The sequence below is a fragment of the Halorubrum amylolyticum genome (assembly GCF_004114995.1).
Taxonomy (GTDB): Archaea; Halobacteriota; Halobacteria; order Halobacteriales; family Haloferacaceae; genus Halorubrum; species Halorubrum amylolyticum.
Genome location: NZ_SDJP01000005.1, coordinates 87,216 through 132,605, shown reverse-complemented (window position 1 = coordinate 132,605; position 45,390 = coordinate 87,216). Strand labels below are relative to the sequence as shown.

The following is a 45,390-nucleotide window of genomic DNA, read 5'->3' as shown; positions in this document are numbered from 1 at the left end:
CAAGCGCGTCTTGGAGTTCTTCGACGGAGATCTCGTCGAGATGATCCATTAGGTACTGTACAGCACTCCGTGCCGAAAGTTCTAACGGCTACTATAGTTTGCGACGTTCCAGAGTTTGCTGGCCGACCACCCATGCCGGTCGAGTGACTCCGCCACCTGTGAGTGGTTGCGAATTGTCGCCCGGTGGGTTCTGTGGACTTCTAACATCTGAAACGTCTCTATAATATCTTATATTCGCATTTTTTGTAAAAGCACGGGTAGAGATGAGGGAAGAATATCCGGCGTAGCGATAGACAGTGGAGTGCGAAGTGTAGTGTCGGATTCATCCTGCGGCTGAAGCCGCAGGTATTCTCTTTGATTTCGTATAAGGCTCGGCCATCCGGAGTGAAAGTATAATTGGATGCGATGGAAATCCAGACCGCGATAGAACTGTGGATATTCACGCGCTTGTCCGCTTGACCCCCGCCTGAAGACGGAGGAGGATGTCAATATCGACCACGTTGGAACAGGTTCGGAAGGTATTGATCCTCTGATTAACCAACACGTGCACCAATCCACAACACTGTTGGTTAAGATCATACTCGATCGCTATCCTATCTCCGAAGTCTCGAACCGCCTCTGAGTGGACTACCTACCCTACTCGCTCATAGCTTGCAACGTTCGCTCTGTGAGGGTAGGTAGTTCACAGAATCTGGAGCAGGCGGATGAACACATGAAGTGAATAGATCTGTGGAAGCCGAGTTGAAGTCATCGGTCACTGACATCAATATTGGACCTCACTCAAGACGATACTCACTCACGCGATTTCGTGCGACGTACATTGAAACAGCCCCGGCGAGCCCCGCGAGAACGGCCGAAGCAACCGTCCCAATGAGACCGATTACAAACTGGTCGACACCAACGAACGAAGCGAGCGCGTGGCCTGCAATGTCGGAGTGAGCGATAACGGTCGGAAGTGCTACGACAAGCACCACCACAGAATAGATCACGAAGGCGAAGACGCTCGGAACAATCGCCTTTGTGCTTCGTGAGACGCTAACCGCCTCAAAGCGTGGAAACCCGACGCCAATTCCGGTCGCGATCGCCCCCGACACGGCCGACAACACGAGTGCGGAGACACCGAGACTCACCACGACTGCGATTGACAGTGGGCTCAAGATGCCAGCCACGACGGTTGCTGTACCAGTTATCGGCGCTATGAGAAGCGCACCAGAGACGACGTGTCCAACGACCAGTGAGCGTTCAGGCGCTTCTGAGAGTAGTGTGATGGGCAGTGATGCGCCCTCTTGGCCCACCACGTTGAGCGCGAACAGCGATCCGGCAATCCAGGTTCCACTGATCAGCAGCCACAGTGGGAGGCTTGTGCCGATTTCCCCAGTCTGGACTGCCGTGACAACTGGGCCGGCAAGCACAATCAGCGGATACAACGCGAACGAGAGTGAGAGCGGTGACCGACGGGCACGTTTCCAATCGACCGTGATGACGCCGACTACTGGCTGTGAGAATATCCGCGCAAGCCCGCCGAACAACACAGACTGATCAGCCGACTGCTCGGTCTTGTGGGTAACGTGAACGCCGTCAGCGTACCAAAGCCACTCTCCGAGTCGGAACAGCGAGACAACCGCTGCGACGGCAAACAGGGCCGTGAATCCCACGGCACCCATCGCTCGGAACGGTGAGGCCCCGATACCAAGTCCTATTGCTGCGAGATCGCCGAACCAGTCGATCGGCGTCGGGGCGAGTACTCGATAGATCGGTTCCAACACCGACGCAAACGCGTTTGTGAAGATCAATGCGAAGTACCCAATTCCAAACAGCAGAAGAAACAGTGTTCGGAGGCGACTGAGCAGTCGCGATCGAACCCCGGCGTTCCGCACGCCAAGTGCGAGGAGAAAGCCGGTTGGAATCCCAGTCGCGAGGAGAAGACATAGTGTGAGCAACAGGGCCGGGATCGTAAGTAGTGAGCCGGCACCGACGGCAAATGCAACTGTGGCGGCACTTCCGACAGTGAGGAAGAACGCAGACCACAGCACGAACTCGGTCAGCACAAGTCCAGCGATCACGTCTCGATGTGAGACCGTCGTCAACAACCCATCGAGATTATCAGGACGAAGGGCGACAGCATACGCCCGATACCCGCCGAATCCGACCACGAATATCCACCCGTAGACGAACACCATCCGTGTCCATTCGATGAGTGGCTCGGCCTCGTTTCCGGCGACGACTCCCCCAGCGAGATACGCGCCAAACACACCGCCGAACGAGAATGGGAGCAGCATTACGGCCCCGAACGTGAGTGCCAACAACTGCATCGGGTTCCCCTTCATCGTCCGCCAGCGACGTCGGAATTCCGTTCGGGCGATGAGCCGAGGACGCTTCGCCCGCGTCATTGGTCTGTAGCCTGTTCGTCCTGTGAGTCGGCGGCGTCTCCAGTACCCTCTGTAGCCGATCTGGGGGTGGCAGGTCCGCGTTCGGCGGTGACCGAGAGGAACACGTCTTCCAAGGTCGTTCCCTCTTCGGCTTCCATCCGCGCCGTCAGTTCAGCGGGCGATCCTTCAGTAACAAGGTCGCCTTCGTAGAGGACGCCGACGACGTCCGCGAGTTCATCGACGACCGAGAGGATATGCGTCGAGAGGAACACCGTGTGGCCCTCTTCAGTGAGCTCCGCGATGACGTCGAGAACAGTCCGAGCCGCTCTCGGGTCAAGGCCACTGGTCGGTTCATCGAGGAACACGACATCGGGTTCGTGGAGTAGCGCCTGAATCAGCCCGATCTTCTGACGCATCCCCTTCGAGTAGTCGTCGATCCGCTTGTCAGCGTCGTCGGTGAGATCGAATCGATCTAACCAGCCTACGATTCGGGTCTCCATTTCGGTGGCGGGGATATCACGGAGCCGACCGAAGTATTCGAGCTGCTCGCGCCCGGTGAGTTCGTCGAAGACAGGGGGTTCCTCGGGGAGATAGCCGATCGATTCTCTGATCGCATCGCGATCCGAGACAGGATTCCCGTCAATCCACGCCTGACCGTCTGTCGGCTGGGTCAGTGATGTCAACATCCGCATCGTCGTCGTCTTCCCGGCGCCGTTCGGCCCGAGAAACCCGTACACTGTGCCGTGGTCGACGGAGAGGTCGAGTCCATCGACGGCGGACTCACTCCCGAATCGTTTCGTCAGGTTGCGCGTTGCGATAGCGGTTGTGGGTTGTGTCATCGTAGAGGGTCAATCAGTTTCGTACAGCAGTCGATCATAGAGCGATGCCTCCGACGCCGACACCGACGAACACCAACGCAATCACTATCGGAAATATCGCGTTCCAGGCCCGGTGGCGTGCAAACTGTCTCGGAGAGTGATCGGTGATGGTGAGATCACCCGTGAGGACAACCTCGTTTTGTTGGCGTTCTGTGTACCCCGCAATCAAATACCCCTCACCGGGATCGATCCGGCGTTCGACGTAGCGCCGCGTGCCAAGTCCTGGAATAATCCGTACCCATCGTGCGACCGGTTCAAGCGTGTCTCGCACGTCGACGAACCGTTGGATACGTTCTGGTGGCGTTTCGCTGGCACCGACCGTGGTGACCGTTGATTCTGTATCGAGTGCGAACCGCTTGGCTGATGGGACGACGGTGAGGGCCCCGCTCGCTGTATCAAGCGTGAACGGGCGTGTCGCCACACCATCGTCGAGATGAGCTTGAAACCACGGGATCCCAATCCCGAACGGTTGCCGTTCGGTAACCTCGTACTCGAACCCAAGACATTGCGATCCCGTAAACGGTGCCGAAAGCGTCTCGCTCGCTTCGTTCGTCACGCCGCGGCAAACGACAAAAGACCCGCTCTCTGTCACCCCACTCGGGTCCTTCACAGTGGCACGGAGAATACTTGGGACAGTCGCGAGCGGCCGGAGTCCGTACCAGCCGATCGCCAAACCAAGGACAATGAATCCAACTCCGCCGATAGTGTAGAGCATCAATCGGAGGGGTACTACCTGTCGAACGTGGAGCTGTACTCAGCCGTCGCCACATCCGCCTGGGGCAGTTTCTCATCTGCCCAAACGGGTGGCCGATTGAAAAAGTGGAACAGCGTCACCGATACGAGCAGTATCAGTTGCCCACAGCGGAACCATGGAGCTTCGGGGAGGGCCATATTCAATATGTTTGTAAGATGTATAAATAATGACTGGATGGCCGAAGCCAGCAAACCGGGAGACAAAAATACGGCACCCGAGATTCTGAGCGCGTATGAATATGGGTCCTGAAAGCCACCACCAGAAGGGCTATCTATTCGGTTTGCGTCCTCTACCCCATGGCCCTCCACGCAGTCGAAAACATCGAGGAAGCGTTCGGTGTCACCCGAGAGTTTCTGACACCCGTTGATGTGCGCCGCTGGCTCAAACTCGCGCTTGTCGTGTTCTTCGTCGGAAGCGGGGTAAGCTTCCCGACGGCACAGTTCAACACGTCGACGCCGCCGGGAGACGTCTCGAACGGGGAGCTCCCGTTCAGCCTCCCGGTCGACGTGGTGACGCTCGTCATCGCGATCGTTGCCGCCGGACTCCTCCTCGTCGGATTGTTCGCCCTGATCGGCGCGATCATGGAGTTCGTCCTGATCGAGTCGCTCCGCACGGGGGAGGTATCGATCCGACGCTACTGGCGCCGGCGCTGGCGGCAGGGGCTCCGGCTATTCGGGTTCCGGATCGCGATCGGGCTCCCGATGGTCGCACTGTTTGCCGGCTGGATCGCGCTGCTTGTTGTCCCGATTCTGACCGGACGTGATCCTACCGTCCCCTTCACCGTGTTCCTCGTTGGGATTCCGGTTGTGTTCCTCATCAGCGTCCTGCATGCGTTGGTGTCGGGACTCACAACCGTGTTCGTCGTCCCGCTCATGATTCAGGCAGACTCGGGTGTACTCGCGGCATGGCGTCGCCTCTGGGGATCGATCAAGAGCGCGTGGAAACAGTATCTAGCGTACGTCGTGGTCGCGTTCTTGTTGACGGTCGCGGCCGGTATCATCGCCTCGATCGTGGTCGGAATCATCGCGATTGTGCTTCTCATCCCTATTCTCATCGTGGCCGCGATCATACACGTGACCGTCTCGATATCATCGACGATCGGGTTCGTCGTCCTCGTCGCACTCGGGGGTCTGTTCGGACTCTCGATGCTCGTCATCTGGACGCTCGCGCAGGTCCCCGTCGTGACGTATCTTCGGCACTATGCGCTACTCGTGCTCGGTGACATTGAGGAGTCGTTCAACATCTTATAGAGAATCAAGGAGAATACCTGCGGCTTCAGCCGCAGGATGGATCCAACAACACGGAATCAGTCCATGTTCAACGGCCACTCCGAGATCTTAAATCATACCATCAAGTGGCAGGCAATCCTCGTGGAATAGGGGAATCAGGCAAGAACAGAGTGATTCTGCCTTGTCCTACGATGGCGGCCTGCCCGCCCTAAGCAATCAAACAATAATCGGAACCAGTCGATGACCGGCGAATCCTCACAGGGTTCGACCGGAGTTGACTGTTGGAAGCAGACAAAAGTAACTCCGAGTCCATCGAGGTCTGCCGGACTCCCCGAGGCACAAACAACTCTGGGAGTCCGAATACGACGGAGAATAGGAGTACCGGGGGCTTGGCACTCCCAACAGTCCAACCCGACTTAGACCATGAGCATCCCTACGGATTCTCACTGTTTGGATGCCCGGTGGGACTGTGAACCTGAAATCTCCAACGCTCAGGATTCCTCCGCGTGAACGCGGAGGAGGATGTCAATTCGTCGAGAGCAGGCTCAAATTCCACGGAACAACATAAGTGAATCTCCTGTAACGCTCACCCAGACTCAGTCCGCAGACGAAGAGAATGAACCTGCGAACTACTCGTAGTAGCTAACGCGTTCGACAACTTCCGCGAAGGCGACATTCTCGCGGACATCAGTGATCTCGATAGTGACACGCTCGCTCTGTTTGGTGTCGGGAACAATGACGACAAACCCGCGCTCAACACGGGTGATGCCGTCGCCCTGGTCACCAATATCTTCGATCTCGACTGTGCGTTGTTCCCCTTTCTCAACAGGGGGCGTCTGTGACGCCTGCTGGGGCTGTGGATCGGTGTCAGTAGTGGTGGGCTCGCTGGTCGTGGGTGACGGCAACACAGCGATACGGTACGTTTCGTCCGCCTCTAGGTTGCCCAGGCGGAGCTCTTGTTCCGGTATCTCAATCATACATGACCCGTTACGCTCTTCGACTTTTCCCGAGAACAGACACTGAAGTTGTTCTGAAATATCCATTTTTAGACCGTACACCGCATACACGGCGAATTACACATTACTCTGCTGTCTCTCTACTCCGGCGCTACAACGTTCTCACACGCCGGACACTCGGTCCACACGCCCTCTGTGCCGTCGTCCTTCTCGTACTCAACGAGGATCCATGCTTCGGATATGTCCTCACCACATTTCGGGCACCGACCGAGGGGCGATTCGTCAGCGTTCATGCGAAGGGGTAGAAGGAGCGTGTGACAGTTCCTTCCAAATGAATATCCCCCGGCTTGAACCTAAGCTTTTGGCGGCTTTGCAGGTCAAACACACTAGGTTTCCGGTGGATGTAGGCCACCAGTTCGATTAACCAACATCGGCTCTCTCTACTTTGTTGGTTAAGGTTTTGCTCGATCGCCACCCAACTTCCAAAGATTCGAACCCTCGCGAGTGGAATACCTCAGCTACTTGCTCATGGCTTGTACCATTCGCTCATGAGGAGACGCGAGCTCGGCTGCGGCGGTCCACGCGTCGACGTGCTGTCGCGGTAGGCACACCTCGATCGACGGTCGTCTCTCACGGTGCTGTCGCGGTGCTGTCGGCGGTCGCGAGGCGGTCACAACGAGTGCTCACTGCGGTGCTGTCTGCGGTCGTCACTCTGTGTCGATCGGCGTCGCGAGAACACGGTGTCAGGCACACACCCCACGTACGTATTATTACTGATTACTACATATTGTATGAAACTCGGGCGTAGCGCGGTGGATCGGCGTCGACGTGCGCGGGTGTCGCGGCGGTCGCGACGCGACGTGCTGTGCGTCTGTTCGCGTCGGTCTGTCGGTGCGACTCGGGCTCGCTGCGCGGGCATCGTCTGTGTCGTCGATGGCGACGATCCACGCTGGCGACGACGACGATCGACGGTGCGGCTCATGCGCGAGATTCAGCGGTCAACGTGCGGTGCGAACGCGACGCGGTCGACGGTCATCCCTCGTGAGAGCAACGTGGATACTCCTCGAATACAACGCGGTCAACGCGATCTGGTCGCGTGCTGTTGCGGTCCTGATCGACGGCGTCGAACTCGTGGATCGTGTCTCTGTGAGGGCACACCCCACGTGCGGATCGTTGCTGTAGCGAAACGTGTGTAACGAAATGGGGTCAACGAGACGGCGCACGGTCAACGTGCGTCGTCGAGTCGCGTTGGAGTCACGGCTGATCGTCGTCGTATGATGGTCATGCGAGAGCGCGAGCTCGCACTCGATGTGCGGGCATCGTCTGCATCGTCGACGGCGACGATCGACGCGACACGTCTGGGGTTCGAGTCTGCGCTGCGCGCTGCGTCTGTCCTTGTGATCGAGCTCGTCGATCGTCTCACTTGGCGTTCGTGATCGCGGCGTCGTCGCGACGGTCCACGTTTCGTTTCTCTCTGTCTTCTGATAGTGTGCGCGAGCTCATCTTCTGGTGTCGACGGCGACGATCGTGTTGCGGTGTCGAGCGCGTTCAGCGCATGATCTCGTGTCGGGCTTCGCGTCGTCGTCTCCACGGTCCACGGTCGTCGTCGCGTTGTGGATCTCAATTTACTGGTGACACGACGGACCCCACATCGTCTTTCGCATCGGTCATAGGGGGGTGTCGTGTCTATTAGTGCGGTCGATGCGGGGGTGTAGTATATTGAAGGGGTGAATAGGCCCTTAATTCTGAATACTATCTATTCATGTCTGTTTTAGCGGTGCAAAACTGAATACTATCTATTGAGTCCCATATTATGCCCCCTATATTGGTGGATGTGAGAGGGTACACATTATTAAGCCCCGACCTAGTACCATAATACCGAATATTTTGTATTGAGGGCTAGAGCTGGTCCTGATAAGTAAATACTCTTTATTCAGGTACTACGTTAGCTATGTGGAATTTGCTGACCATAACAAATATCGTACTAGATATTCTGGTGAATTGTAGGGAGACTAAGGATACATGACGGCCCTTACCGAGTACGAACTGAAGCCGGCTGACGTAGAGTTTCTGTTGACGGTCAAAGATATTGAGCAGAATCCTAACGATTACGACAATACGGAGCCGGGTAAATCAGTAGCGAATGTGAGCGTGCTTCGGGAGGAAACGAGCCTGACCAAATCACAGGTCGCCTACCGAGCTCGGGATGGCGAGAATGGGCGCGGCTTCGCGTCTGATGATATGGGGATACTTCGGGTTCACCCTCCGACTGTGGAATCGGGATCGTTCGGCCCTCGGAGCGTGGAACTGACTGACAAAGGTCGGAAGGTCGTCTCGGAAGTGGAAGCGGAACGTAGTAGTCCGAGTGCGGGTAGTGGCTCTGTCTCTGACCCCCGGATCGACGAGTTAGAACAGGAAATTTCTGAGCTTTCGTCGAACCTTGAAAATATCTCTCAGTCGATCGCCGAAATAGAGCAATCTCAGATGGGTGCGATTGATACCGACGTGGCAGATCGACTCACCGCTGCGCTCAGATTGTTCCCGCGACACCAGTTCGTCTTGAGCGAGATACTTGGAGTCGACATGGACACGCTCGCGGAAGCAGATGACCTCGACTCGGTCGACAAGGACGAGCTCCGGCAAGAGGTTCTGATGACGCTCTCCGCCGATGCCGAGAGCGATGTGACAGAATCCGGTGCCGATGATCCCGAGGATATTTTGGATTGATACCGGCGCTTGACTGGGTGTTGTTTCTCCGTCTTCCCGGGACCGTTTCACCGTCTTTCATCCACGCCAAGATCGGTTCTTTCGCCCGGATTGTATTCATAGTCTTTTAATAGAAATTTATGGCCGCGGCGTTGTGACGTTTATCCCGAGTTCGGGTTAGATTTGTGTGTCTGAGTAGGCTGGATTGGGATGGTCTCGTGGAGTTAATCGCCTGTGGATTCGGCTTGGTTGTCTGAGTCGTCAGCGTTGTCTGTGTCTCCGTCGTCCTCGTCCGGGTCGTTATTGAGGATTGCTCCCATGTCGGGCCGCGAGTTGAATGATGTGTCTTCGCCTTCCTGTTCGTCTCCTTGACCTGTCTTATCGTCTGTGCTGTTCTCGGTTGCGTCGTCCCCGGAGTCGGTTGTTCTATCGGGGTCCGTCTCTTGCTCTGTGGGAGTCGTGGATTGGTCCTCGAACGATTCTGTGGACGGAGAGTCAGACAGTTCTGAGTCGATGATCGCCCCCCACACGCCGTCGTTCATGCTGTCGGCCGTCTGTGTTTCGTCGGGCTGACCGTCGCCGCTCTCATCCGCAGCCGTCGTCTCGTCTTCGATGTCCTTGCGGTCCATCTCTGCTTCTTTAGGAGTGTAATCAGTTGGTAACTCGATTGCCTCCCGCACGTCCCCGCGGGTCTGGATGTCCTCAGCTTCACCGTTCGTGATCGACAAGATTGCGGCTTCAATATCGGCCACCTGTTCGGGCGACGGGTCGAAATTATCAGCGGCAAACGCCTGTATCACGCCGGGACTGAGTCCCACGTGGCTTGACTCGGCTATTGCTGTCGGTGTGGCGTGTCCGGTGGATTCCGCTTCGGGCTCCGCTTGCTCGGAAGGTTTCTCGTGGCTATCTTCGGTGCGACTACTCTGATCGTCCTCGTCGTCAGACTCCCCCGCCGAGCTTGCCGTGTCCTCGCTGGCCGGTGTGTCCTCTCCGGCCGTGTCTTCACCGTCGGTCGCGAACGCGCCGACCCCATCGGGCGGGATGATGATCTCCTCTCTGACCTCGTCGGGCGTGTACTCCGGGGAGCCCTCCGCGAACTGTCTGAGGATCAACCCGAGTACCATCCCCTCATTACCCGACATCTCCCGCTCACCGCGTGCGATCGCAGCGACCTCCTCGGGCGTGAGCTCTACCCGGTCGTCTTTGACGATCTGTGTCGGTGTCGGTGCCGTGCGGTATCCCGGGTGAGAGAGGCCGGGATTCTTCGGCGACGTACCGATCGTCTCGTCGCTCTCACTCCCGTCTGAGTCGTCCGTGTCGCCGCGCTCATCGGCCGCGGTGTCCGGGGAGTCCTCGGCGTCGTCTGAACCGCTCTCGCTGTCGTTGGTGCTCTCGGGTGCCGGTTCGTTGTCGGGCTCGATCTCCTCGGGGAGCACGATCGCGTTGATCGCCTCCTCGGCCGTCTCGGCCATGTCGTCGGGATCGGTTCTAAGCGCGTTCACGATTGACCGTATGAAGACCCGCTGCTGCTTGGGCGGCTTGTATGCACCCTCTGCGGCGTCGGCGACCTTCTCGACGGAGAGTTCTATCCGCTCGTCGCTCGCGATACGCGCCGGCGTGGGCGGCTCTGTAAAGCCCTCAACCGACCGGGGCTCTCCAGCGAGAGAGTCGCCGTCCGCCTCGCTCTCCGGCGCACTCTCGCCGTTCTCGCCGCTCTCATCGGCGGCTGTCGCCTCGTCTTTGTCTTCGTCGACGGGCTCGTCGCTGGTCGCGTCTTCGATCTCGCCCGGACCTTCGATCTCGCCGGCGTCGACGTCGTCGACGGACTCGACACCGAGGTGGTCGAACAGCGGCGTACACTCGCCGCGGTGGTACAACTGCGGCTGGTCGTACTCGTCGTTGTCGCTGTCCGGGAAGATGATGATCTCGAAGTCGTCGTTGTCGGGCCATTCGGGGAATCGCGCCTCGGGGATGAACGGGCCGCGGAAGGGCACCCAGTTGGCCTCAAGCTCCTCTTTGCTCGGGTAGTGTAGCTTCTCGCCGTCGTTGTAGACGACGTACTCGCCCTCGCTCTGGTTGTACTCGTAGTAGGCGGGGACGGCGTTCTTGTCACCTTCGTGAGCCTCCTCGGGGCTATCGAACCGGGCTATCTCCCCGTCCTCAACCGGCTGTTGTTCCCCGACTGCGGCTACCACTTCGTCCGTCTCGGCGTCGCGATACCATACCGTCCCCACGTTGCCCTGTCCTTCGTCGTCGGCCTCCCGGTGAGGGCGGACAGCTATCTTCTCGTCGCCAACACGGTAGTCGCCGCCACCGTCGTTGTAGTAGCGGTAACTCCCGTCCGAGAGCGGGGACTTGCGGAAGGCGATCTCGTCGCTCACGACTTCGATCCCCTTGCCGTTGCCCTCTGTCTCGTAGATAACCTGCTCGGCACGCTTGCCCCAGTGGGTGAAACTTCCGTAGTTACCCGTCCCGTCTTTCACCGCAAAGACGCACTTCTCACCCTTCTCCATCGCTTTCCGCAGGTTCGTGAACGTCTGGAACGGGTACTTGATCGTCGACGTTTCCGCCTCGATCGATACGTCGTCAGCGCCGGCGAAGTTCCACACGCCGGGGTACTCCTCGCGTAGCTGCTCGCGACGGTCGTCGATCGCCTCTAGCATCTCCGAGCGCGACTGATTCTCGTCCACGTCGGTCACGTCGATCGGCACTTCCGCGACCCCGTCCGGCATCTCCTCACCCTCCTGTTCGGGGAGCCACGATACGTAGCCGATCTGCGTGAACGCGACGTAACACTGCCCGAGAATCCACCGGTGGTCGTCGCCACCGCCCGACCCGGCACTCCCCGTATCCTGTTGGAGCACGACGCCACGCCCTTTCGGCGTGAGCTTGATCGACGGCGTCCCGTCGTTCCGCTTCGTCTCCGCGTACGTGCTGTTCACCCGCTCGTAAATGTTCGACAGCTCTGAGAGGCTGTCCACGGTCGAATCCTCAAGCCGGGCGACAAGCTCGTCTTTCGCGTCCTCAGTCGGAACGAACGAATCCGCGGGCTTGCCCGCTCGGAGTCGGGCCGCAAAGACGCTTTCTAACACCGTATCGAGGTGCCGCTCGACGACGCCTGCCGCGTCGTTCGCCGTCGACGACTGGTACGGACTCCCGGACTGCCCGCTGGCACTCGCTCCGCTGTCTCCCGACGCCATCGTGGTTGGCGTGGCCTCGCTCCCGCTGCTCCCGCCGCCGATCCCCGGACTGTCGGGGCCGGGAACCTTTATCTGGAGCTCTCGTGCGAAGTGGAGTTTTGCTTCGCGCTCTGACGCGTTTGCGATATCTCGACCGATACCCGTCTCCCACCGGCCGCCCCCCTCGTTGAACAGGAGGTTTTGGTAGACCTGCTCGTCGGAGCGACGTTCGCGACCGACTTTCTGAAGACTCCGCTGGATCTCCGCGTCGCGTGCTTCGGTATCTCGAACCGGGGGAAACGGCGGGTACGCGTACACGCGAAACGCGTCAGACCGCTCCATGTTCTCGCTGATGGTCGTCCGCATCCAGTAGTGGTAGTTGACCTCCTCGGTCAGATCGTCGGGTTCAAGCCCCAACTGCGTACTGTACGTCCGGGCGGACTTCTTGTCGCCCGGGTTGAACGACATGATGGTGTCGCAGTTGGTCGTGATCGCGTCGACGACGTTGCTCGGGAGTTGGGACGGATACTGGTTGGCGAGCGTCATGGCGAGACGGTACGACCGGCTCTCGGAGATCATCGACGGGATCGTGTCGTCCCGCATCGCGAGGTTGTCAAACTCGTCTGCGAACAGGTAGAAGGGCGACCGCTGGTGCTCCGACTCGGCCGCTCGTCCCCGGATATGCGACCAAATACGCCGGATGACCGCCATCCCGAGCATCTGCTTGAGCTCGCGTGGCTCTGAGCCCATCCGCACGATGATGATCTTGTCGTTGTCGATTGCGTCGGGGATGCTCACCCCACCCGACCGGAAGCCGATCATCCGCCGGGCGACCGGGTTCTGGATCCACGGGAGGAACCGGCCGAGTAGTGGCTCAAGATCGTCTTCGGGCATCTCCGCGACTGTCTCCATGTGCGGCGTAATGAACCGTAGCCCGGCCTCTTTCAGTCGCGCGGTAAACTCGTGGCGTGACGCCTCCGACTTGAGGACGTAGTACATATCGACGAAGTTCATCTCGGGGGCGTCGTCGGGGGTCTTGGAGTTGTAGAGGTTCATCCCCGTGATGATCGACTGGGCGACGCGGTCCATCCGCGGCCCCCAGTAGTCGTCGTTCGCCGCGAGCATCTTCTTCAGGTCCTCGACGAGCGACGCGAGCGCGGCGTTGTACTCGTCTCTCTCGGGGTCCATGTTGAGCGAGATAAAGTTGAACCCCGAGAGGTAGTCGCCCGTCGCCCCGGGTTCGATCCACACTACGTCGTCAACCCGGTGCTCGGGCATGATCTTCATCAACCGCCGGGCGTCGTCGCCCTTCGGGTCGATAAAACAGAGCCCGGCTCCCGACTCGATGAGCTGTCGGGCGTCGTTCGTCAACAGGGTGGACTTCCCGTAGCCGGTGACGCCGAAGATTGCGCGGTGACGGAACAGGTGGTTTTTCTCGATCGACGCGTCGCGACCGTTCCGCGTTCCTTTCCCGACGAACAGCGGGGCGTCGTCGTACTCGCGGGGCACCTCCTCTAAGACCTCTCGGGCACTCCCGGCGGCGTAGACTTCTTGCCCGTCTTCCCCGGGGTCAAGCTCGTCTGGGTCAATCTCGTCAGGAACCCCGATCGACTGAATCTCCTCGCCGTACATCGTGTTGCGCTCCTCCTCGACGTAGGCGTAGTCAAACTCCTCCATCTCCTCGACGGCTTGTTGGATCCCACCGAGGTCGTGACGCATCGCTTCGATGTCGTCTTCACCGGCACTTGGGAGAAAGCGGTCGGGTGTGAGGTACCTGATGAGATCCCGGAGTTCTTCGGCGATCTGGTCGGTTGTCGGGTTGTTTTCCGTGGCGTACCACTCTATATCTTTTTTATCGTCTGTCGCTTCGGCAGCGCGGTGTAACAGCGTCTCTACGTATTCGCTTATTGTTACCCGGTCTTCGATACTGAGGCGGCGCTGTTCGATCTGCCCGGCGACGAGCTCAAGATCGTTGTGGAGTTGCGCCACGTCGTCATTGGTAATCGGACCGCTCGACTCATCGTCGTCTCCGCTGAGGAACTCAAATACCATGTTGGGTGTCGTATCGTATGCTACCGGGCGCTTCGGGGGCGACTACTGGTGGCTGGTGTCTCCGAACAGATCGCTGTCGTCTGTCTCGCTCTCCCCCGTCGCGTCTCCGACGCTCCCGTTGTTTGTGTCGTCACTCGGACCCTCAGCGTCGCCGTTCGGCCCGCCATTGTCCTGTTCGACCTGTTGGGACGGGTCGCTGTCTACTCCGCTCCCTACGGCGTCTGGACCGTCCGTGGGCGGCGGGCCCGCAGCCCTGCTCGTCTCCGTCGTTTCACTCCCGACTGGGTCGTTGTTGGCTGAGCGTTCTGACGGAGCAACGTGTCTATTGGGTGTTGTACCACCTTCTCCGGGGCCATCTGTGGTGAACGTCTCTTTATCGCCCTCGGACCCGGTGACCGTTTCTGGTCTGTCGATGTCGTCTTGCTGCCGGGACTCGGCGGGGATGCCCGGGCCGGTCTGCTGTTTGGCCCAATCGACGACCGGGGTGTTGATGTCCTCGTTGGGGACGTGGGCGATCGACCCGAGCGCGCTCACGGGTTGGAGAACGGCACCGCCGCCCGGGCCGAACTTCACCCGTTGTTTCCACGAGATATTGTGCGTCCGGGCGGCGACTTCCCGGAGGTGTCTCGGTACTTCCTCGGGATCGATCGAAATGGGATCGAGCCCCTGCTCGGTGAACGAGTTGTAGTATTTCTCGAAGTCGTTGGCAACCGTGTTGCACCGCCGCTCGGCGATCTCTTTGTGCGGAGAGATCGCGGTGACGCGGATGGTGAGGTAGTAGCCTTTCGCGCCGTGGAGCTTGTCGATGATTTTGGCCGCCCGGGTGCGTTTCGAGCCGGGGTCGCGGATCTCGAAACCGCGAAGCATATTCCCGGTCAACTCTCCCTCCTTGATGTGGGCGGCTGCCTCGGTCACGTTAAGACCGTAGGGGCGGCGCTTCGTCCACACGTCCCGTGCGGGCTCGAAGACGGTTTGGACCATGACGCGGCAGTCTTCGGCGAGCACACGCTCGCCGGTGCTGGTCTGGTCTTCTTCGACGACCATGTCAGAGGTAATATCGCCGTAGGGGTCGACCTCGAAGTCTTCCTCGGCGATTTTGCACTTGATGGGGTAGTAGAACGGCTTTTTGAGCCGCATCCGAGCCATCGAGACGTGGTCGCCGACGTCGAGGGTGGGGAACTGTTTGTCCGCTTGGGCGATCTGTGCGTTGGGGTAGTTTTTGCGGAGCTGTCGCTCGAACTGGTTGGCATCGACGCGGGTAGCTGGCTTGAAAAAGAATTGGAGCTTGCCCTCGTCGTAGACCATTTCGTAGGCGTGGATGTGAGCGTTGGTGCGGACGAATTTGAAGCGGCCCGCGCCGATGACCTGTTCGCGAGGATCGTGGACGGTCTCGTAGAGGGAGATACTGGCGTCCATGCCGTTGTTCTCCCGCGGGGGACGGACGCGGAGCCGGGGGCCGCTGGTGGCTTCAGCGTCGGCGAGACCGTCGGTGACGGTGTCGTAGAGGTCGTCGTCGACTTGTCGGGCGGGGTAGGCGCTGGACTCGGTGATGAGCGCACCTTTGACCTTGTCGCCGATGCTCATTTGCGGCCTCCGTCGGTGCTTAGTTCGGCGGCTCTACCCCAGATGTACCGGGGCTGGAGAGCTTCGTGCGGTGAAGTCATTATTGTGCCGTGATACCCGTTATTAGCAGAGGAAGTAAATATATAACTTAGAATTTTATAAATAAACGGTTTCCACGTTATTTCATGACGTACAGGCAATATGCTGCCCCCCTAAGTCTTAAATTTTTACATTGTATGTGATATAGCGAGTTTTAGATCAGATTGCTTTTGCTGCCAACTTGCGGATCTCAGGCAGTAGAAAATCAAGAAACGGCGGCTCTGTTGAAATCCTATTCTTCAGACATATTATCGGCTGAAACAGCCGGTCGACGAGGAGTGCTTATTGAATCCGGTCACAGAATACCTGTCCGTTTTGGAATTTTATTTCTCCCGAAAACACTTATTCTCAACCACTGTATCCTGAATTAGTGAAACGACGCTCATTCTTACTCGGATCTACAGGGATTGTAGGTTTATCCGGGTGTCTCGGAATTCAAAGTGGAAATGAAAGTGGGAATATTCGTCTTGAAGGGAACCCTACCGACGCTCCTAATGGGTTCGTCTGTGAAAACAGCGAGTTCAATAGACATCTTAAGCCGTATGATTCAGACAATCTCAGGTGGGGCGATACGGACGAAGAGTCACTCCGTGTAGATGGACTCTCGTTCAATTATGAGGAAACTGCTGAGATCAACCTACATGCCAACGAACGAGGTACCAGCGACTCATTTAACTTCGAGATATATACCGAGAACGGGTGGCGCGATGTACGGGGAGTAGTAGACGACAGTAAGATCGGCTATACTGATGAACTTGTCAATGGTGGCTTCACATGGGAGCTTGAATTGACTGAAGAGGGAATCATCTCCGCAAGTAATGATACAATTCCCTTGGAAGTGTGTCCTGATCTCGTTTCGGGCCGGTATCGATTCGTTTTTTGGGGCTTGATCGGAGACGGTTCTGTTGCTGTCAGTTTCGACATTGACGTATGAATACACTATATGACCAGTGAGTCGGCACAGTGTATGGACTCACGGTTAGAATCGTTCCTTTTCGGGAAGTCGTTGAACCTATCGCTTCGGTATCTCGGCTACTCCGTCATTCTCATGGCCTTGTTCTTCGGTCAACTCTATCTTGTTGGAAATTCTGGTATGGGAAACTCATTTGGTTTGCTTATGAGCCCGCTTGGAGTCACGGTATCTGCGATTATTCTGGCAGGGATACACACATATCGCAACGACGGAATACTCGTGAGTATCGCCGTCGCCGTGATCGTCATAAGCGGCTTTGCCCTGTATAGTGTCCTCTCGCTTAATCACCCTCAACCTGACTATGGACTGTTAACCGGCGTGGGGGGAGCAATGTTGTATGGCGTCCCAATAGGGATTGTATCATCTACTGTTGCGTTTGCGTTACGGCGATTTGGCCCAAGCCAATCAGGTGTCGTATCTGAGGAAAAATAGAAATATAACGACTCCTCTACTGAGTAAACCCCAGAAACCTTCAGTAGTTCACCTGTATTGAGCTATCTGTGCTTCACCTGTATTGAGCGATCAGTGAATCTCCTGTATTGACCGGAACTGGAGTAGAACGTGTCACTTCCTGAGCATTTCAACACCTATGAAAGCCTGCTAGCTCAACAAACCACGTCTGCGATACTATATTTTTCGCCGGGATCGATGCCGAGCTTGGTCACGAGAGAAAATTACAAGCAGGAACGGTGATGGCTCAGGAACCAGCCGGCAGGCGGTCAGAACGTGAACGCGGTAGCTGTGGCTCACACCCGCTGCGACCGCCCGATGAGGGCCGCCGGCTCGGCGGCCCTCAGGCACTCACCTCTGGTGGATCGTACACCTCCGTGCGATCAAGCATATGGAAGATCGACACGAGCAGTTTTCGCGCCGTTGCGACAATCGCTATCTGGTGGTTCTTCCGCTGTTTCAATCGAGCGTAGAACCGTCCAAGATACGGATCGTTACACCGGTGAACCGCTGTTTGAACACACTGAACGAGGATCCAGCGTAAGTCTCCACTTCCGCGCTTCGAGATCGATCCTTCCGTCCGCGAGTCGCCTGACTCGCGGACGACCGGATCCAATCCCGCGTAACTCACCACCTGCTTTGCCTCGTCGAACCGGTCGATCTCACCGATCTCCGATGTGATCAGCAGCGACGAGTAGAAACTCACGCCTGGAATCGTCATCAACAGCTGCGTCTCCTCGAGAGACGCAGCGGTTTCCTCGATCAACGATTCGATTTCTTCTATTTGAGCGGTTAACTCGTCGATGATCGAGAGGAACGACTCCATCAACTGATCGCCGACCACACCGAGCGAGACATCCTCGCTGGCGAGGATGTCTCGCCCGTTCACACTGAACGGATCCCAGTCGTAGGTGATCCCGTGTTTGTCGAGTAGGGCGTGGACTTCGTTTTTGAAGTCCGTACGCTTTTCGACGAGTCTCTTCCGGCCGCGCACAAGTGCGCGGCGCTCCCGGAGCTCTTCGGACGGGACGTAACTCTCAGCGATCATGCCGGCTCGGCGAAGTTGCGCGAGCAACTTCGCGTCGAGCCGGTCGTTTTTCACCTCAGCATAGCCGATCGCCTTGGTTTGTGTGGGATCTGCGACAACCACGTCGAGGTGTTCGTCGAGGGTGTCGTAGACCGTGTAGTAGTTGCTGGTTGCTTCGAGCGCCGCTTTGGCTCCAGCGTATTCTTCGGCAACGTCGTCGAGATTCGCGTTTGTGACGCGAATCTCTTCGACGACCTCGGCATCGTCGTCCAAAACAGCGACGTGCGACTCATCTTTATGAAGGTCGATTCCGAGGTAGTACATGGTTCCTGTGGAGCGGTTTGTGCGTGAAGGGAGCCACACCTATTCGGGCTCGCCGCCCGGATGCCGTCAGCATCCGGGCGGCCTCCCATGATAGTGCGTCCTTGGCAGGTAGGCCAATCAGAGCCACGCGTTCTATGACGCTGTTGAATCATCGGCCTTTGACCACCCCAGTACCTCTTCACGCACGCTGGGGACTTAGCAGGCTTTCATCCCATCAGAGCCGAAACGGTGGGTATGCTCTGTATCCACCAACTCGCCCAAACAGGCCGCATACTACTTCGCTCCGTCAATCAGTAGTAGCAATCGGCCGCTCTAAGATATCGAAAATATCGACTGCTTTGTACTCTCGGTTGCGCTCTTGGCCAGTCACTTCACCTACCAAGCCCTCTGCTTCGACTTCTTCGATCGCATTGTAGGCAGTCTGTCGGCTCACATTGAATTGTTGCGTGATATCGTTCGCAGTGAAGTACGGAAGTTCGATTGACATCCTCCCGCGCCTGAAGACGCGGGAATCCCACGGCACCGCACCGCTGAGTTGGGATATTACGGTTCGCGGTTCACGACCTGTTCTCGCGGGGCAAAACTGCCCTCGCTGCGGTCGAACAGGCGAACCGCTGGCTGTGCCAACCAGCCGTTATCCCTATCACCGCCGTCCGTGGCGAGACTCGGGAGTACCTTTTGTCGAATGTTCTCCGCACCATTCACATCAGCGTTCGCAACCGTATCGCACTTCTCACACACGTACAGTCCACGCTCCACACGCTGGTTGTCATCGGTGTGACCACATGCTGAACACGACTTCGATGTATCGCGTTCCGACACCAACTCCACGTCGATGCCCTCGGCTTCCGACTTGTAGTCGAGTAGCGTCGTGAAGCGGTCGAACGCCCACCCGTGCAAGTCCAAGTTCCCGTGGTCGCCCCAGTTGCGGGGTTCGCCGTTCTCGTCGTCCTCTCGGATGCCACCGAGGTCACCGACCACAAGCGTCCCAACACCTCGTTCGATGCACTCCTCGACAATCGCTTTCGAGAGTGCGTGCAAGAAGTGTGCCCGACGACCAGTCCGTTTCCGGTCAAGATGAGTCGCCTTATGCGACGAGGAATCGTCGCACTTAGCCTTCTTCTTCGTGAAGTAGTAGTCGTCTTCTTTGAGTGCGCCACCGGGATACAACACCGACTCGCCGCCAAAGGAGACAGCGGCGAAGTTACAGATCCCGAGGTCAACACCGGCCACCTCGTCGCCCGGCGGTTCCGGGTCGATAGTGGTTCGACAGACGAATTGTAGCCGCCACTCGTCGCGCTTGTAGATCGCGCGAACCTGTTGAATGTCCCACTCGGTCAGGTCAACATCCGGGCGAGTCTCGTACTCGCACAAGATGAAGTCTGAACGGTGTTCTTTGAGATTGCGGCCTTTCGAGAGGCGAACGCGGTTGAACTGTTCGTCATGCTTGAAGCCAGCCGCTTTGAACGACACAGTTGAACGCGGGTGGGAGTCTCCATTTTTGCGGTAGCCGGGCGGTCGGGCACGGTCATCGCCGTTCCGACGCTTACCGAACCAGCCGTTGAACGCTTCAGCGAGTTCTTCGAGAACGCGCTGACTGGATTGAGAATGCAAGTCCGTGTAGCGTTCGTGGCGTTTGAGTTCGGCTTTGAGCTCCCCGTCATCGGGAATCTCGCCCGTTTCGTCCCACTGTTCTTGTGCGTAGTAGCGACCGACGTTCCAGAGTTTTGAGGCGGCCCATCCGAGTTGGTCGAGGTCGTCACGAACCTGCTGCTGGTTCGTGATGGTGGCCTCGAAGGTTCGGATGGTTCGACTCATTTCTGGCTTTATAACTGGTTATGGATGCTATTTTGTTAATAGTGTCGGTTGGCGCGGAATATCCGGCCTTGCTATCGACGGTTGATTGCGTAGGAGTTGTCGGATTCATCCTGCGCCTAAAGGCGCAGGTATTCTCCTTGATTTCGTGTAAACACTCCTAGTGGAAAGCCGCGAACCTCAGTAACTGCCGGATGACGCTCAAGTTCCTGCTGGATGCCCCGAAGCGCTCCGTGGGATGTCTCTCTTGAAATGTATGAGTTCCCGCCTCCCATGCTTAGGCCGATGCTCTGTAGTCACGGTCATACTCCGCGTAGTCCTCGATTGCGTCCTCAACGATAGAGAGCCGGTACAGCATGAGTTCCCAGTCACTCGCTGCCTTTCGGATCTCACTCGTCTCGGCCGCACTCTCTGACTCTGCTGCAAGCTTTCGAAGAGCGTCCGGAGAGTCTACTCCGTACTCCTCGCTCAGTTCCTCGATTTCTACTTGGAGGTCAGCCTTCAGCTCAATAAGGCCATCTCGATCGTGTTCCTCTAACAGCCCACGGAGCGTTTGCAGCCGAACATGGAGTGGATCAGGCGAGTAGAGCGCCGTGCCATCCGACTCACTTTCCAACAGCACGGAGGGTGTCATAGAACTCTTGTCACACCGTGATGATCGTGCTTCCCGGATTGTCTCCGCGTTCGTAGTTGGTGATTGCGACGACGAGACGAAGGCACAGAGCGAGGAACACCTGCGCTCGTGCGTGAACGCGGCCTCGGGCGTGCGTTCGCCCGAGGCCGCAGTCCTTCACTGATTCATTCGTTCGTTCGACTCCAGTACGGCGGTTGTACGTCTCATCCAACGTGGACTGCTTCAGCTGAACGTCCTCGCTGTGTTGTTCGATGCGGTCTTCGACCCTGTATTCGATGTCTTTCGGGTCGTCAGTGTTTCGCGCGTTGTATGGGACGACTGGCACGACCCCTGCGGCCAGCAGGTGATCGTGCCACTCCAGCGTGTCGTAGGCGCTGTCACCGACCATCCAGATCGGCTTGGCGACGGCGAGCGCGTCACGCGTGACGCGCATCGCCGTCTCCTCTGGCGCTTGTTTACTCTCTGTGAACTCCACCGCGATCGGGATTTTTTGCCCGGTCGAGACGATTGTACAGCCGTAGCCGTGGTAGTACTCGTCGTCAGTGGGATCGTAGCACTTTGAGGCGTCTTGATCGGCGGGCATCGCCCTCACGTCAGTTGAATCAATGCAGTAGGTCAAGTCGAGCAGGCCGCGGCGGGCGGCCTGCTCGACGAGGTGGTCGAACACCTTGTTAACGACGTGCTCAAGATCGGTAAGGAAGCGATCGACCGTGTCTCTCGACGGCGGTCGATCGAACCCACAGCTCAGCCAGACAACCGTGTTCCGTAGTTCTCGTTCAACGGGACGAATGCCGTAGATGTCCTTGTAGTAGCAGTGGAGAAAGCCACGCATCAGCTCTGGTGGTTCGTGGTCTCGTGTTCGCCCCGTCTCCGCCGGGGCGAACACGTCAAACTCTTCGAGAAACTCGAAGGAGAGGTGCTCGAACAGCGCTAGCGTCTCGGTCTCCACGACATTGAAGAACGAGTCTACCGAAGGATCATCCTGCAGGGTCGCTGAACTCATCCACCTCAGCATTCACCCTGCTCTTTGGTGTGCTACTCGTTCTATGACACCCTCACAGCACGTTCAATTCTACAAGCCGCTCCAAGTGGTCACGTGCGGTGTTTTCAGCGACGTGAGCTTCCTCTGCAATGTACGAGACGGGTTTCGGTTTCGACACACTCCGGGCGACAGACTGGACCCTATCGAACGCGCTCGTATGTTCTATCCACACTTCAAACCCGTCTGTCGTCTCAGTCATAGTTACTCTAACCCATCTTAGCGCAATAAATCTACATCAAAATCAAATAATTAGTCCAAATGCCAAGTGTCGTTCCTCTCGTTGCTCGAATACAGGTGTGAGCGAGAGGGAACGCGCTTCGTCGCGGTCAACCCGAGAGGGACAACCAAAGAGTGCGCGTCGTGCGGCGTTTCACCCGACAGGCCGTTGTGGGTCCGTGAACACTCCTGTCCCGCCTGCGGGTTTGAAGGGGACAGAGACGCAAACGCGGCGTGCAAGATGTAGGAGTGGGACACTCCGAATCAACGCCTGTGGCGACTGCGCTCCCTACGGACACCGATTCGGTGTCTCCAAAGCGCGCCGTGGAAGCAGGAAGGCCTACCCTCAAGGAGCGAACGGCGTCAGCCGTGAGCGAGTAGGGGAGGGTAGTTGACGTATGGAACACTTCCGCAACGTAGTGGTTCAATCGGGGAGAGGCGGCCACGTTGTCGCCACCGTCTCTTCGATGAGTTGCGTCTCCGCACGACGCAACCGCTCAGAGAGCGATGACGCAGAGATATCCAACTCTATGGCAACTTCTTCCAGTGACGCCCGCCGCGGGATATCGAAATGGCCCATCTCGTACGCTGTGCGAAGCGCCTCCTGCTGATGATTGGTTAGCCCATCACCGGGTGGTTTGGACTCCCGATTACGGGTGAGACGAAACAATCTAAAATCGGCGTTCTGTTGCCAGAACGTCGAGAATGCGCTGAACGCTTCTCGGTCGGCGAACCACCCGGTCTGTCGCCATCCGTCCGGTAATACCTCGATCCGCTCGATGATTGCATCCGCCGTAGCGAGCGCCTCAAGCCCTGCGAGATCGTCTATGTGACCGCCGAGTTGTTCCTCGAAGCTGAGTGCTGGCATTACTTGGTAGCGACGCGTGTCACCGGCCTCTCCAACAAGCGTCCATTCACCGACATCGTAGGCGTCGGAAAGCGCGTTTGTGACCGCTTGGTCAGAACCGTTTGTTATGGTGACTAGAAACAGGGGCCGTTTCCCATGGTTGAACTGTAGTTCGAGGATCAGCGTCGCCTCGGGTACTGTCGCTGCTACCTCAACAAGCGGAAGCACGTCGCAGTAGATCTCGAATTCAGCGACAAGCCTCATACGCGATAGTTGATGCCATTGTTAATGGGGGTGTTGAAGACTCGGTTTCGAGAGCAATGTGGGCAGTACTGTGGTACTTCTTGATGACATGCCTATCCACTTCCACTTATAAATAGCCCAATGGCTGAGAGAACGGCTTAGCCTCGTCGCCTTCGAACACAGCGTTGTATGGTGACGACCCAGTCCGCTGATGGTACTGAAGTAGTGTACGAACGACACGGCGACGGTCAGCCACTGATCCTTCTCCACGGTGGAATGGCTCCCCGAGAATACTGGCATCCAGTCCTACCGTACTTCGACGAGTACGGCATTGTGATCCCACAGCGACCGGGATTTGGTACGTGTCTTGCGGATCTAGCAGAGACCCGCGCCGACGAGGTACTGGACCGTGAGGTGCGGTACGTCCAGACACTCGCCGATACTGTCGACGGCGATCCGATTCTGTTCGGTCACTCCTACGGCGCACTGACGGCAGTCGAAGCTGCGACCGATGTAGCGGTTGAAGCGGTCCTCGCATATGAACCAGCAGTCCTCCCTGATGGCTACCGAAAAGAGGCTGATCTCGCTGACCGGATGGCTACACTCATCGATGAAGGTGAACGTCAGGAGGCCGTGAAACGTTACATCGAGCAGGTCCTCCATCCCGACGGAATTGATAACCTCGATGCGTGGTTGGCTGAGTGGTCGGTCTGGCCGGATTGTGTCAAACTCGCTGACGAGGTCGTCCGGATGAATCGCGCTGTCGAGCAGTACCAGTTACCCAGTACGCTGGATGTCAAAGCGGATGTTCTCGTGATGACCGGAACGAATGGGCCGGAATTCCTTCGTGAGAGCGCTCGTGAGGTCCATGGTGTGCTTCCTCACAGCCGGCTCGTCGAGTTCGACGGAGTCAGTCACAGCGGTCCAAGCGAAGCCCCACAACGGATCACAGCGGAAGTTGGAGCATTCCTCCGTGAGTGACATCCTCCTCGCCGTAAACGGCGGGGTTCTCTTCTCGTTGAAACATAGGCTTCACAGCATTCCTCGGTGACTGGCCGCTTCCAGCGCCGTAGGGTATGCGTCGCTGCCGATGTATCTCTGAGTGTCGACAGCGTATGCTCCACTACCGCTCCACGGTACGGTTTTAATTCGTGTTAGACCGCTGCTGTGTGTATGGACGAACTGACAGCGAACATCTCGTTTGATAGGTTCGCGGATATGCCGGAGTTCTACAGATAAACAAGGCGAGTGCCTCGGGGCTTGACCCCGAGGGTGAAGCCGACAGTGGCCGACCAGCCGCCGGGTTGTCTCTCCCGGCCCACAGGCCCACGCTATCGAAACGTTTACTTCGAGCGAATCAGAATGAGCCTGTATGGGTCAGACTGAGATGGAATGTTATCCGACTGTCCGTGACCGAGGACAGGTCACGATTCCCGAAGATGTGCGCGAACCGCTTGGTATCGAGCCGGGTGACCGAATCAAACTCACTGTTGAACGGCTGGACTAACACAGATGGACGTAACGCTTCGCTGTCGTGCGTATCCCGGCGAGGGAACCGCCAGCGAAGCGTGGCGACACATCGAAATCCACCGACAGATACGGAACCACGCCATCCGCGACTACTACTCCCACGACTACGGGAACCGGCCAACCGCCTACGACCAGCACCGCAAACTCACAGACTGGAAACAGCAGTGGTTGCTTTTTTCCGAAGTGTCGGCACACGCCGCCCAACAGACTGTCTCCGAGATACACAAGAACGTTGAGACGCAGAAAAGTCGGCGGGAAAGCGGCTACAAGACAGGACGGTTGAAGTGGCAGGGGAGCGGCGAACGTCGCTCAGTCGCGTATCAGTCCGAAGGCTTCGACGTGAATCACACCACGGGCCAAGACGGATACGCGACACTCCGACTCTCGAAAATCGGCCACATCCCAATTCGAGCGCACCGAGAGCTTCCCGCGACCGAGAACATCAAGCGCGTCGTGTTGAAGAAGGAACGAACTGGCGACTGGTTCGTGTATCTCGTCACTGAACGCCCGGACGAGGAACTTCCCGAAAAGCCCCAACCCGATACACTCGACCCCACCGATTGTGTGGGTGTAGACCTCGGGATTCTCTCGTACATCCACACCAGCGACGATACGGCAGTGGATATGCTCGACCTGTCGGACGAGTACGACTGTTACGGACGCGAACAGCGGAAACTCGACCGGAAAGAACACGGGTCGAATAACTGGGAAAAACAACGACAGAACGTTGCCCGAGCGAAGCGGCAGATCAAGCGGAAAGTGCTGGACTACCAGCACAAACTCACGACGTGGCTGGTCCGTGAGTACGATTTGGTGGCTGTCGAAGATTTGGATGTGAAGCCGATGTTGGAAACCAGCCAGAACGCCAAGAACAAGCAGGACGCGGCATGGTCACGGTTTCTGGACCTCTTGGAGTACAAAGCCGACCTGCATGGTACTCACGTCGTTCGAGTCGAACCAGCAGGAACAACCAAAGAGTGTTCGGAGTGTGGTGTGGAAACGTCGAAACCGCTGTGGATTCGAGAACACTCCTGTCCAGCGTGCGGTCACACTGAGGATAGGGACCTGAACGCGGCAAAGAACATCCTTTCTCGCGGTCGCAAACAGATAGGAGCGGGACGCTCCGAATCAACGCCTGTGCAGACTGCGCTCCCTACGTTCACTCCCTTGCGAGTGGATGCAAAGCGCGTCGTGGAAGCAGGAAGCCCCGAGGCTTGACCTCGGGGTGGGTTCACATCGGTGCACCTGAGGAATTCGGCGAGTGGATCGGGTACTCCGTCACCGAACTCCTGAACGGCGCGGCCGAAACTGGTACGGGCACCCAGCAATCAGACACCACAGAGGATACGTCGGAGACGGACGACTCAGGTGGGTTCTTTTCTCGGTTGTTCGGAGGCTAAGGAACTTTTCGCTCAGATTCCGAGGCTATCTTTGATTGCCGAGTCAATTTTCACCAGATCTGATGATGGGACAGATCCAATGTTCTTTGCCACACGTTCATTGATGTCGACAACCCGGATTTGACTGAGATCTGCCACAGAATCGTGATCGAGGGCAGTATCCGAAGCCAGTACTTCCACCTCGAACGGGTACGTGTCTCCAGACGTGTACTGCGTTGTGAATGGAGCGATAATCGTCGTCGGTGAATACTGGTTCCCAACATCGTTCTGGATGACAACACAGGGCCGGCTCTTCCCGTGCTGCTCACTCCCTTTCGTGGGATTCAGTTCAACGATGACAATGTCGCCGCGGCGTACCTGCACACGTGACTCCAGAAGTCACTCGCTCCAGCCGGGTGCGTCACCAAGATGCCCGGTTGCTTCTGCGGATGCGTCCTCCATTTCCTCAGCCAACTCACGAGACCGCTCGGCTCTCTTTCGATATCCTTCAGCAAGCCGTTCCTCATCTGTCGGGGGTTTGAGTATGATCTCGTCATTTACTTCGACGAATTCAACTTCATCACCGCCTTCAATGCCACGACGGTCCCGCAGTTCCTTCGGAATCGTCACCTGCCCCCGATCTCCAACTTTCCGTTTGTGTTCGGGCATACACATTCATACTTTTTTCATACTGATATAGATGTCGGTGGCATGGGCGTTCAACGCCCACCCGGACGGGTTCGAGGCGAGTTCATGGATAAGGCCCAACCTCAACGAGCGAACCCCTCAGGGTGGGGTAGTTGACTGCTCGTGTCCAGTGAGTCCACATCCGGATTGACGAAATAATTCAGTATACCATAGATATAAATCGGTGAGTGAAGTAGATTACCGTAGGGAGACCTCCGCATGGACCTCACAGACATCCCCGACGATGCATACGACGGCGAGGAGTCACCACCTAATCTCGATGGACTGGAATCTCCCCAGACGCTGCTCAAGGGTGGGTCAATCCGAGAGCGGCTTCTCGATGTTGTGGTCGGACTTCGCACACCAACCAAGGTATCGACGATCGCAGAGCATGCTGACTGTGACACCGAAACAGCACGAGATTACCTAAACTGGTTTGACGAGATGGGCATGGTCCACCGACACAACGGCCGCCCGGTCCGCTATGACCGAAACGATGCGTACTTCCAGTGGCGGCGCATCGACCGGATCCGCGAGGAATACTCCGAGACGGAGATTGTCGACGCACTTGGTGACGCACTTGAACAGATCGAAGACTACAGAGCACAGTTCGATGCGACGCATCCGGACGAGGTGTCTCTCGTCGACGCCACTCAGAAACAGGATTTGTCCACTGAAGCAGCTTGGGAAGCACTCTCCGAGTGGGAGACGCTCGAACAGCGAGCTGCACTCCTTGACGAAGCACGCCGGAACAATCCAGTCGTTGGGAGCAAGCCCGGTCCGGTCGATGCCTGAGGACGCGGCTCATCCATCCGATCGCGGTCCGATCGATACGGAAATCCTTGATCGGATTGCCGCATACCTTGCTCGTAGTGATCGGTTCGACGACATCCAGACACGACCGGAATACGCACCGAACGCAGTCGTCGCTGACTACGAGCTGGGATACTTTCCAAGCGGCGTCACCCGTGCATATCTACGGATACGGTGGTTCGAGACTGACGATTTTAGCATCCACTATTCAGAACAATACCAGACCGGCAACAAGTGGGCGTGTCGATGGGACCGACATCCGAATGACCACAACGCTCGCGAGCATTTCCATCAACCCCCAGCTGCGTCGACTCCCGGAGAGGATGCCGACCATCCCGACGACTGGCGGGACGTACTCACAACTGTGCTCACCACTCTTGACGACCGGATCAAAGCCTTCTGGGATGTCTAAACCCGCCACTACACTAGTTGGCGAATCCGACGCTCAAGCACGCCCGACGGAAGCTGCCCGTGAATCGACGTGCGGACACACCCAAACGTCTCGATAGTGGTGTGAACCGTCGACGTCGGCGCAAGCTGGTGCTGGAGAACATGTTCGTATGCAGCGATCTGGAGTTCATATCGTGGTTGCGTTGCATCGAGTGAGTCAGTCAGTGCGATCTTGAGATCGGCCACCTGCCACTCGCCCCCACCCAGATCGAGGAGGATATCGGCCTCGCCATGTACTTCGACTTCAACGTCACCAGCAGTCACAAGCCCGCTGAGATCGTGGTCGACGTAGACAGCCTCCGCCGCGTGGATCTGCGTCCACAAATCGGACGCGAGGAAGTCCGAAACAACCGCCGTGTGGAAGAAGGTGACCAGGCCGGCGCGTTCAGAATCCGGCACCATGTCGATCGATTGTGGCGTCACTTGGTCCATCGCGTCCCGAAGCGCGGTACGGACCGGCTCGCTCCACGCGTCGATCTCGGAAGCCGGCACGTCCATCTCGATGAGGGCGACCACTGCCTCGTGGAGACAGGTCCCGACTGCCTCTGGCCCAAGCGTCTCGAACGTGATCGGGAGCTCGTCGCCCACGTCGTCGGTCTCGGTGTGAATCGGTTCGTCGAGGAGGTGGGCAGTCACGGTCGCGTCGACGTCGTCAGTCAGCGGATAGGCCGTACTCGGGTTGAGAAAGCGTGGGACCCACGGCTCCAGCTGGTCGCGGCGGGGAGCGGCTGTCGCGGCCATCGATCGTGGGGGCTCGTGTGTCTCGCGTGTCGCATAGCCGTCGACGTCGTTGACCCCGATCGTGAGTGCGCTCGCGTCGGCGTCGACACCGCCTCCCTCGTCGATCGTATACGTGGCCGTCTGTTCGGGCGAAAACGCAAGGGCGTCATAGATCGTATCGAGCCAGCGGTCACGGGGTTGTGATGTTCCGGGAATCGTGTGCGGAAGCGGGATAATGAGGTGATCACGCGCCCGAGAGAGTGCCACATACAGTAGTCGCCAGGCTTCCCCTCGCATGCTGGCTGCGACTGACTGGAGGTGATCGGGCCCGAAGAGTCGATGGCCGGTTCCTGCACGCTCGTCGAGCCAGTGTTCGGTCGCCCACCGCAACCCACTGTCGCGTGGTGCAACACCTTCCCTGTCTGGACCAGTCCCGCTCGGGGTGTAGAGTCCGCCGTCGAAGGGTGGCAGTGCGATCTCGGGTGCCGTCTCGACGGTCGTCGGCGGGGCCAACGCCGCAACATCGCCGTGGGTGATGAACCGCTGGGAGTATGGCCCGTGGTTCCAGAGTTTGAATCCGGGGGTTGCAAGCACGATGACCCCGTCTTGATCGCCTTTCATCCGGTGGACCGTGCTGAAGACGACATCGGCGTCATCGGTCACACTCGGGATGTCTGGTCCGTTTTGTGGCGCTGCCCGAAACGGGGCAAGAAGGTCGACGAGTTCGGCCGGTGTATACTGCGTGTCAGCTTCCCAGTCGGCGACGGTGCTGGTGAGCGCGTCGAGTGCGGCCACCCGCTGCTCTGGTGAGGGACCTGTGACATGGTCGCCGGGGTCGGCCCGGAGTGCGAGCTGTTCGATGATGTCTTCGAGATACACCGATGCGGGGACGCGGTGAAATCGCCCCAACTGGCCGCGAAGATCCCGCAGGCCACAGAGTATCTGTCGGGTGTCTGCGTCAAGGTCGTCGGCCGCACAGATGGCGTCGAGGTCGTAGTCGGCACGCTCAAACCGATCGTGTGATGCACCAAATTCGAACGCCGAGTCGGTCAACAATGCGCGTGTCTGCTCCGGATCGGTCGGCGCGGTGAGCCAGTCACAGACAGCAAGCACCGCTTTGACGGCGTCACACGCAAAGAGTCTCGAACTGGCGTTGTGGACGGTTAGTCCCTCGGCCTCGAAGGCGTCTTTGTACGCCGCCATATGCCTTCGATTGCGAAAGACGACCGTCACCGACTGTGGCGATCCGGTCTCGTCGGTGAGGGTGCCATCAGCGAGTCCGCGGGCCAGATACGTCGCTAGGATGTTTGCCTCACCGCCGCGGCCGTCGGGGGCGACCCACTGGGCAGAGTTGGGGGCTGCCAAGCCTGTGAACGCGGCGACGTGGACACTCGGGTCGTCGGTGGAAGCTCGGTCTGCATCGAGGCCGGGGTAGGCCGTTTCGAAGTCGCTGAGTCCTCCGCGCGTTGGGTCGTCGAAGACGGGTCCGATGATGGTGTTGATGCCGGCGGCGATGTCTGGTGTTCCTCGGTACGTTGTGGCGGCTGTGACCGTCTCGTGGGTGTCCCAGTCGATACCGAGATACTGGCCCTCACTACAGGCGTTCGCGAACACCGATGGGTCGGCGTGTCGCCAGCGGTAGATGCTTTGGAGCGTGTCACCGCAGGCAAGCACGCGCATCGACGGGGTCACGAGGTGTGATACCGCCGCGTGCTGGATGGTGGAGATATCCTGGGCTTCGTCGATGATCACACTGTCGAGCCGCGCGTGGTACCGCTGTCGAAGGGCTGTATGGCGGTCGGTCGTCGGGGTGTCGCCATCGACTGGCCAGTTGCCATCGAACACGCTTGCCACGTAGCAGGCGACATCGGTGTGCGACACAGCGCCGTACTCGCGGATCCGGTCTCGGTACTCCTCGCGGTATGCTTCAAGGACCTCACAAAACGTTGTCAGCGTCGCGTCCCAGGCGTCATACAGCCGCTGGTCAGCTGCAACGAGTTCGGTCCACTCGTCGGCCGTGCGTTTGGCGTCGGTGGTGGCCGCGACGCTCTCGTCGGTGTAGTCGGCGATTGTTTCGAGGATGTCTGCGCGACTGGTGGGTCGTCCCTCGGGATACACCGCGTCCTGTGTTGTGCGGAGTTTTGTTTCGAATGCCCCTGTCGTGAGACGCTGATCGCGGCAGTATCGCACGGCGTCGGCAAGCATCTCTGCAGGGCCGTCGGACCAGTCGTCAGCTGGATAGGCCGCTTCCAGTTTGGTGATCGCGGCGGCGTAGGTGGGATCTGTCGCGATGGCGTCGTAACACCCTGTGTGCACCTTCGATAGCAACGCCTCGTTGCCGACCGTCGGCGTCTCCTCGAACCCGAGATCGCCAGCGAGGTCGCTGAACACCCCTCGCAGAATGCCGTCGACGGTACCAATATACGGTGCCTGGCGCACCCGCGACACGAGATACTCCACATCCGTCTCGGAGAGTGCCGTGGCGTCGGGAATGAGCTCGTGGGCCACGATCTCGCGGATATGCTCACAGACATCGGGGACGATCGCGGCCGCCTCGTCGGTGTTGAACGACATCACGGCAACGGACTGTGCAGGCGTTTGGTCGCCGGCGACGTACCGTCGGATGATGGCTTCAGCAGCGACTCGATGGACGGTCATCGATTTGCCAGCACCGGCGACACAGTTCATCGTATACAGGCCTGCCTCGGCGTCGACGAACTGGTCTCTGATCGTCGCCTGTGCGTTCCGTAGTTCGCGTGGATCGTCGTCGTCGTTACTCATTACTGATTGGTGGGTGTCGTCGCCGCACTTGTGGTGAGGAGATCGGCGATCGGCTCAGGGAGATGCTGTTCGGTGCTTACCAATCGGGTCCGAGCTTGCTTGGAGACCGTCTTCATCTCTCGTGACGCGAGAAACGGCGAGGGGTGGACCTCGGTGCCGTCGGCGGTCTGGGTGTACCGCGTCACAATCACGCCGTCTGTAGCGGCACGCATCGCGTCGGCGAAGTGATCACGATCGCGGCCGTCTCCCCACGCCGTTCTGGGGGCGACGGTGGCGGTCGTGCCAGCCCCAGAGAGGACGGCTTCCTGCAGTTCGGGGGGAACGACGCTGTCTGTCTGTGTCGGCCAGTCCGCTGCTGTCACGCCGACCGCGATGACGAACGGGACCGATAGCGCCCACACGTCGTTTGCCTCCATGATGTCGAGCGCCCGTGCGTTCGAGTGCTCGCGCCGGCCCGGACGTTGTGTCGCGAGGAGCTCACACAACTCCTGTACAGCTGCCCATGATTGTGAGACGGTCCCGTCAGCAAGCCACTCTTGGTATTTGTGTGTGACTTGCTCGACGAGCGTTGTGACTCTGCGTGTCGCTCGCGCCGCTGTCTCTGTCTCGATGAGTGCCGGTGCATCCGACTGCTGTCGGGCGGGCACGCTTGTCTCGCGGTATGCGTCGATCGCTGTTGTGAGTACGTCGCTGATTGTTCTGGGAGTCGGGTCCCGATCAGCATGCGTCTGTATCCAGTCAGAGTACGTTGTGAGTCGCTCGTCGGTGGTGTGGGTCCGCACTGTCTCGGCCCAGTCGGCGATCGAGTGGTGCCCGGACGGGAGGTCGTCGACGCGTGATTGGATCGTTGCGTGGTCGATGGGCCACGATTCGGAGGCCATCGGTGGGGCCCAGCGTTGTGTAAGGGGTGCGACTAGGGTCTCTTCGGAGACGTCGTCATCGGCAAAGAGTCGACAGAGCGCCTCGATCAGTGCGTACGGTTCCGTTCGTGTCACACGCAGCTGTGTCCATAAGACCGGTGTCAGTCCATACTGGATGGCGGCGCGGGTGAGCGGCTGTTCGTACGGATCGAGGTCACGGGCCACCACGACGATGTCGCGGACGTCGACGCCCTCATCGCGTAGCCCGCGGATCGTCGCCATCACGGCGCGTGCTTCACCACGGCGTGTCGGTGCGGTGAGTTCGACGATGGGACACGACGGCGGTTCTCGGTCAGCTGTGAGCGATGTGGGGTGCGTGTGAGTCACAGATCACCCTCCTGGCCTGGCGACGCAACGGCAAGGAGATCCGGCAGTCGCTCAGAGAGATACTCGCCGGTTCCAGGCCGGAGGTGGATCTCGATATCCACGTCTGTCGCCGTACAGAGCCCATGCAGGAAGTCGGCGTGTGGTGCCGAGATGCTGCTGACACCGACGAGCGAGACGCGTTCGATGTCGGCGTAGCAGGCAGTCCACGTGTCACCATCCGATCGATCGAGGTGTCGTGTTGCCCGTCGCACGAGGGCCGTCTTCGAGACCGCTTTGGCTGTCCGACCGCGAAGCCACGTTTCGACGGCGAGGCCGCCGTCAATCAGTGTGGTCGCATCGTCCGCGATCGGGTGTGCAAAGTCATCGGTGATGTCCCGGAGCGCCTCGATCCGCGTTGGGTGAAAGTTCGTCATCGACTCGATCTCTGAACGGACCTGTTCGAGGTGCTGTGGACCGGTGTCTCGGCGGGCAGCAAGTAGGGGGCGGAGCCCCGGAGGCTGATCAGCGGGATCCGCCGGAATCGACTGGAGAATCGCAAGGCGATCAACGCGGTCGAGACTCGTTGGTGTTAGCGAGGCGGCTTCGAGGAGGTCTTCTGCGACCGTTTCTGGATCGACGAACGCAAACGCATTGTGGGGGCGTGCCGCGTCTCGAAGCCGCCGCTGTAGGTTTCGGTGGTGTAACTCGGTCGGCGCGAGGACCAGCTCCGTCGGCGTCGCCGTTCGCTCGGCGCGGTCGAGGAGGCGCTCTTCCTCGCCACTATAGACCGACACCTGCGAACTCACGTCGCTTGCAGTCGTGTCGAGGCGGTGTGTAGACATCAGAGCGATTCGGATTTGGGGTACAGCGAGCTTGTAATAAGTCCCTTGGCACGGAGCGAAAGTGGACCGCCACAGGCTGTGTGTGCGTTCACCGTTCGTCCCCCTGTTTGCCTGGGAGTTCCTGGTTTCGTTTCGTAACCAACTCGTCTATTGATGCCAGCATCTCCGCTGAGACCGTTTCTGGATCGGCAACGGGGATGGCCAACCGTGAATGCGATGCGCGGAAGACTAGTTCCTCGGAGAAGTGGTTAAGATAGCCGAGTCCGAGCCGATTGGCCATTGCCTGCATCAGATCTTGGAATTGCTTAAAATTCGGCCCCCCATGTGAACCGAGGCGGCGACGGTTCTCAACCACTGGATCAAAGACCCAGTAATCGAGTGGCTCCCCATCAAACTCCAGTTCTCGGTAGCGCAGTAGCTGTGCAATGCCATCTGCATAACTTCGGCCCGAGTATCCGTGCAATGTTTTGATTTCGATCCCAATGCGGCCGATGGCTGGATGCTCAACGAGGAGATCGATCCGGCCAGAGCCATCGTCAGAGAATCGTTCTGTTGCTGTCGTCCAGCCACCAGCCTCGAAGTGTTCGATGAGTCCCGCTGTAACGTCTTCTTCGATATGGCTGTCAATGTCTTCCATTAGCGATCACCGCCTCGAATCGTCGCGGAGTACTGCGTCTGGTCGGGTGTCTGTTCGGTTCGGACTGCGTGTGTTGGAGTGTACATTGTCTGTTGGAGTGTCGGCGTCGCGTCTGGTCGCCAGAGCCACCAGCTAGAGGTTACTCGTTCAGCTGTCGGGTGGAGACCGGTGTGTCTGCATAGTCGGTTCAGCCAGGCGTGTGGCTGGCGTGTGTTCACCGGAACGGGTTGCGATGCGCTGTAGGCGGTGCGTGCTGGTGGTCGTGACACGGCCGTGCCGTATCCACTCCACCACACCGGAGTGGGCAGTGGTTCGGCCTGCCCCTCCGGCGTCACTGTTGGCGTTACCGTCCATTTCTGGCGTGAACTGGCCGGAACAGACTGCACTCGGCATAGGTTTGCAATCGTCTCGATGTGCCGGTCGTAGCTACTCCCGGAGATCCCCGCCCGGTTAATCAGTTCACTCCGACCGCACGGCTCAGCTGTTCGGAGGAGCGTCGCGTACAGCTTGGTCGCCGTCGGCGGGAGATCTGGGCGGAACCGATCGGCCGGAAGCTGTGCTGCAGCCCGTTCAACCGCGTCGCTATCGGGGCCGTCACCTGTGTGTGTGATGGCCCGCAGAAGACTCTCTGCGGCGTCGTACGGCGACGCCCGGGCTGGTGACTCCGACGGGCCGAACGACCGGAGACAGCGCCGGACGAGCCGCCGGCGGGTGCTGGTAGCCCACTCAGTGTCGGTGGCACCTGCAATGTCGTCGACGACATCGCGGATGGCGCTGTAGGTGGTTCCATCACGGACCGCGATCGCGAGCTCCGGTGCGGCTTCAGTCCCGTCGGCGATCGGCTCGCGAACCGCATCGCTGGTTGCATCCAACACTTCCGTGAGTGTCGGCTGTAACGCGGTCATCGTCGGACCCGCAAGCACCCACGAAGCGGTCATATCCACCGTGGCACCTTCCTCAACCTCGTACGGAAGGCGTCGCTTCAGCTTCGACGGACGCGTTTCAAACAGCATCCGATACCCCGAGTGAACCCCGTAGACGGTCTGTTTCGGCACCGTGTGCCGGAGGAACGCACAGAAGTCGTGCCGTCGATTGTCGTCGGCGGCGAGCGACGCCGTATCCGGGACCCGGAGTGTGATCGTGAGATCGATGCCCGCAGCGTGGTACAGATGGGTGGCCGTCGCAACCAGCCCGTGGAGATCCTCGAACAGCGATCCACGGGCGACTGTGTCGCTACTTCCAACGAGGCGGGCGAGCCGAGCGAGGTGTCCGTCGCGAACGGTTGTGACACGCTGTCGCCAGATGTCGTACTGTTCCTCGCTTTCGCTGAACCAGCCGACTTGGTGACCCCGACGGAGCGTTCGACCCGGATCGTGATCCGTGACACCGTCGTGGATCGACGCGAACTCACGACCAACTCGGGATGGCGTGAGGATCTTACTCAGCGCTTTGTCGCTGAGTAAGGCAGCCGCGAGACGTCCCAACGTGGCGAGGGGTCCACCCCACTGGGCAACAACAACCGCCCCGTTGCTGTGGTGGCTCAGGTACGTGACCCGGCCGTCGTCGAACGGTGTGAGGTCGTCGTCGACGAGTGTGACTCCGTCGCCGCGGGCTGCGGCGGCAAATCGCCGGTGGATCGACTGGGCATCGAGGGATCCATCCGGTGGCTGTAGCCATTGGACGTAGTCGGCCTCGCCGTCTGGGTCACCGGTCGTCGCGACCCACTCATCGATTGCGGTGGGTGTGTCCTCTCCATGGCCCTCCCGGCGGGGGGACACTGTACTTGTAGACTCGTGAGTGGTCTCGGTAAGACCTGTATCGAGTCGGCGCTGATTTGGATGCACAAGCTCGTTGTCAGCGTCGAGAAACTGGCTGACCGCCGTTTCGCCACGGTCGGAGAGTCGAACCGTGTTGTGCTGACCGCGACGGTCGACGGTGACGAGGCCACGATCTTCGAGATCGAGGACATACCGGCTGACGGTTCCCGCCTCGATGTCGATTGCGTGATCGTGTTCGAGATCCCGGTAGCGACGGCCATGGGTGGCAGTGAGGTTGCCGAGGAGTCGCCGTTTCCCCGGCGTTGTGGTGAGGCCATCGAGTGCCGTCCACGCCGGGTGTGCGTCTGTGGGCGCTTCCTGGTTGCGACTGCGGGGGCCACCACGACGGGACCGATCCCGGTCGTCAGTAAGATCGAGGTGGATCGCACTCCACCGTGGGTAGCGACGCGTCAGCTCACGCTGGAGTGCCGGCGACGCGACGACGCGCACGTCGAAGCCGTCGCCGAGGACGGCGATCGCCGCGAGCGCGCGAACGCCCGTCCGGCGATCGGTGAGATCCGTCCACGCCTTTCCGTCGAGTAGCAGGGTGAGCGGCTGCGGGTCGTTGTCGAGGTCGCGGTGGAGCGCGACCGGCCCCTTCGCGAGTGCGCCAAGGTCACCGTTGACCGGGCCACGACCGGTGCCCACAGACTCGACAGTGTCGGTGAGGTCGGCGTAGCGCTCTCGATGGTACGCCGACAACGCATCGGGGTCGACGTCGACGTACGTGAGCGCAAGCGCCGCGATCGCGCGTGTGTAGGCGACGGCCTCGGCGGTGTCGTCACCCCACGTGTCCGTGGTGGTGGTCCACTCTGGGTGTATCGCAGAGAGGATCGCCGAGCTTGCCCGAAACGGGTCGTCGCTGGTAGCGTGCTGGCGGACAGTCTGTTGGCTTCGTGGCCGGAGGGCAGTGAGTAGCTCCGGGACCCACTCAGTCAGTCGTGGTGAGACTGCTGGACAGACGATCCCGTCAGTGGATATGTCGGAGTCGCTGGTGATGAGCCGGACCCCTCGCTCAGCGGCCGCGGATTGACGTGTCGTCACCAGTGATCACCGCAGTGTGTGGTGCGTCACTCGCAGTGACCTGCAGCTGGTGCGGCGAGTCGCCATCACTCGTGGCCCCCGTCTGGTCGTCCGCCATCAGACCGGGCGTGATCCCGGATCGCCGTTAGGAACGGCGTTGGCTCCCGCTGTCTCGTGTGCTCGGGCTCCCGTTCGGTGGGCGTGTCCGGATGGACGTGTGTGTCAGTTGTCGTCGTCGGGCTGGTGACGACGATAGTCGGATCGAGGAGGACGTACGACGTCGATTGCGTTTGGGCGTCTGCACACGTCCCCATGTGTCCCGTGACGACGTGTTCGCGAACGCCACGCGTGAAGACGGTCGGATGCGTGTGGCGATCGGCTTCGCACATGAGGTAGCCAATCTCGTAGGCAGGTTCGCCTGCCGCCCGGTAGGCGTACGCGGTGACATCGTCGCCCTCGTGGAAGGACCGGCCACAGACTTGGCACGCGAGGTACTCAGTGTCGAGGGGGATGCGCGCGAGTTGGTGGCTGTCTGTGGGTAGTGGGTGGCCGTTGGTCATTGGTTCTGCCCCTCCGCAGTGGTGTCGCTACGGTGGCCACCTTGCCACGCCTGGCGAGCGGACAGCGCGCGGCGGGCGGTTTCGGTGAGGGTGTACTCGATGGTGTGCAGATCGTGTGCCTGCTTGGTGACGAGACCACGGTCGACGAGGTCGTCGAGTGTCTCACAGAAACAGCCGTGTTCGATCGGCGTGGTGTAGTAGCCGTTGAGCGCCTCCTTCAACGGGAGACTCTCGCTCGTGCCTCGCTGAGAGAGTACCCAGAGGAGGTCGCGGTGGCGTGCTGAGAGATCGGCGAACAGGTGGGTGGTGTCGCTCTCGGAACGGGTGTTATTCATTCTGGCCCTCCACGGTGTTCTCGTAGAAATCGCTGAACGCGGTCGCACACGTGCGACAGAGTGGGCCGTCGAAGGTAGCGTCGTAGCCGTCCGCCGACGCCTCACATAGTCTGCAGCCGTGGTTGGTGTTCTCGTACAGTTCCTCGGTCGTCGCGCAGGGCTTAAGCCCCGCAGTTGCCTTTATTGGCATGGTTCTGTGGTTCAGCACAGAACCCGACCCGGTTGGGCGCTTAGGACGCCGCGACCGGGGTCCTACATTTTCTCACATTGCCGAGAGTTTCTCACTCGGGCTCCGTGAGCATTACTCTATGCTGAAAGCATTTATAGTTGCTGGACAGTCTATTTAATGCTTTCATCAATATGAGTTGCTATTCGGTCATAATACAGCGGAGGGCAACTGGATATCTTTCATGAGACATTCTGGAGACTGGATGACCCTTGTCGATGATAGGGTCCTTGAGTATCTATCTGAACATGAGTCCGGTTCTCCGGCTGAAATGAAGCGCGAAGGCCCGATCAACTACTCACGACAGTACATCGATAAACGCTGTAAACGGTTAACTGAGGAAGGTCTAGCCAAACATTTCGGTAACGGGATATACGTCATCACTGACGATGGAGAAGCCTATCTCGACGGTCGCCTCGACACCCAAGAATGGCGCTACATCGATGACGATGCCGGCGATGTGACCGCTACCGACAGCGGTGACGTTCCCGGAGAGTCCAACGGGGGCGCAACCTGAATGCGGTCTTTACCCTCTTGGATGGTCCAACTCGACGATCGCATCCTCGAACAGCTCGCCGAAGAGGGTGACGCCGACGCCTGGGAGATCGGCTTCGATCTCACCGGCACCGTCAGCCCCGGTCGCGTCACCGAGCGCTGTAAGGTGTTGCTCGACGCCGAACTCGTCGATCGCTACGAGCAAGAGATCGTTGAGGGGCGGTTCGAGACCTACTGGACGATCACGACATGGGGCCGGCTCTATCTGAATGAGGATTCCGACCCCGGACTCGACGTTCCCGAGCCCGGTCCCCGGCCGCCTCACGCCACTAGGCCGGGTTGGTGGGCGGGGTTTTGATAAAGCGTGAGCCTGGACACCTCAGCAGTTGCTTTTCGAATTCTTGAGATAGTCTCGATACTGCTACCGCTCGTTTTGGTTCTTCTTCAAGTGTCTATTCAGTACTACAGAGACGAGAGCGTGGAAACGAGGCCAGTTGAGCAGGGAGTTATTTTTATTTCGATTGGCCTCGCCGGTGTGGTATTGGTTTCTGCTGGTTTTAGTGCCATTGATATACTGACGCAACAGGATTACGCTACGTTGATTACAGACACTCTAACACTCGTTCAGAGCGCTCTTTTTCTTCTCATCTTACCACTTTCATTCATCGTACTCGGGGCGATTACCGATATAGCTAGAGAGACCGATTTCACCGCTATTCGCTTATCGAGGAACCCCAATCAAAAAGGCTCACATACAGAGCAAGTATCAAACACCCCCAGTACAGATGATGAAACGAAGGAAAGCGAGGAATCAGAACATGAGCAGTAACTCTCCTAGGTTTGTCGATATTCTTGGACTCGGATTGATCCTCTACATATTCTATTATTTCCTTACGCAGGTAGCCCCTCTTCTCGCGGAAACTAGCTTCGGCCGACAGTTCCTCAATAGCCTCCAAACAATCGGGCTTGCTTTGGCTGTGATGATTGTCACGTATGTCATCGTGACAATCTACGCGAACAGCCAATAAGGATCCAATAGAAGTAGTTCAGCCTCGGTTCACTCGGAACGCTCACAGCGCCGCCGCACGCGCTATGAAATTCCAATCAGTTCGCAACTGTGCGAATCGTCTGAGGTACACCTTAGCTTAGTTCGACTCATGTCGGTATACATTTTCGTTTTGAGTTCGATCGATACAAAAGCCGAAGAATAATCCAGCCGACTACTGTATAGTACGACAAGAATGAATGAAGCCAAGCTACAAGAGTGCTCTCCGACTGTCACGAGGACACTAGAGAACTTGGAGGAATTCTACTCAGAGACTGAGGAATATCGCGTCCGACATGCGCCAGCTTTCTGGATATTAGATCGTTTTGATAGCGATAAAGCAGAAATTTTCCTGAATCAGTTCGGAGAAGATCTGGACGCGAATTTCGCTGATTATCTTCTAGTTGAGCTCAGCAATATCCTCACACCGCTCTACAGGCTCTATATTGAAAATCAGAAGCCGAAGTCTTGTACTGAACACATTGAATTGATTCATAATGTACAAAAGAAAAAACAACAATTCTCAGGACATATTGCTAATGAACATCCAAGACAATTCCGTTCACTTGTACACATCGATCCAGATTCTGAGGCAACACAGAGAGCCTGTAATCATTTCTTAGAGAACTACAACGCGGATGAGGATTATAATAAACAGGATATCAATAGCATTCCGGGTATTCTTGGGCTTATGGAACTTAATTATCAAAAGTATGAGAATATAACCCGAACATGGTTACAATATATTGAAGATCTAATAGTTGACGACCACACAACCATTGTAAATAATCGCGTGATTCTAGCAGGAGAGCTTTTAGAAGCCTCAATACAGCATCGTAAATACTCACTTCCTCAAAGTGTTGCTACTTCTATTGAATCCCGACTTGTTGACTACTGTGCTAACTTCAATCAAACTGTAGAAGAATCTGATTTTGATGACCTAACAAGTGAGGACTATTACACGAAAGAAGAACGCTCCTACGGAGCGGTAATGACACCTTCATATGTCGTGAATTCACTGACTGCGATCGGCCACGGATACAGTGTCTCTGGTTTCGAACGTGAATGGGAAAACCGTCTCTCGGAGAAAGAACAGGAACGAACTAGATCTAAATTCGTCTCCACGTTGCCTGCGATGGAAATGTGGGGTCGTAAACGAGAGATCCAGCAGAAAGCAGAGTCGATGATTAATTCCTCAGAGGAGGAACTCCGCATTTCTTCACTTCGAATTGACATGCTCCATGAGGATCTAATTGACATCGTAGAATCCGACACAGATGTCGAAGTGAAAATACTCACTAACACGGGTTCATCGCGGGGGGAACGACGAAAGATGGCGAATGCCGTAATGAACGAGCTGGCTCGTCGGACCAAAGGCAACGTGCATGAACACCAGTTGGTACATGCCCGGATGGTTATCGCGGACGATCGGGAGCTATTGGTTTCATCCGCCGATCTCACGCGAGATCAGCTCGCAGACGAATTTAATAGCGGCATCTATACGAAAGATCCCGACGCGGTAGAACAAGCTATTGAGGCCTTCGATGAAATGTGGAGTAGCGGTGATAAGTTGAATCCCCGAAATAGCTAGCTGCTATTATAGAAGTTTCAGAGGACACGAATTTGGCTCAGTCACCAACCGTCCCCTTGACGATCTCGATCTCCTCGTCGGTCACTCGTACCGTTCGTAGACGCTCTCGTCAATAAGCCGGTCCGTCTGCTCGATCTTCACATCGAACTCCTCGGCGCGCTCCTTCGTCTCTAGGTAGTTCTCCAAATCGTCGGCCACGTCGTCGACAGCCGGCAATGCGCTCGTCTTCAACTGATCGACGAGCGAGTCCTCAGTCGTCGGATACTTCGGTAGGGTTCGGACACGTACGAGCGTGCAGAGACCTACTGGTCGGTCACGGCGTGGGATCACGGCTACGTCGATGTCGATCTCGTTCGGCCGCTTCCGGCGCTTCGACGGAGCTACGCTACGCGGCCAGACTGGTGGGCCGGGTTTGGATAAGAGATCCCGCGAATACCGATATGTGAGTGGTAAGTAGTTGGATGTTGAAGATGCTTCCTCTACGTCTGTCAAACGTAAAAAAGAGATTATGCTGGAACTATGTAGAGTATTTGTGATCACCACCGCTGCCAACAATTCCTAGAGCTTCTTTCCCTCTGCTAAGCTTTTCCTCGGTCTTGGTTAGTTCAGATTCTCCCATCCGAATGCATTCATATCTCGCATCTCGGCTGATGTCTTCTAAGAACCGATAAATCTTGTATGCTGTTCGATCTATACCATTACATCTTTCAATATTATCTTTCCTTTCTTTATGTGTATTTGATGAATAATTATAGGACTCAAGAATCTCTTCAATATAATGAACGTAGCTATAGAACCGTATAGTCACGATCCAGTTCCGGTTTTCTGGTTCAGATGAATCGAGAGAATCCGCAAGCTCTTCGTTCTCTCTTGCTCCCGAAATGTGGGAGAAATCGCTCATTTAGTGCTGTATATCCTCATGCTTTTTTCACTCACACTCGGGCCTGTTTCACTGTCAACTGTCACACGGAAGTTGACACTAGTCATTGGGAATCTGCTTTTTACTGTGAGTTCTATCTCATAAAGATCGTCCATAGTGTCGTAGTCCCGTTCATTTAGGACGGTCCATATCTTGAGTTCAGACTCATGAACCTGATCAAGATATACTTCAGTTACTGAAGGAATGCCTACGATTTTTGCCAGGTAGAACAGAGGCTCTGGTGGGATTCTTTCAACATTGAGGGTGTCGTCATGGTCTTCTAGCTCTCCAAGCTCCCAAAGGAGAACATCCTCATATGGAAGATCTAGCTCACTCCCGCTCTGCTGGACTATGCCTGAAACTTGGCTCTCTTCGCTATGTATAACTTCTTTACCACGTGATGGCCCTGCCGTGTCTCCCCAGCCAGGAGTGTCTTGTTCTATTTCCATGTTATAACACCTCTTCTATGAGCGTTTTAGTCTGCTCCAGCCTTCCGCCAACAAACGAATCATCAACACTGTCTTCGATTTCTTCGTCTAATTCATATGTTGATGTCGCCGTGGTATTTGATTCACGGTCCTGAATTATATGATCTACTCCATCATGATCTAGTCGCATCCCTGTGACTCTGAACTCTGTTGATTCCTTAATCGGGAGTTCCAATTCTACGAACTCTCTAGAACTCTGATAAAACACCGTTATTTCGTCAGCGGTAACTGATTCAATTTCCTCTAGTATCTTATTTAATATCGATTCAGCGTGCTCACAGTTGTCCCCAGAGACAGTCAGTCGAACGCTCAGTTCATTATCAGCGTCAACAGCCAATCGGAGTCGTGTTGGGATATCTTCATGATAAAACTGAATCGAGATCCCCTCGTCTCCTTCTGAATCTAACTCGGTATCCTGGTCGGTAAAGACATCTCCAAAATCCACATCCCGAAGTTTAATTAGCGTTTCCAGTGCGTCGTCAGTAGATTCAAATCCACCATACGCAAGGATAGAAGCCCAGACATCCGGCTCATCTTCGATCTGTTCATCGCTCATAGTTTCCTCGTTGTGTATACGAAATCGTCCATTGTGCCTACAAGTTGCGTCTGCGGTAATAAAATCTGGTACATCGTACCCAAGTCGAAAGGTAGACGACAATTTTCACCTTCCCGAAGGTTACTCGCCGACAGCCTTCTCAACGATCTCGATCTCTTCGTCGGTCAGCCCGTACAGCTCATACACGATCTCGTCGATAAGCTGGTCCGTCTGCTCGATCTTCGCGTCGAACTGCTCGGCGCGCTCCTTCGTCTCCAGGTAGTTCTCCAGGTCGTCGGCCACGTCATCGACGTCGGGCAACTCGATCGCCTTCAGCCGGTCGATCAGCGAGTTCGTTTTCGTCGCCGTCTCGCGGAAGTTCGCGAAGCCGCCCGCCTCGTCGACGGCGACCGGCACGAAGTGATCGATCAGGTCCGCCTCCCGTTCGGTGAGATCCGTGATCCGGAACGCCGGCAGGTACTCCGTCTCCGTGTAGCCCCACTGATCCGTCTCGTGTGCGTCTTCCTCGTCGGGCTTGTAGCGAGCTGTGGCTTCTACGAGGACCGTGTTGGTGGACTCCCGACCGGTCCGAGCAGAGCCGACCCGAAGTTTCTCACGCGATTCGGCCGTTTCCCCGAGGATAGTAGTCGAATTACCAACCGGCTGAATGAGGCCGCTATCCGTCAGCGATACCTCCGTTTCTGTGGTACCAAAGTGCCCCAAGATATCGAGCGACAACTGCACCCTCCGGTCGTTGTAATCACGAATGGTGGTTAACAGCGCACCCAGGAGATCCCTAGCAGACACGGGATTTGTAAGATCCGCCTCTACCAATTTCGACTCTATGTCAGAGAGATCCGGCTGCTCTTCTATCTCGATATTACTCTCTTCGCCGTCTTCTGGGAGCTTTTGGATGGGAATCTGCCGCACTTGCTCGGGATACACGCTTGAGTAGCTCCCTTGGAGTGTTCCAGTCGCCAGGAACGTTGCGAAGTAGTAGCTGATCAGCTTTGAGTTCAGGAGCGTTCCAAGGAATTTGATTGTGTACTCGTCTAATGTCTCTAGAATCTCGTAACCCTGTGGACTGCGGTGGTTCAGTATCTCTTCGTCCCAGTGAACTACCTGGAGAATATTGTGATTTGTATAGAAGCCCGAGTCGTCGTAACAACTTTTAACACTACTTCCAGCGCCGCTGATACCTGAGACCATCACCTTCTCACTCTCAAACAACTCCTCGAATTTTGGCCGGTGGAAGTGTTCCTTGTACTCGTCATACATCATGTAATCGCCGTTCCATTCTATTCTGTGGCGGCCGATCTCTGATCCAGAAACGTACTTGACATGGCCCTCACCGGCTTCTTGCGTCAATACGTCATCCTTTCCGAAATCACGCGGGCTGTCTTCAGCACTATGCGCAACGACTCCGGGATTCACACAGCATACCTCTCGCAAACGGACGCCTCCCGATTCCATTCTATTCTTAATGTTCAGATCTAACGGCGAGATATCCAGGCGGAGTGAGTTATTCGAGAATTCTAAGAATTCCCGGGGATCTAGCGAATGCTCCACAGAGAACTCTGAGTCACGGTATTGGACAATATCGCACTCTTGATTTCTGCTCTCCGGGGAGAGGATATACACCATACACTGTCGATCAACCTCTGGGAAGACTTTCTGCTCACCAAACCCAATTAGCTTCGTCAGAGTGTGTTCCTCGATGAGTTTCTCACGAAGTACGGAACCGTACTTTTCGGTGCCCAACGTGGACGGCGTGATGAAAGAGTGATATCCGTCGAGTCGAGTGAGGCTGATTGATTTCGCGATGAAAAGGACGAACAGGTCCCAATGACCAGTTGTCACCTCTGGGTACAGTCTTTCAAGTTGCTCTGGAAGGTCTTCGTCCGTTTCAGTAATCTCCCAGTTTGATACCCAAGG

Annotated in this window: 43 protein-coding genes and 1 pseudogene; 15 read left to right on the top strand and 29 right to left on the bottom strand. The window is 57.4% G+C overall.

All coding sequences use genetic code 11. From position 1 onward, the window contains the following. Positions 1–776: 776 nt before the first annotated feature. Genes ESO89_RS06870 through ESO89_RS06860 form a run of 3 tightly spaced genes read right to left on the bottom strand, consistent with a single transcriptional unit; the run spans position 777 to position 3,962 of the window. Positions 777–2,327: a hypothetical protein gene (locus tag ESO89_RS06870; protein ID WP_241686145.1), complete on the bottom strand. Its 1,551-nt coding sequence runs from the start codon at positions 2,325–2,327 to the stop codon at positions 777–779. Between the two features lie 59 nt (positions 2,328–2,386). Then, complete coding sequence (locus tag ESO89_RS06865) at positions 2,387–3,208, bottom strand: ABC transporter ATP-binding protein (protein ID WP_128904824.1); 822 nt, start codon at positions 3,206–3,208, stop codon at positions 2,387–2,389. A gap of 34 nt (positions 3,209–3,242) precedes the next feature. Then, on the bottom strand, positions 3,243–3,962 hold the full coding sequence (locus ESO89_RS06860; protein ID WP_128904823.1) for a hypothetical protein: 720 nt from the start codon (positions 3,960–3,962) through the stop codon (positions 3,243–3,245). Between the two features lie 335 nt (positions 3,963–4,297). Here ESO89_RS06860 and ESO89_RS06855 point away from each other — a divergent pair, with 335 nt between their 5' ends. Then, complete coding sequence (locus ESO89_RS06855) at positions 4,298–5,251, top strand: DUF7544 domain-containing protein (protein WP_128904822.1); 954 nt, start codon at positions 4,298–4,300, stop codon at positions 5,249–5,251. 608 nt (positions 5,252–5,859) lie between these two features. Here ESO89_RS06855 and ESO89_RS06850 read toward each other — a convergent pair. Both ESO89_RS06850 and ESO89_RS18470 read right to left on the bottom strand, forming a co-directional pair. Further along, positions 5,860–6,207, bottom strand: a complete 348-nt coding sequence (locus tag ESO89_RS06850; protein WP_128904821.1) for a TRAM domain-containing protein — start codon at positions 6,205–6,207, stop codon at positions 5,860–5,862. A 119-nt stretch (positions 6,208–6,326) separates the two neighbouring features. Continuing rightward, entirely contained in the window at positions 6,327–6,479 is a 153-nt protein-coding gene (locus ESO89_RS18470) for a DUF7837 family putative zinc-binding protein (RefSeq protein WP_164932759.1), read from the bottom strand. Positions 6,480–8,208: 1,729 nt separating this feature from the next. On the opposite strand from ESO89_RS18470, the gene ESO89_RS06845 reads away from it, so the two are divergent. Continuing rightward, positions 8,209–8,913, top strand: a complete 705-nt coding sequence (locus ESO89_RS06845; RefSeq protein ID WP_128904820.1) for a hypothetical protein — start codon at positions 8,209–8,211, stop codon at positions 8,911–8,913. A 203-nt stretch (positions 8,914–9,116) separates the two neighbouring features. On the opposite strand, the gene ESO89_RS06840 is transcribed toward ESO89_RS06845, so the two are convergent. Together ESO89_RS06840 and ESO89_RS06835 are read right to left on the bottom strand one after the other, a co-directional pair. After that, a complete protein-coding gene (locus ESO89_RS06840; RefSeq protein WP_128904819.1) occupies positions 9,117–14,123 on the bottom strand; it encodes a TraM recognition domain-containing protein in 5,007 nt (1,668 codons plus the stop codon). 42 nt (positions 14,124–14,165) lie between these two features. Next, a complete protein-coding gene (locus ESO89_RS06835) occupies positions 14,166–15,707 on the bottom strand; it encodes a hypothetical protein (RefSeq protein WP_128904818.1) in 1,542 nt (513 codons plus the stop codon). Positions 15,708–16,155: 448 nt separating this feature from the next. Between ESO89_RS06835 and ESO89_RS06830 the strand changes: the two genes are divergently transcribed. After that, positions 16,156–16,719 carry a hypothetical protein gene (locus tag ESO89_RS06830; RefSeq protein WP_128904817.1) on the top strand — a complete coding sequence of 188 codons (564 nt, stop codon included), beginning with the start codon at positions 16,156–16,158 and terminating at the stop codon, positions 16,717–16,719. Between the two features lie 33 nt (positions 16,720–16,752). After that, positions 16,753–17,190: a hypothetical protein gene (locus ESO89_RS06825; protein WP_128904816.1), complete on the top strand. Its 438-nt coding sequence runs from the start codon at positions 16,753–16,755 to the stop codon at positions 17,188–17,190. Positions 17,191–17,551: 361 nt separating this feature from the next. On the opposite strand, the gene ESO89_RS06820 is transcribed toward ESO89_RS06825, so the two are convergent. The 6 genes from ESO89_RS06820 to ESO89_RS06795 form a co-directional block, all read right to left on the bottom strand. Next, positions 17,552–18,559 carry an IS110 family RNA-guided transposase gene (locus ESO89_RS06820; RefSeq protein WP_128904815.1) on the bottom strand — a complete coding sequence of 336 codons (1,008 nt, stop codon included), beginning with the start codon at positions 18,557–18,559 and terminating at the stop codon, positions 17,552–17,554. A 286-nt stretch (positions 18,560–18,845) separates the two neighbouring features. Further along, positions 18,846–19,046 carry an HTH domain-containing protein gene (locus ESO89_RS06815; RefSeq protein WP_128904814.1) on the bottom strand — a complete coding sequence of 67 codons (201 nt, stop codon included), beginning with the start codon at positions 19,044–19,046 and terminating at the stop codon, positions 18,846–18,848. A gap of 56 nt (positions 19,047–19,102) precedes the next feature. Next, positions 19,103–20,377: an RNA-guided endonuclease InsQ/TnpB family protein gene (locus ESO89_RS06810; protein ID WP_128904813.1), complete on the bottom strand. Its 1,275-nt coding sequence runs from the start codon at positions 20,375–20,377 to the stop codon at positions 19,103–19,105. A 274-nt stretch (positions 20,378–20,651) separates the two neighbouring features. Beyond that, the gene (locus ESO89_RS06805) at positions 20,652–21,008 is read right to left on the bottom strand and encodes a DUF7342 family protein (RefSeq protein ID WP_128904812.1); all 357 of its coding nucleotides are present in this window, start codon (positions 21,006–21,008) and stop codon (positions 20,652–20,654) included. 10 nt (positions 21,009–21,018) lie between these two features. After that, entirely contained in the window at positions 21,019–22,011 is a 993-nt protein-coding gene (locus ESO89_RS06800; protein WP_128904811.1) for a transposase, read from the bottom strand. Between the two features lie 52 nt (positions 22,012–22,063). Beyond that, positions 22,064–22,249 carry a DUF7342 family protein gene (locus ESO89_RS06795; RefSeq protein ID WP_206731737.1) on the bottom strand — a complete coding sequence of 62 codons (186 nt, stop codon included), beginning with the start codon at positions 22,247–22,249 and terminating at the stop codon, positions 22,064–22,066. A gap of 69 nt (positions 22,250–22,318) precedes the next feature. On the opposite strand from ESO89_RS06795, the pseudogene ESO89_RS06790 reads away from it, so the two are divergent. Then, positions 22,319–22,647: pseudogene (locus tag ESO89_RS06790) on the top strand (zinc ribbon domain-containing protein); the annotation flags it as partial. Between the two features lie 43 nt (positions 22,648–22,690). Here ESO89_RS06790 and ESO89_RS06785 read toward each other — a convergent pair. Continuing rightward, the gene (locus tag ESO89_RS06785) at positions 22,691–23,377 is read right to left on the bottom strand and encodes a helix-turn-helix domain-containing protein (protein WP_128904810.1); all 687 of its coding nucleotides are present in this window, start codon (positions 23,375–23,377) and stop codon (positions 22,691–22,693) included. A gap of 168 nt (positions 23,378–23,545) precedes the next feature. On the opposite strand from ESO89_RS06785, the gene ESO89_RS06780 reads away from it, so the two are divergent. From ESO89_RS06780 to ESO89_RS06770, 3 genes are all read left to right on the top strand, one after another. Further along, positions 23,546–24,337, top strand: a complete 792-nt coding sequence (locus ESO89_RS06780) for an alpha/beta fold hydrolase (protein WP_128904809.1) — start codon at positions 23,546–23,548, stop codon at positions 24,335–24,337. Between the two features lie 391 nt (positions 24,338–24,728). Continuing rightward, positions 24,729–24,863: an AbrB/MazE/SpoVT family DNA-binding domain-containing protein gene (locus ESO89_RS06775; RefSeq protein ID WP_004059453.1), complete on the top strand. Its 135-nt coding sequence runs from the start codon at positions 24,729–24,731 to the stop codon at positions 24,861–24,863. Positions 24,864–24,868: 5 nt separating this feature from the next. Beyond that, positions 24,869–26,104, top strand: a complete 1,236-nt coding sequence (locus ESO89_RS06770) for an RNA-guided endonuclease InsQ/TnpB family protein (RefSeq protein ID WP_128904808.1) — start codon at positions 24,869–24,871, stop codon at positions 26,102–26,104. A gap of 194 nt (positions 26,105–26,298) precedes the next feature. Here the strand turns inward: ESO89_RS06770 and ESO89_RS06760 are convergent, their stop codons facing one another. Further along, positions 26,299–26,649, bottom strand: a complete 351-nt coding sequence (locus ESO89_RS06760; RefSeq protein ID WP_128904806.1) for a type II toxin-antitoxin system PemK/MazF family toxin — start codon at positions 26,647–26,649, stop codon at positions 26,299–26,301. A gap of 15 nt (positions 26,650–26,664) precedes the next feature. Further along, a complete protein-coding gene (locus ESO89_RS06755; RefSeq protein WP_128904805.1) occupies positions 26,665–26,934 on the bottom strand; it encodes an AbrB/MazE/SpoVT family DNA-binding domain-containing protein in 270 nt (89 codons plus the stop codon). A 237-nt stretch (positions 26,935–27,171) separates the two neighbouring features. Between ESO89_RS06755 and ESO89_RS06750 the strand changes: the two genes are divergently transcribed. Together ESO89_RS06750 and ESO89_RS06745 are read left to right on the top strand one after the other, a co-directional pair. Beyond that, positions 27,172–27,747, top strand: coding sequence for a DUF7342 family protein (locus tag ESO89_RS06750; RefSeq protein ID WP_128904804.1), 576 nt, complete (start codon positions 27,172–27,174; stop codon positions 27,745–27,747). Next, on the top strand, positions 27,740–28,177 hold the full coding sequence (locus ESO89_RS06745; RefSeq protein ID WP_128904803.1) for a hypothetical protein: 438 nt from the start codon (positions 27,740–27,742) through the stop codon (positions 28,175–28,177). Before ESO89_RS06750 ends, ESO89_RS06745 begins: the two co-directional genes overlap by 8 nt. Before the next feature lie 8 nt (positions 28,178–28,185). Here ESO89_RS06745 and ESO89_RS06740 read toward each other — a convergent pair whose 3' ends face one another. The 5 genes from ESO89_RS06740 to ESO89_RS19270 all read right to left on the bottom strand — a co-directional run bounded on the left by ESO89_RS06740 (position 28,186) and on the right by ESO89_RS19270 (position 36,199). Beyond that, positions 28,186–31,716: a UvrD-helicase domain-containing protein gene (locus tag ESO89_RS06740; RefSeq protein ID WP_128904802.1), complete on the bottom strand. Its 3,531-nt coding sequence runs from the start codon at positions 31,714–31,716 to the stop codon at positions 28,186–28,188. Beyond that, positions 31,716–32,858 (bottom strand): PD-(D/E)XK nuclease family protein, encoded by a 1,143-nt coding sequence (locus ESO89_RS06735; protein ID WP_128904801.1) that lies wholly within the window; start codon positions 32,856–32,858, stop codon positions 31,716–31,718. The genes ESO89_RS06740 and ESO89_RS06735 overlap by 1 nt, the downstream gene beginning before the upstream one ends. A gap of 101 nt (positions 32,859–32,959) precedes the next feature. Next, positions 32,960–33,748, bottom strand: a complete 789-nt coding sequence (locus ESO89_RS18940; RefSeq protein ID WP_241686144.1) for a hypothetical protein — start codon at positions 33,746–33,748, stop codon at positions 32,960–32,962. A gap of 124 nt (positions 33,749–33,872) precedes the next feature. Beyond that, on the bottom strand, positions 33,873–34,421 hold the full coding sequence (locus tag ESO89_RS06725) for a hypothetical protein (protein ID WP_128904800.1): 549 nt from the start codon (positions 34,419–34,421) through the stop codon (positions 33,873–33,875). Further along, on the bottom strand, positions 34,421–36,199 hold the full coding sequence (locus tag ESO89_RS19270) for a plasmid replication protein repH (RefSeq protein ID WP_128904799.1): 1,779 nt from the start codon (positions 36,197–36,199) through the stop codon (positions 34,421–34,423). The genes ESO89_RS06725 and ESO89_RS19270 overlap by 1 nt, the downstream gene beginning before the upstream one ends. Before the next feature lie 60 nt (positions 36,200–36,259). Between ESO89_RS19270 and ESO89_RS19265 the strand changes: the two genes are divergently transcribed. Beyond that, positions 36,260–36,781: a hypothetical protein gene (locus tag ESO89_RS19265; protein WP_128904798.1), complete on the top strand. Its 522-nt coding sequence runs from the start codon at positions 36,260–36,262 to the stop codon at positions 36,779–36,781. 566 nt (positions 36,782–37,347) lie between these two features. Here the strand turns inward: ESO89_RS19265 and ESO89_RS06710 are convergent. Genes ESO89_RS06710 through ESO89_RS06700 form a run of 3 tightly spaced genes read right to left on the bottom strand, consistent with a single transcriptional unit; the run spans position 37,348 to position 38,364 of the window. Continuing rightward, positions 37,348–37,821, bottom strand: a complete 474-nt coding sequence (locus ESO89_RS06710) for a hypothetical protein (protein ID WP_128904797.1) — start codon at positions 37,819–37,821, stop codon at positions 37,348–37,350. Next, on the bottom strand, positions 37,818–38,156 hold the full coding sequence (locus ESO89_RS06705; protein WP_128904796.1) for a PadR family transcriptional regulator: 339 nt from the start codon (positions 38,154–38,156) through the stop codon (positions 37,818–37,820). Before ESO89_RS06705 ends, ESO89_RS06710 begins: the two co-directional genes overlap by 4 nt. After that, the gene (locus ESO89_RS06700; RefSeq protein ID WP_128904795.1) at positions 38,149–38,364 is read right to left on the bottom strand and encodes a hypothetical protein; all 216 of its coding nucleotides are present in this window, start codon (positions 38,362–38,364) and stop codon (positions 38,149–38,151) included. The genes ESO89_RS06705 and ESO89_RS06700 overlap by 8 nt, the downstream gene beginning before the upstream one ends. 202 nt (positions 38,365–38,566) lie before the next feature. On the opposite strand from ESO89_RS06700, the gene ESO89_RS06695 reads away from it, so the two are divergent. The 4 genes from ESO89_RS06695 (at position 38,567) to ESO89_RS06680 (ending at position 41,513) form a co-directional block, all read left to right on the top strand. Continuing rightward, on the top strand, positions 38,567–38,899 hold the full coding sequence (locus ESO89_RS06695; protein WP_128904794.1) for a phage repressor protein: 333 nt from the start codon (positions 38,567–38,569) through the stop codon (positions 38,897–38,899). A 21-nt stretch (positions 38,900–38,920) separates the two neighbouring features. Beyond that, positions 38,921–39,235 carry a repressor phrH2 gene (locus tag ESO89_RS06690; RefSeq protein WP_241686142.1) on the top strand — a complete coding sequence of 105 codons (315 nt, stop codon included), beginning with the start codon at positions 38,921–38,923 and terminating at the stop codon, positions 39,233–39,235. Positions 39,236–39,241: 6 nt separating this feature from the next. Beyond that, the gene (locus tag ESO89_RS06685; protein ID WP_128904792.1) at positions 39,242–39,706 is read left to right on the top strand and encodes a hypothetical protein; all 465 of its coding nucleotides are present in this window, start codon (positions 39,242–39,244) and stop codon (positions 39,704–39,706) included. 469 nt (positions 39,707–40,175) lie between these two features. Next, on the top strand, positions 40,176–41,513 hold the full coding sequence (locus ESO89_RS06680; protein WP_164932758.1) for a phospholipase D-like domain-containing protein: 1,338 nt from the start codon (positions 40,176–40,178) through the stop codon (positions 41,511–41,513). Positions 41,514–41,594: 81 nt separating this feature from the next. Here ESO89_RS06680 and ESO89_RS18930 read toward each other — a convergent pair whose 3' ends face one another. From ESO89_RS18930 to ESO89_RS06650, 5 genes are all read right to left on the bottom strand, one after another. After that, positions 41,595–42,005 (bottom strand): hypothetical protein, encoded by a 411-nt coding sequence (locus ESO89_RS18930; protein WP_241686141.1) that lies wholly within the window; start codon positions 42,003–42,005, stop codon positions 41,595–41,597. A gap of 25 nt (positions 42,006–42,030) precedes the next feature. Further along, the gene (locus tag ESO89_RS06665; RefSeq protein WP_128904790.1) at positions 42,031–42,414 is read right to left on the bottom strand and encodes a hypothetical protein; all 384 of its coding nucleotides are present in this window, start codon (positions 42,412–42,414) and stop codon (positions 42,031–42,033) included. Next, positions 42,411–42,881, bottom strand: a complete 471-nt coding sequence (locus tag ESO89_RS06660; RefSeq protein ID WP_128904789.1) for a hypothetical protein — start codon at positions 42,879–42,881, stop codon at positions 42,411–42,413. Before ESO89_RS06660 ends, ESO89_RS06665 begins: the two co-directional genes overlap by 4 nt. Before the next feature lies 1 nt (position 42,882). Further along, positions 42,883–43,476: a hypothetical protein gene (locus tag ESO89_RS06655; RefSeq protein WP_128904788.1), complete on the bottom strand. Its 594-nt coding sequence runs from the start codon at positions 43,474–43,476 to the stop codon at positions 42,883–42,885. 120 nt (positions 43,477–43,596) lie between these two features. After that, on the bottom strand, positions 43,597–45,390 hold a 1,794-nt coding region (locus ESO89_RS06650), incomplete at its 5' end, for a TaqI-like C-terminal specificity domain-containing protein (protein WP_206731736.1).

Excerpts from the sequence above, each read along its gene's own strand:
- ESO89_RS06805 (WP_128904812.1), bottom strand. The coding sequence starts at position 21,008 with ATGACACCCTCCGTGCTGTTGGAAAGTGAGTCGGATGGCACGGCGCTC.
- ESO89_RS06860 (WP_128904823.1), bottom strand. The coding sequence starts at position 3,962 with ATGCTCTACACTATCGGCGGAGTTGGATTCATTGTCCTTGGTTTGGCG.
- ESO89_RS06755 (WP_128904805.1), bottom strand. The coding sequence starts at position 26,934 with ATGCCCGAACACAAACGGAAAGTTGGAGATCGGGGGCAGGTGACGATT.
- ESO89_RS06870 (WP_241686145.1), bottom strand. The coding sequence starts at position 2,327 with ATGAAGGGGAACCCGATGCAGTTGTTGGCACTCACGTTCGGGGCCGTA.
- ESO89_RS06695 (WP_128904794.1), top strand. The coding sequence starts at position 38,567 with ATGAGACATTCTGGAGACTGGATGACCCTTGTCGATGATAGGGTCCTT.
- ESO89_RS06835 (WP_128904818.1), bottom strand. The coding sequence starts at position 15,707 with ATGAGCATCGGCGACAAGGTCAAAGGTGCGCTCATCACCGAGTCCAGC.
- ESO89_RS06690 (WP_241686142.1), top strand. The coding sequence starts at position 38,921 with ATGGTCCAACTCGACGATCGCATCCTCGAACAGCTCGCCGAAGAGGGT.
- ESO89_RS06825 (WP_128904816.1), top strand. The coding sequence starts at position 16,753 with ATGGACTCACGGTTAGAATCGTTCCTTTTCGGGAAGTCGTTGAACCTA.
- ESO89_RS06815 (WP_128904814.1), bottom strand. The coding sequence starts at position 19,046 with ATGTCAATCGAACTTCCGTACTTCACTGCGAACGATATCACGCAACAA.
- ESO89_RS06775 (WP_004059453.1), top strand. The coding sequence starts at position 24,729 with ATGGGTCAGACTGAGATGGAATGTTATCCGACTGTCCGTGACCGAGGA.
- ESO89_RS06705 (WP_128904796.1), bottom strand. The coding sequence starts at position 38,156 with ATGAATAACACCCGTTCCGAGAGCGACACCACCCACCTGTTCGCCGAT.
- ESO89_RS06665 (WP_128904790.1), bottom strand. The coding sequence starts at position 42,414 with ATGAGCGATTTCTCCCACATTTCGGGAGCAAGAGAGAACGAAGAGCTT.
- ESO89_RS06740 (WP_128904802.1), bottom strand. The coding sequence starts at position 31,716 with ATGAGTAACGACGACGACGATCCACGCGAACTACGGAACGCACAGGCG.
- ESO89_RS19265 (WP_128904798.1), top strand. The coding sequence starts at position 36,260 with ATGCACAAGCTCGTTGTCAGCGTCGAGAAACTGGCTGACCGCCGTTTC.
- ESO89_RS06725 (WP_128904800.1), bottom strand. The coding sequence starts at position 34,421 with ATGGAAGACATTGACAGCCATATCGAAGAAGACGTTACAGCGGGACTC.
- ESO89_RS06745 (WP_128904803.1), top strand. The coding sequence starts at position 27,740 with ATGCCTGAGGACGCGGCTCATCCATCCGATCGCGGTCCGATCGATACG.
- ESO89_RS06785 (WP_128904810.1), bottom strand. The coding sequence starts at position 23,377 with ATGAGGCTTGTCGCTGAATTCGAGATCTACTGCGACGTGCTTCCGCTT.
- ESO89_RS06795 (WP_206731737.1), bottom strand. The coding sequence starts at position 22,249 with ATGACTGAGACGACAGACGGGTTTGAAGTGTGGATAGAACATACGAGC.
- ESO89_RS06840 (WP_128904819.1), bottom strand. The coding sequence starts at position 14,123 with ATGGTATTTGAGTTCCTCAGCGGAGACGACGATGAGTCGAGCGGTCCG.
- ESO89_RS06820 (WP_128904815.1), bottom strand. The coding sequence starts at position 18,559 with ATGTACTACCTCGGAATCGACCTTCATAAAGATGAGTCGCACGTCGCT.
- ESO89_RS06655 (WP_128904788.1), bottom strand. The coding sequence starts at position 43,476 with ATGAGCGATGAACAGATCGAAGATGAGCCGGATGTCTGGGCTTCTATC.
- ESO89_RS06845 (WP_128904820.1), top strand. The coding sequence starts at position 8,209 with ATGACGGCCCTTACCGAGTACGAACTGAAGCCGGCTGACGTAGAGTTT.
- ESO89_RS06810 (WP_128904813.1), bottom strand. The coding sequence starts at position 20,377 with ATGAGTCGAACCATCCGAACCTTCGAGGCCACCATCACGAACCAGCAG.
- ESO89_RS06735 (WP_128904801.1), bottom strand. The coding sequence starts at position 32,858 with ATGGCGACGATCCGCGGGCTACGCGATGAGGGCGTCGACGTCCGCGAC.
- ESO89_RS18470 (WP_164932759.1), bottom strand. The coding sequence starts at position 6,479 with ATGAACGCTGACGAATCGCCCCTCGGTCGGTGCCCGAAATGTGGTGAG.
- ESO89_RS06780 (WP_128904809.1), top strand. The coding sequence starts at position 23,546 with ATGGTGACGACCCAGTCCGCTGATGGTACTGAAGTAGTGTACGAACGA.
- ESO89_RS06855 (WP_128904822.1), top strand. The coding sequence starts at position 4,298 with ATGGCCCTCCACGCAGTCGAAAACATCGAGGAAGCGTTCGGTGTCACC.
- ESO89_RS06770 (WP_128904808.1), top strand. The coding sequence starts at position 24,869 with ATGGACGTAACGCTTCGCTGTCGTGCGTATCCCGGCGAGGGAACCGCC.
- ESO89_RS06660 (WP_128904789.1), bottom strand. The coding sequence starts at position 42,881 with ATGGAAATAGAACAAGACACTCCTGGCTGGGGAGACACGGCAGGGCCA.
- ESO89_RS06850 (WP_128904821.1), bottom strand. The coding sequence starts at position 6,207 with ATGATTGAGATACCGGAACAAGAGCTCCGCCTGGGCAACCTAGAGGCG.
- ESO89_RS06750 (WP_128904804.1), top strand. The coding sequence starts at position 27,172 with ATGGACCTCACAGACATCCCCGACGATGCATACGACGGCGAGGAGTCA.
- ESO89_RS06710 (WP_128904797.1), bottom strand. The coding sequence starts at position 37,821 with ATGACCAACGGCCACCCACTACCCACAGACAGCCACCAACTCGCGCGC.
- ESO89_RS06865 (WP_128904824.1), bottom strand. The coding sequence starts at position 3,208 with ATGACACAACCCACAACCGCTATCGCAACGCGCAACCTGACGAAACGA.
- ESO89_RS06800 (WP_128904811.1), bottom strand. The coding sequence starts at position 22,011 with ATGAGTTCAGCGACCCTGCAGGATGATCCTTCGGTAGACTCGTTCTTC.